At 40.8% G+C, this 57,671-nt stretch carries 58 protein-coding genes (2 of these 58 cut by a window edge); 2 read left to right on the top strand and 56 right to left on the bottom strand.

The window, feature by feature from the left end; all coding sequences use genetic code 11:
* The 35 genes from flgC to NSS70_RS12415 form a co-directional block, all read right to left on the bottom strand.
* On the bottom strand, positions 1 to 197 hold the beginning of the coding sequence (gene flgC / locus NSS70_RS12245; RefSeq protein WP_066246514.1) for a flagellar basal body rod protein FlgC. 247 nt of this gene lie to the left of the window's left edge; 197 of the gene's 444 nt are visible here — the first part of the coding sequence; its start codon is at positions 195 to 197; its stop codon lies off the left edge, out of view.
* Positions 197 to 586, bottom strand: coding sequence for a flagellar basal body rod protein FlgB (gene flgB / locus NSS70_RS12250; protein ID WP_063386658.1), 390 nt, complete (start codon positions 584 to 586; stop codon positions 197 to 199). The genes flgC and flgB overlap by 1 nt, the downstream gene beginning before the upstream one ends.
* Before the next feature lie 348 nt (positions 587 to 934).
* A complete protein-coding gene (codY, locus tag NSS70_RS12255; protein WP_066246516.1) occupies positions 935 to 1,714 on the bottom strand; it encodes a GTP-sensing pleiotropic transcriptional regulator CodY in 780 nt (259 codons plus the stop codon).
* A 32-nt stretch (positions 1,715 to 1,746) separates the two neighbouring features.
* On the bottom strand, positions 1,747 to 3,150 hold the full coding sequence (hslU, locus tag NSS70_RS12260; RefSeq protein ID WP_340881714.1) for an HslU--HslV peptidase ATPase subunit: 1,404 nt from the start codon (positions 3,148 to 3,150) through the stop codon (positions 1,747 to 1,749).
* A gap of 15 nt (positions 3,151 to 3,165) precedes the next feature.
* Entirely contained in the window at positions 3,166 to 3,708 is a 543-nt protein-coding gene (hslV, locus tag NSS70_RS12265) for an ATP-dependent protease subunit HslV (RefSeq protein WP_082829323.1), read from the bottom strand.
* A 14-nt stretch (positions 3,709 to 3,722) separates the two neighbouring features.
* Positions 3,723 to 4,634, bottom strand: a complete 912-nt coding sequence (gene xerC, locus NSS70_RS12270) for a tyrosine recombinase XerC (protein ID WP_340881715.1) — start codon at positions 4,632 to 4,634, stop codon at positions 3,723 to 3,725.
* 63 nt (positions 4,635 to 4,697) lie between these two features.
* On the bottom strand, positions 4,698 to 6,005 hold the full coding sequence (trmFO, locus tag NSS70_RS12275) for an FADH(2)-oxidizing methylenetetrahydrofolate--tRNA-(uracil(54)-C(5))-methyltransferase TrmFO (RefSeq protein ID WP_066246520.1): 1,308 nt from the start codon (positions 6,003 to 6,005) through the stop codon (positions 4,698 to 4,700).
* Positions 6,006 to 6,123: 118 nt separating this feature from the next.
* Positions 6,124 to 8,202 carry a type I DNA topoisomerase gene (topA, locus tag NSS70_RS12280; RefSeq protein WP_063388416.1) on the bottom strand — a complete coding sequence of 693 codons (2,079 nt, stop codon included), beginning with the start codon at positions 8,200 to 8,202 and terminating at the stop codon, positions 6,124 to 6,126.
* Between the two features lie 160 nt (positions 8,203 to 8,362).
* A complete protein-coding gene (gene dprA / locus NSS70_RS12285; protein WP_340787521.1) occupies positions 8,363 to 9,328 on the bottom strand; it encodes a DNA-processing protein DprA in 966 nt (321 codons plus the stop codon).
* Positions 9,306 to 10,208, bottom strand: coding sequence for a succinate--CoA ligase subunit alpha (gene sucD, locus NSS70_RS12290; protein ID WP_066246522.1), 903 nt, complete (start codon positions 10,206 to 10,208; stop codon positions 9,306 to 9,308). The genes dprA and sucD overlap by 23 nt, the downstream gene beginning before the upstream one ends.
* Before the next feature lie 17 nt (positions 10,209 to 10,225).
* Positions 10,226 to 11,386, bottom strand: coding sequence for an ADP-forming succinate--CoA ligase subunit beta (gene sucC, locus NSS70_RS12295; protein ID WP_063388418.1), 1,161 nt, complete (start codon positions 11,384 to 11,386; stop codon positions 10,226 to 10,228).
* A 118-nt stretch (positions 11,387 to 11,504) separates the two neighbouring features.
* On the bottom strand, positions 11,505 to 11,774 hold the full coding sequence (locus NSS70_RS12300; protein WP_063388419.1) for an EscU/YscU/HrcU family type III secretion system export apparatus switch protein: 270 nt from the start codon (positions 11,772 to 11,774) through the stop codon (positions 11,505 to 11,507).
* A complete protein-coding gene (locus NSS70_RS12305) occupies positions 11,771 to 13,258 on the bottom strand; it encodes a hypothetical protein (RefSeq protein ID WP_339192943.1) in 1,488 nt (495 codons plus the stop codon). Before NSS70_RS12305 ends, NSS70_RS12300 begins: the two co-directional genes overlap by 4 nt.
* Positions 13,259 to 13,263: 5 nt before the next feature.
* Entirely contained in the window at positions 13,264 to 14,046 is a 783-nt protein-coding gene (locus tag NSS70_RS12310) for a ribonuclease HII (RefSeq protein WP_094246058.1), read from the bottom strand.
* Positions 14,047 to 14,323: 277 nt separating this feature from the next.
* Positions 14,324 to 15,178, bottom strand: a complete 855-nt coding sequence (gene ylqF / locus NSS70_RS12315) for a ribosome biogenesis GTPase YlqF (RefSeq protein WP_063388422.1) — start codon at positions 15,176 to 15,178, stop codon at positions 14,324 to 14,326.
* A 9-nt stretch (positions 15,179 to 15,187) separates the two neighbouring features.
* On the bottom strand, positions 15,188 to 15,739 hold the full coding sequence (gene lepB, locus NSS70_RS12320; protein ID WP_063388423.1) for a signal peptidase I: 552 nt from the start codon (positions 15,737 to 15,739) through the stop codon (positions 15,188 to 15,190).
* Positions 15,740 to 15,950: 211 nt separating this feature from the next.
* The gene (gene rplS / locus NSS70_RS12325) at positions 15,951 to 16,292 is read right to left on the bottom strand and encodes a 50S ribosomal protein L19 (RefSeq protein ID WP_063388424.1); all 342 of its coding nucleotides are present in this window, start codon (positions 16,290 to 16,292) and stop codon (positions 15,951 to 15,953) included.
* Between the two features lie 129 nt (positions 16,293 to 16,421).
* A complete protein-coding gene (trmD, locus tag NSS70_RS12330) occupies positions 16,422 to 17,156 on the bottom strand; it encodes a tRNA (guanosine(37)-N1)-methyltransferase TrmD (protein ID WP_063388425.1) in 735 nt (244 codons plus the stop codon).
* A complete protein-coding gene (gene rimM / locus NSS70_RS12335) occupies positions 17,153 to 17,674 on the bottom strand; it encodes a ribosome maturation factor RimM (protein ID WP_066246531.1) in 522 nt (173 codons plus the stop codon). The genes trmD and rimM overlap by 4 nt, the downstream gene beginning before the upstream one ends.
* Before the next feature lie 10 nt (positions 17,675 to 17,684).
* On the bottom strand, positions 17,685 to 18,065 hold the full coding sequence (locus NSS70_RS12340) for a YlqD family protein (RefSeq protein WP_063388427.1): 381 nt from the start codon (positions 18,063 to 18,065) through the stop codon (positions 17,685 to 17,687).
* Between the two features lie 184 nt (positions 18,066 to 18,249).
* Positions 18,250 to 18,480, bottom strand: coding sequence for a KH domain-containing protein (locus tag NSS70_RS12345; protein ID WP_063388429.1), 231 nt, complete (start codon positions 18,478 to 18,480; stop codon positions 18,250 to 18,252).
* A gap of 12 nt (positions 18,481 to 18,492) precedes the next feature.
* Positions 18,493 to 18,765 carry a 30S ribosomal protein S16 gene (rpsP, locus tag NSS70_RS12350; RefSeq protein WP_063388430.1) on the bottom strand — a complete coding sequence of 91 codons (273 nt, stop codon included), beginning with the start codon at positions 18,763 to 18,765 and terminating at the stop codon, positions 18,493 to 18,495.
* 96 nt (positions 18,766 to 18,861) lie between these two features.
* Positions 18,862 to 20,202: a signal recognition particle protein gene (gene ffh / locus NSS70_RS12355; protein ID WP_066246533.1), complete on the bottom strand. Its 1,341-nt coding sequence runs from the start codon at positions 20,200 to 20,202 to the stop codon at positions 18,862 to 18,864.
* An 11-nt stretch (positions 20,203 to 20,213) separates the two neighbouring features.
* Entirely contained in the window at positions 20,214 to 20,546 is a 333-nt protein-coding gene (locus NSS70_RS12360) for a putative DNA-binding protein (RefSeq protein WP_063388432.1), read from the bottom strand.
* 94 nt (positions 20,547 to 20,640) lie between these two features.
* On the bottom strand, positions 20,641 to 21,624 hold the full coding sequence (gene ftsY, locus NSS70_RS12365; RefSeq protein ID WP_063388433.1) for a signal recognition particle-docking protein FtsY: 984 nt from the start codon (positions 21,622 to 21,624) through the stop codon (positions 20,641 to 20,643).
* A gap of 15 nt (positions 21,625 to 21,639) precedes the next feature.
* A complete protein-coding gene (gene smc, locus NSS70_RS12370) occupies positions 21,640 to 25,206 on the bottom strand; it encodes a chromosome segregation protein SMC (RefSeq protein WP_339230541.1) in 3,567 nt (1,188 codons plus the stop codon).
* An 86-nt stretch (positions 25,207 to 25,292) separates the two neighbouring features.
* Positions 25,293 to 26,033 carry a ribonuclease III gene (rnc, locus tag NSS70_RS12375; RefSeq protein WP_063388435.1) on the bottom strand — a complete coding sequence of 247 codons (741 nt, stop codon included), beginning with the start codon at positions 26,031 to 26,033 and terminating at the stop codon, positions 25,293 to 25,295.
* A gap of 113 nt (positions 26,034 to 26,146) precedes the next feature.
* Positions 26,147 to 26,380, bottom strand: a complete 234-nt coding sequence (locus NSS70_RS12380) for an acyl carrier protein (protein WP_063388436.1) — start codon at positions 26,378 to 26,380, stop codon at positions 26,147 to 26,149.
* Between the two features lie 63 nt (positions 26,381 to 26,443).
* Entirely contained in the window at positions 26,444 to 27,187 is a 744-nt protein-coding gene (gene fabG / locus NSS70_RS12385) for a 3-oxoacyl-[acyl-carrier-protein] reductase (protein WP_063388437.1), read from the bottom strand.
* A gap of 2 nt (positions 27,188 to 27,189) precedes the next feature.
* Positions 27,190 to 28,131 carry an ACP S-malonyltransferase gene (gene fabD, locus NSS70_RS12390; RefSeq protein WP_063388438.1) on the bottom strand — a complete coding sequence of 314 codons (942 nt, stop codon included), beginning with the start codon at positions 28,129 to 28,131 and terminating at the stop codon, positions 27,190 to 27,192.
* 2 nt (positions 28,132 to 28,133) lie between these two features.
* Positions 28,134 to 29,135, bottom strand: a complete 1,002-nt coding sequence (gene plsX, locus NSS70_RS12395) for a phosphate acyltransferase PlsX (RefSeq protein ID WP_340881717.1) — start codon at positions 29,133 to 29,135, stop codon at positions 28,134 to 28,136.
* The gene (fapR, locus tag NSS70_RS12400; protein WP_063388440.1) at positions 29,119 to 29,721 is read right to left on the bottom strand and encodes a transcription factor FapR; all 603 of its coding nucleotides are present in this window, start codon (positions 29,719 to 29,721) and stop codon (positions 29,119 to 29,121) included. The genes plsX and fapR overlap by 17 nt, the downstream gene beginning before the upstream one ends.
* Positions 29,722 to 29,812: 91 nt before the next feature.
* On the bottom strand, positions 29,813 to 31,858 hold the full coding sequence (gene recG / locus NSS70_RS12405; RefSeq protein ID WP_339230536.1) for an ATP-dependent DNA helicase RecG: 2,046 nt from the start codon (positions 31,856 to 31,858) through the stop codon (positions 29,813 to 29,815).
* A 127-nt stretch (positions 31,859 to 31,985) separates the two neighbouring features.
* Positions 31,986 to 33,653, bottom strand: coding sequence for a DAK2 domain-containing protein (locus NSS70_RS12410; RefSeq protein ID WP_066246543.1), 1,668 nt, complete (start codon positions 33,651 to 33,653; stop codon positions 31,986 to 31,988).
* A 17-nt stretch (positions 33,654 to 33,670) separates the two neighbouring features.
* On the bottom strand, positions 33,671 to 34,033 hold the full coding sequence (locus NSS70_RS12415) for an Asp23/Gls24 family envelope stress response protein (RefSeq protein ID WP_063388443.1): 363 nt from the start codon (positions 34,031 to 34,033) through the stop codon (positions 33,671 to 33,673).
* A gap of 238 nt (positions 34,034 to 34,271) precedes the next feature.
* Between NSS70_RS12415 and rpmB the strand changes: the two genes are divergently transcribed.
* Entirely contained in the window at positions 34,272 to 34,460 is a 189-nt protein-coding gene (gene rpmB / locus NSS70_RS12420; RefSeq protein WP_063388444.1) for a 50S ribosomal protein L28, read from the top strand.
* Positions 34,461 to 35,141: 681 nt separating this feature from the next.
* Here the strand turns inward: rpmB and spoVM are convergent.
* From spoVM to NSS70_RS12495, 15 genes are all read right to left on the bottom strand, one after another.
* A complete protein-coding gene (gene spoVM / locus NSS70_RS12425) occupies positions 35,142 to 35,222 on the bottom strand; it encodes a stage V sporulation protein SpoVM (RefSeq protein WP_063388445.1) in 81 nt (26 codons plus the stop codon).
* A 220-nt stretch (positions 35,223 to 35,442) separates the two neighbouring features.
* Positions 35,443 to 36,090 (bottom strand): ribulose-phosphate 3-epimerase, encoded by a 648-nt coding sequence (gene rpe, locus NSS70_RS12430; protein WP_063388446.1) that lies wholly within the window; start codon positions 36,088 to 36,090, stop codon positions 35,443 to 35,445.
* A gap of 2 nt (positions 36,091 to 36,092) precedes the next feature.
* Positions 36,093 to 36,977 carry a ribosome small subunit-dependent GTPase A gene (gene rsgA / locus NSS70_RS12435; RefSeq protein WP_311066239.1) on the bottom strand — a complete coding sequence of 295 codons (885 nt, stop codon included), beginning with the start codon at positions 36,975 to 36,977 and terminating at the stop codon, positions 36,093 to 36,095.
* A gap of 18 nt (positions 36,978 to 36,995) precedes the next feature.
* Entirely contained in the window at positions 36,996 to 38,963 is a 1,968-nt protein-coding gene (gene pknB / locus NSS70_RS12440; protein ID WP_339230534.1) for a Stk1 family PASTA domain-containing Ser/Thr kinase, read from the bottom strand.
* Positions 38,957 to 39,715, bottom strand: a complete 759-nt coding sequence (locus NSS70_RS12445; protein WP_339196590.1) for a Stp1/IreP family PP2C-type Ser/Thr phosphatase — start codon at positions 39,713 to 39,715, stop codon at positions 38,957 to 38,959. The genes pknB and NSS70_RS12445 overlap by 7 nt, the downstream gene beginning before the upstream one ends.
* 4 nt (positions 39,716 to 39,719) lie before the next feature.
* Positions 39,720 to 40,784, bottom strand: coding sequence for a 23S rRNA (adenine(2503)-C(2))-methyltransferase RlmN (gene rlmN, locus NSS70_RS12450; protein ID WP_339192953.1), 1,065 nt, complete (start codon positions 40,782 to 40,784; stop codon positions 39,720 to 39,722).
* On the bottom strand, positions 40,781 to 42,127 hold the full coding sequence (rsmB, locus tag NSS70_RS12455; RefSeq protein WP_066246553.1) for a 16S rRNA (cytosine(967)-C(5))-methyltransferase RsmB: 1,347 nt from the start codon (positions 42,125 to 42,127) through the stop codon (positions 40,781 to 40,783). Before rsmB ends, rlmN begins: the two co-directional genes overlap by 4 nt.
* Positions 42,124 to 43,059 carry a methionyl-tRNA formyltransferase gene (gene fmt / locus NSS70_RS12460; protein ID WP_063388452.1) on the bottom strand — a complete coding sequence of 312 codons (936 nt, stop codon included), beginning with the start codon at positions 43,057 to 43,059 and terminating at the stop codon, positions 42,124 to 42,126. Before fmt ends, rsmB begins: the two co-directional genes overlap by 4 nt.
* A gap of 77 nt (positions 43,060 to 43,136) precedes the next feature.
* Positions 43,137 to 45,548: a primosomal protein N' gene (gene priA / locus NSS70_RS12465; protein WP_339192955.1), complete on the bottom strand. Its 2,412-nt coding sequence runs from the start codon at positions 45,546 to 45,548 to the stop codon at positions 43,137 to 43,139.
* A 3-nt stretch (positions 45,549 to 45,551) separates the two neighbouring features.
* Positions 45,552 to 46,763 carry a bifunctional phosphopantothenoylcysteine decarboxylase/phosphopantothenate--cysteine ligase CoaBC gene (gene coaBC, locus NSS70_RS12470; RefSeq protein ID WP_066246562.1) on the bottom strand — a complete coding sequence of 404 codons (1,212 nt, stop codon included), beginning with the start codon at positions 46,761 to 46,763 and terminating at the stop codon, positions 45,552 to 45,554.
* A 73-nt stretch (positions 46,764 to 46,836) separates the two neighbouring features.
* Positions 46,837 to 47,037: a DNA-directed RNA polymerase subunit omega gene (gene rpoZ / locus NSS70_RS12475; protein WP_063388646.1), complete on the bottom strand. Its 201-nt coding sequence runs from the start codon at positions 47,035 to 47,037 to the stop codon at positions 46,837 to 46,839.
* Entirely contained in the window at positions 47,037 to 47,660 is a 624-nt protein-coding gene (gene gmk / locus NSS70_RS12480; RefSeq protein WP_063388455.1) for a guanylate kinase, read from the bottom strand. Before gmk ends, rpoZ begins: the two co-directional genes overlap by 1 nt.
* A 12-nt stretch (positions 47,661 to 47,672) precedes the next feature.
* A complete protein-coding gene (gene remA, locus NSS70_RS12485; RefSeq protein WP_063388456.1) occupies positions 47,673 to 47,936 on the bottom strand; it encodes an extracellular matrix/biofilm regulator RemA in 264 nt (87 codons plus the stop codon).
* A gap of 22 nt (positions 47,937 to 47,958) precedes the next feature.
* Positions 47,959 to 48,834 carry a YicC/YloC family endoribonuclease gene (locus NSS70_RS12490; protein WP_063388457.1) on the bottom strand — a complete coding sequence of 292 codons (876 nt, stop codon included), beginning with the start codon at positions 48,832 to 48,834 and terminating at the stop codon, positions 47,959 to 47,961.
* A 94-nt stretch (positions 48,835 to 48,928) separates the two neighbouring features.
* The gene (locus tag NSS70_RS12495; protein ID WP_340734426.1) at positions 48,929 to 51,601 is read right to left on the bottom strand and encodes a calcium-translocating P-type ATPase, SERCA-type; all 2,673 of its coding nucleotides are present in this window, start codon (positions 51,599 to 51,601) and stop codon (positions 48,929 to 48,931) included.
* Between the two features lie 128 nt (positions 51,602 to 51,729).
* Here NSS70_RS12495 and NSS70_RS12500 point away from each other — a divergent pair, with 128 nt between their 5' ends.
* Complete coding sequence (locus NSS70_RS12500; RefSeq protein ID WP_063388458.1) at positions 51,730 to 53,436, top strand: Rqc2 family fibronectin-binding protein; 1,707 nt, start codon at positions 51,730 to 51,732, stop codon at positions 53,434 to 53,436.
* Between the two features lie 154 nt (positions 53,437 to 53,590).
* Here NSS70_RS12500 and NSS70_RS12505 read toward each other — a convergent pair whose 3' ends face one another.
* The 6 genes in view from NSS70_RS12505 to sat are tightly spaced (at most 23 nt apart) and all read right to left on the bottom strand, a layout consistent with a single transcriptional unit that may run on beyond the window.
* On the bottom strand, positions 53,591 to 54,364 hold the full coding sequence (locus NSS70_RS12505; RefSeq protein ID WP_339196605.1) for a sirohydrochlorin chelatase: 774 nt from the start codon (positions 54,362 to 54,364) through the stop codon (positions 53,591 to 53,593).
* Entirely contained in the window at positions 54,361 to 55,140 is a 780-nt protein-coding gene (gene cobA / locus NSS70_RS12510; protein WP_339196608.1) for a uroporphyrinogen-III C-methyltransferase, read from the bottom strand. Before cobA ends, NSS70_RS12505 begins: the two co-directional genes overlap by 4 nt.
* Before the next feature lie 14 nt (positions 55,141 to 55,154).
* On the bottom strand, positions 55,155 to 55,376 hold the full coding sequence (locus tag NSS70_RS12515) for a DUF3906 family protein (RefSeq protein WP_063388461.1): 222 nt from the start codon (positions 55,374 to 55,376) through the stop codon (positions 55,155 to 55,157).
* Between the two features lie 13 nt (positions 55,377 to 55,389).
* The gene (locus NSS70_RS12520) at positions 55,390 to 57,015 is read right to left on the bottom strand and encodes a nitrite/sulfite reductase (RefSeq protein WP_063388462.1); all 1,626 of its coding nucleotides are present in this window, start codon (positions 57,013 to 57,015) and stop codon (positions 55,390 to 55,392) included.
* A gap of 23 nt (positions 57,016 to 57,038) precedes the next feature.
* The gene (cysC, locus tag NSS70_RS12525; RefSeq protein ID WP_339196612.1) at positions 57,039 to 57,635 is read right to left on the bottom strand and encodes an adenylyl-sulfate kinase; all 597 of its coding nucleotides are present in this window, start codon (positions 57,633 to 57,635) and stop codon (positions 57,039 to 57,041) included.
* A gap of 12 nt (positions 57,636 to 57,647) precedes the next feature.
* Positions 57,648 to 57,671 carry the end of a sulfate adenylyltransferase gene (sat, locus tag NSS70_RS12530; RefSeq protein ID WP_339196615.1) on the bottom strand. 1,119 nt of this gene lie beyond the right edge of the window, so the window shows 24 of its 1,143 coding nt (coding positions 1,120–1,143); the start codon falls outside the window, past its right edge; its stop codon occupies positions 57,648 to 57,650.

Consider the following 57,671-nt stretch of genomic DNA (forward strand, 5'->3'; position numbering starts at 1 on the left):
TGATTCAGAAAAGCTGAGAAAGGTTTTGTATCCTCTGCTGTTACAACCATTTTCCGGCGGTAAGGCTGCCATTGCCCGTCCACATATTCAGCTCTAGTCGTCTCCATGTTTGCCATATTCGATGAAATGACATCCATTCTCAGCCGCTGAGCTGTTAAAGCTGATGCGGAAATGTTTAAAGACTGAAAAATCCCCATTATGTACGACCACCTTTTATTACTGTTTTTAATGAATTAAATTTGCCATTCAATCTGTCAATCAATGCATTGTAGAAAATTTGATTTTCCGCAAGCTTTGCCATTTCTTGATCAATGTCGACATTATTCCCATTATGCTGATAAGCACTGTTTGTCCTCGTTTCCACAATCGATGTGCTTTCGCTGCCCACAAATGGAAGATGACGCGGATTGGTCCGATATGCATCCAGTTTTATTTGTTGATCCAAAACGTTTTTAAAATTAACTGTTTTCGCTTTATACCCTGGAGTGTCCACATTTGCAATATTATTGGCTATAACTTTTCCGTTTAAGGAAGAAATTCGAATTGCCTGCTCCAAATTGGCTATTGAATTAGAAAATATTTTCATTGCTCCCTCCAAAAGTATGATGATCTTGTATTGCAAAAGAAATAAGAAGTAAAAATGTCGAATTTTGCTAATTTATAAATATTATTTTAAAAAAGAAACAGCTTAAAGTCTATGTATAATTTGTAAAAAATCGTCGTACATTGCGATTATTTTTTTTCTAGTTCTAAATGACTATCACTTTTTTAACATTGGAATTTGATTCTGCAGCTTTTTCAGAGGGATGAGTAGGAGGTTAGAACTTATTGAAATTAGACAAATCAGCCGATTTTCAATAAGAAATTTGTAGAAAACATTTATAAAAAGCTGCTTCAAAAGGTTTGATAAACAAACCTTTAGAGCAGCTTTCTTTTAATGGTTTTTTAATTTTTCTAGTTCAACTAAAAATTTGTTGTTTAACACTTTAATATATGTGCCTTTCATACCAAGAGAACGAGATTCAATGACTCCAGCGCTTTCTAATTTGCGAAGCGCATTGACGATCACAGATCTGGTAATGCCGACGCGATCAGCAATTTTGCTTGCAACTAGCAATCCCTCTGTGCCGCTTAATTCTTCAAAAATGTGTTCGATCGCTTCGAGTTCGCTGTATGATAAAGAGCTGATTGCCATTTGGACAACCGCTTTGCTTCTCGCTTCCTCTTCAATTTCCTCGGCTTTTTCTCTTAAAATCTCCATTCCAACAACAGTTGCCCCGTATTCAGCCAATATTAGGTCATCATCATTAAATTGAGTTCCCAGTCTAGATAATATAAGGGTTCCTAAGCGGTCTCCTCCTCCGATGATCGGAACAATGGTCGTATATCCGTTTTTAAAGAGCTCGCGGTTCTCAACAGGAAATGCAGTATATTCGCTATATACATCTAAATTTGGTGACGTTTCGGTAATATTAAATAAACTTTTCGTATACTCTTCAGGAAATTTTCTTTCCTCCAGCATTTTTTTCATGCGGTCATTATCTATTTGCTTGTTCAAGCCGAAGCCTAATACTTTTCCTCGGCGGCTGAGCACAAAAATATTTGCCTCAATGACTTCACTTAATGTTTCCGCCATTTCTTTAAAATTAACAGGTTTTCCTGCCGCCTTTTGCAGCATCGCATTAATTTTTCTTGTTTTTTCTAATAACTCCATGATCTCAAATCCTCCTAAAAAATTTCATCTTTTTATAAAATAAATTGACTTAAATCTTTGTTTTGAACAATTTTATTTAATTTTTCTTCCACATAGTTCGGTGTAATCACAACCTTTTCTAAATTTATATCCGGCGCTTCAAACAACAAGTCTTCCAGCAGTTTTTCTAAAATGGTATGAAGCCTTCTTGCCCCAATATTATCTGTATCTTGGTTCACTTGGTAAGCAATTTCAGCAATTTTACGAATAGATTCGTCAGAAAATTCTAATTTTATACCTTCCGTCTCCAATAATGCTTCATATTGTTTTAATAAAGCATTATCCGGTTCAATTAAAATTCGGACAAAATCATCTGCCGTTAGCTTTTTCAATTCCACGCGAATCGGAAAACGTCCTTGCAATTCAGGGATTAAATCCGATGGCTTCGCCATGTGAAAAGCGCCAGCTGCAATAAAGAGTATATGGTCGGTTTTTACGGTGCCATATTTTGTTACAACTGCAGATCCTTCCACGATTGGAAGTATATCTCTTTGCACACCTTCGCGGGAAACATCAGCACCAGAACTGTTGTGGCCGTTTTTGGCAATTTTGTCGATTTCATCGATAAAAATGATGCCTGATTGTTCCGCGCGTTCAATGGCAAGCTGTGTCACTTCGTCCATATCAATCAGTTTTGCTGCTTCTTCATTCGTCAAAACCTTTCGGGCGTTTTTCACAGTAAGCTTTCTTTTTTTCTTCCTTTTTGGAAGAAGACTGTTCAAAGCATCCTGCATATTAAAGCCCATCTGCTCCATCCCTGTCCCTTGCAGGAGATCGAACATAGAGGGCTGCTGTTCCTCAATTTCAACCGTAACAAAATGGTCTTCTAGTTCGCCTGCTGCTAATTTGCGGGCGATTTCTCTCCGCTTCTCCTTTAGATCCTGTTCATTTTCTCCCTGCGTTTCGAACGAATTTGTTTGTTGATTTCCTCCGAAAAGCATTTCTAAAGGATTTTTGTAAGCAGCCTGTTTTTTCTTACTCGGAACGAGGAGCTCGATCAGCCTGCGATTGGCGTTTTCTTCCGCTTGTGCTCTTACTTCCTGCATTTTTTCTTCCTTCACAAGCCGGACGGAAGTTTCCACTAAATCGCGGACCATCGATTCCACATCTCGCCCGACATACCCTACTTCTGTAAATTTTGTTGCCTCCACCTTTACAAAGGGCGCGCCGACGAGCTTTGCAATTCTCCTAGCAATTTCAGTTTTTCCAACCCCAGTCGGACCAATCATTAAAATGTTTTTCGGAACCACTTCATCGCGAATTTTTTCATCCAATAAGCTTCTCCGGTATCGATTTCTTAACGCAACAGCAACCGCTTTTTTCGCTTCTTCCTGACCGACTATGTATTGGTCTAATCGTTCAACAATTTGTTTCGGAGATAATTGCATTTTTTTCATTCGCCTCCCTCCTTTCTAAAGTTCCTCAACGATAATGTTATTGTTCGTAAAAACGCAAATATTTGCTGCTATTTCTAGAGCGGATTTAGCGATTTCTTTGGCAGACATTTGTTCACCGGCATATTGTTTCAATGCACGGCCTGCAGCAAGGGCATAATTTCCCCCTGAGCCGATAGCTAAAATGCCATCATCCGGTTCGATTACTTCACCCGTCCCAGAAAGGAGCAGAAGCTTTTGGGCATCCATCACAATTAACATTGCTTCTAATTGTCTTAATACTTTGTCGCTTCGCCACTCTTTTGCCATTTCCACAGCCGCTCTTGCCAAATTGCCGTTATACTCTTCCAGACTGCCTTCAAACTTTTCAAACAGCGTAAACGCATCAGCAACAGATCCCGCAAATCCAGCAAGCACTTTTCCATTATAAATTTTTCGGACCTTTCGTGCTGTATGCTTCATCACAACTTGATTGCCAAGTGTTACTTGTCCATCACCTGCCATCGCGCATTGTCCTTTATGGCGAATGGCAAAAATCGTTGTCGCATGAAATGTTGACAATTGCAAGCCTCCCTTTAAGAATCTTTTGCCCGTGGATGGTAGGCCATATAAACATTTTTTAAATGGTCTTTTGACACATGGGTATAAATTTGCGTTGATGATAAATGAACATGGCCCAAAAGTTCTTGAACACTTCTTAAGTCAGCTCCAGCATTTAAGAGGTGAGTCGCAAAAGTATGCCTAAACATATGCGGATGAAGATGCAGATTTTTTGCTGAATTATCTATCAGCTGTTTTAAGATATACCGAACTCCCCTTGCTGTTAAAGGCTTTCCCCGATGGTTTACAAACAAAAAGCGATGATCCTGTCCGGACTGATTTTTCATCAGCTTGCTTCTGCCATCATGGATATATCGTTCCGCTGCCTGACGTGCATAGCTTCCGAAAGGCACATAGCGCTGTTTGTTTCCTTTTCCATTTACTAAAATGGTCTCAATGGAAAAATCCAGGTCTTCAAGGCGAATTTGGCATAATTCACTCACACGGATTCCCGTTCCATATAAAAATTCCAAAATCAATTGATTCCGCTGCCCGAGCGGATCATTCAGGTCGGAAATGGAAAACAGCATTTCCAGCTCCTCATCAAATAAAAATCTAGGGATCGCTTTTTTTTGCTTCGGAAGTGACACTAAAGAAAAAGGATTGTCCGTTACATGTTTTTCCCGCAAAAGAAAATAATAAAAAGTTCTAATGCTTGAAATTTTACGGGAAATGGATGTTTTGGAATACTTTTTGCTTAAATCCGTCAAAAAAATACGTATATCTGAATATTGAACGTCATCCAGCCTTTCTAACCCTTCTTTTTCCATAAAAGAAAAAAAATCATTCAAGTCATGCAGATAATTCACAATTGTATATTGTGAATAATTTTTTTCAATTTGTAAATATTCAATGAATAAATTTAAATAATTCTTAACATTTTCCACTCTTAGCACCTCACAAAGGGCTACTAAATCGTATCACATTTGCAGTAGCCCTTTCAATCCATTTTATAATTTTTTCGAAATTTTTTGAATAGTTTGAAGTGCTCTTTTTGCCAATTGTTCATTTCTTTCTTTTTTCACTTTAATGTGGGTGTCAAGCGGTTTAAAAAGACCAAAATTCGCATTCATCGGCTGAAAATTATTCGGATCTGCCGTTGTAATATACTTTGCCATGCTTCCCATTGCTGTTTCATCAGGAAATTCAATCAATTCCTTTCCCAAAACGAGGCATGCCGCATTAATGCCTGCTATTAATCCGGAAGCAGCTGACTCAACATAGCCTTCTACGCCAGTCATTTGTCCGGCGAAAAACAAATCCTCGCGCCCTTTATATTGATAAGTTGGTCTAAGCAGTTTCGGGGAATTGATAAACGTATTTCGATGCATCACTCCATATCTGACAATTTCCGCCTTTTCAAGCCCCGGAATCATCTGAATGATTTCCTTTTGCGGACCCCATTTTAGATGAGTTTGGAAGCCGACGATATTATACAAAGTCCCTGCCGCATTATCCTGCCGCAGCTGGACGACGGCAAAAGGACGCTTTCCTGTTTCGGGATGCTCCAAGCCGACAGGCTTCATCGGTCCGAAAAGAAGCGTTTTCTTTCCTCTCTTTGCCATGACTTCAATCGGCATGCATCCTTCAAAAAAGATTTCTTTCTCAAATTCTTTTAGAGGAACAGTTTCCGCGCTGATTAATGCCTCATAAAAGCGATCGAACTCTTCCTCTGTCATCGGACAGTTTAAATATGCAGCCTCCCCTTTGTCGTATCTTGATTTCAAATATACTTTTTCCATATCAATGCTGTCTTTTTCAATTATCGGTGCGGCTGCGTCGTAAAAATATAAATATTCCTCGCCAGTAAGCTTTTTTAATGCTTCCGATAATGCTTCTGAAGTTAAAGGTCCTGTCGCTATTACCGTCGGCCCTTCTGGAATGTCCGTCACTTCTTCGTGAAAGACGGTAATATTGGGATGTTCTTTCACCCGTTTAGTGACGATATCCGCAAATTCGTGGCGATCAACGGCAAGTGCACCCCCAGCCGGAACGGAACATTGATCAGCAGCCGAAATAATTACGGAGTCACACATTCTCATTTCTTCTTTCAATACTCCGACTGCATTTGTCAAAGAATTGGCTCTCAACGAATTAGAGCAGACCAGTTCAGCAAATTTATCCGTATGATGGGCCGGAGTTTGCTTTTTTGGACGCATTTCGTACAAGCGAACTTGAATTCCTCTTTTGGCAATTTGCCATGCCGCTTCGCTTCCAGCTAGCCCAGCACCGATAACGTTGACAACTTGATTGTTCATTTTAGCACTCCTCCGTCTTTATAAAAGCTCTCTTCTTGTTGTGTTTTCGTAAAAAACTGCCGAAATATCTCCATGAAGAAGGTGAGCTTTACATTGCTCACCAAAGAGAAGATATTTGTTAACGCTGCGGTTCTTCTTTATAGTCGCAAGAAGAACATTGCACTTGAACACCTTTTTTCAAACGTTTTTCTACCAAAATTTCTCCACATTTCGGACATTTTCTTTCAACCGGCTTTTCCCAAGAAATAAAATCGCACTCTGGGTAACGGTCACATCCATAAAATACGCGGCGTCTCTTCGACTTTCTCTCCACAATATTTCCCTCATGGCATTTCGGACACTTCAAACCGATTTCTTTTAAAATCGGTTTTGTATTGCGGCAGTCTGGAAAATTGGAGCAAGCCAAAAATTTTCCGTACCTTCCCATTTTGTAAACCATTTCGCTTCCGCATTTTTCACACTTTACACCGGCATATTCATCTTTTATTTCTACCTTTTCCATTTCATTTTCGGCTTTTTTAACATTCTTTGAAAAATCATGATAAAATTCATCAATAATTTTTACCCAATTTACTTTTCCTTCTTCAATATCATCTAAATCATGCTCCATTTTCGCAGTAAATTCCACATCCAAAATTTCAGGGAAAAATTCCATCATCAGCTCGTGGACAATTTGGCCAAGTTCTGTTGGGACAAATCGTTTGTTTTCAAGCGCAACATACCCTCTTCTTTGAATGGTATCGAGCGTCGGTGCATATGTAGAAGGACGTCCTATGCCTAATTCCTCCAGCGTTTTGACAAGCCTCGCTTCCGTATACCTTGGAGGCGGCTGTGTAAAGTGCTGCTCCGGTTTTAAATCTTTTGAAAAGATTTTATCCCCTTCCTGAAGATCAGGCAAAAGACGATTGCTTTTATCTTCTTCTTGATCGTCCGTCCCTTCTACATATACTTTCATAAAACCATGGAATTTGATTTTTGAACCGTTTGCACGGAACATAACACCATTGTTCTCCAAATCAACGCTCATCGTATCCATGACAGCCGGCGACATTTGGCTCGCGATAAATCGTTCCCAAATCAGTTTGTATAATTTATATTGGTCTTTTGTTAAAAAGTCTTTTATTCCATCCGGATTTCGAAAAGCGCTGGTCGGCCGTATCGCTTCGTGAGCATCCTGAACATTGCCTGATTTCTGACTTCCTCTCGTTTTGGCTTGCGCATATTCACTGCCAAACATCTTTTCAATATAACTGATTGCCTCCGATTTCGCTGTGTCTGAAATTCGCGTGGAATCGGTACGCATATAAGTAATCAATCCGACAGTGCCTTCCTTGCCGAGGTCTATTCCTTCATACAGCTGTTGTGCTACCATCATCGTTTTCTTCGCACGGAAATTGAGTTTCCTTGCAGCTTCCTGCTGTAAAGAGGAAGTAGTAAATGGAGGTGCAGGATTTCTTCTCCGTTCTTTTTTTGTTACTTTCGTTACAGTAAACTCATTTCCAATAACTTTTTGGAGCACCTGTTTTACATCTTCTTCTGTTTTCAAATCCTTTTTTTTGCCTTCAACACCCCAAAAAGCAGCTTCAAACGACTCCGTTCCTTTAAGAAAGTCTCCGTTAATCGTCCAATATTCCTCAGGCTTGAAATGTTTAATTTCATTTTCACGATCGATAATTAGACGGACTGCAACAGATTGAACTCTCCCGGCACTTAAACCCTTCTTTACCTTTTTCCAAAGGATCGGGCTGATATTGTAGCCGACCAGCCTGTCTAATACCCTTCTTGCCTGCTGGGCATCAACTAAATCCATGTTAATAGCTCTTGGCGATTTAAAAGAATCTTTGATCGCATCTTTTGTAATTTCATTAAACACAACGCGGCAATCGGATTGGATATCAATATCTAAGCTTTGCGCTAAATGCCACGCAATCGCCTCTCCCTCTCTGTCCGGGTCGGCTGCAAGAAAAACTTTTTTCGCCTTTTTGGCAGCGTTCTTGAGCTCTTTCAGAACCGGCCCTTTCCCTCTTATCGTGATGTATTTTGGTTGAAAATTGTGCTCTATGTCAACTCCCATTTGACTTTTAGGCAAGTCCCGAACATGGCCCATTGAAGCCTTCACGGTATATTTTTTTCCTAAATACTTTTCAATTGTTTTCGCCTTTGCTGGCGACTCCACAATGACTAAGTAGTCCGACATTCATTTTTCCTCCTTAAGAGGTTTTCTCTCTTTTTATGCATCAGTTTATGAAAATGATTGTTGATCATTCAACTGTTAAAATAATCTTCACTATTATTAAATATTCCAATGCATTTTGTCAAACAGTATTCATCAGCTTCCGCCTTTAGACGCAAAAAAATTATTTTTCTTCATACATCGGCTTTAATTCTTCTATAATCTCATCAGGTGACAGGGCAAGCGCTGCCCCTTCCTTTAACAATTGTATATTCCCTTGAAATAATGGATCAAATAATGGCACCGGGGGTGAAAAAACGATTCTCCCTTGTTCCAAAGCATGCTGGGCAGTGATAAGAGAACCGCTTCGTTTGGAAGCTTGAGCAACAAAGGTTCCTAAGCTTAATCCGCTAATAATTCTATTTCGCATTGGAAACATCCATTTTTCCGGTCTTTTATATGGAGGATGCTCAGAGAGGAGAAGATGCTCCTTTTGGATGATTTTAGCCAGCTCCATGTTTTCCTTCGGATAAATATGATCAAATCCGCCAGCGATTACGGCAATTGTTTTCGAATTCTCCTCAATGGCCGTCCAATGGGCTTTCGCATCAATACCGAGGGCAAGCCCGCTGATTATCGTAAATTTTTGCTTCGCCAAATGCGTAACAAAATATTGAACAAGGTCGCAGCCATATTTCGATGCATGACGGGTTCCGACAACGCTTAAATTTCGGATATTTTTTAATAGACTAATATCCCCTTGGCAAAATAAAACGGGAGGCGGATCAAAAATATGCTTTAAATACGTTGGATAATGGGAATCAATGATTGTAATCAGGTGAATATTCCTGTTTTTATAATAGTTTAGCAGGCTCTCCGTTGAAATGGATTGGTAATCTTCTATAAACGTTGAATAGTTTTTAGGAGGAATAAACAGACGGGTGGCTAATGTTTGAGGCGTTAGATGCAGAGCTTCTTCATACATGCCTTCCTGTTCAAAAAGCTGAACGATTCTTCTCTTTGCCGCACCTTGGCAATGAGCGAGTTTTATTAATAAATTTCTAGGATTAATAGCCCTCACCTCAATTCTATAAAGAAGGAATAGCCTTGTGGCTACTCCTTTTGTTTTAATGAGTTTTGCATTTTTCATATAAACCTTTTTCTTTTAAAACTGAGATTAACGTCTCACCAATAACGGAAGGAGTATCTGCGACTTTAATACCACATTCATTCATTTTCTTAATTTTTTCCGCTGCTGTTCCTTTACCTCCGGAAATAATTGCGCCCGCATGTCCCATGCGTTTTCCTGGAGGTGCTGTTTGTCCGCCGATAAATCCTACGACTGGTTTTGTCATGTTTGCTTTAATCCATTCAGCTGCTTCTTCTTCCGCTGTACCCCCGATTTCACCAATCATAATGACGGCATATGTTTCCGGATCTTCGTTAAATGCTTTTAGCACGTCAATGAAGTTTGTGCCGTTTACAGGGTCCCCGCCAATTCCAACAGCCGTTGACTGACCAATGCCTGCTTGCGAAAGCTGATGAACCGCTTCATATGTCAAAGTACCTGAACGGGAAACGACTCCGACATGTCCCTTAGTGTGAATATATCCAGGCATAATGCCGATTTTACATTCGCCAGGTGTGATGACTCCCGGGCAGTTCGGTCCGATTAATCGAGTTTTCTTTCCTTCCATGTATCTTTTTACTTTGACCATGTCTAAAACCGGGATATGTTCTGTAATACAGATGACTAGGTCAAGCTCCGCATCAACCGCTTCCATAATGGCATCCGCTGCAAAAGGAGCTGGGACATAAATAACGGAAGCATTGGCACCGGTTTGTTTCACCGCTTCTTCAACCGTGTTGAAAACCGGAACTCCTTCGACTTCCTGACCGCCTTTGCCTGGGGATGTCCCGCCGACAATCTTCGTTCCGTATTCAAGCATTTGTTTCGTATGGAATAATGCAGTAGATCCAGTAATCCCCTGAACGATTACTTTTGTATCTTTATTAATAAATACGCTCATTCTTCTCCCTCGCTTTCCTATTTCACTAATGAAACGATTTTTTGCGCCCCGTCTGCCATAGACTCTGCAGATGTAATATTTAGGCCTGACTCTTCTAGTATTTTTTTACCAAGCTCAACATTCGTTCCCTCAAGACGAACGACTAGCGGGATCGTCAAGCCAACTTGTTTTGTCGCCTCAACGACACCTTGTGCGATGACATCGCATTTCATAATGCCTCCAAAGATATTGACGAAAATCCCTTTTACGTTTTCATCCGACAAAATAATTTTAAACGCTTCCGTAACCTTTTCTGCCGTTGCGCCGCCGCCGACATCTAGGAAGTTTGCTGGTTCACCGCCGTAATATTTAATAATATCCATCGTTGCCATGGCAAGACCTGCTCCGTTTACCATGCACCCGATATTGCCATCAAGAGCTATGTAGCTTAAATCATATTTTGAAGCTTCAATTTCTTTCGGATTTTCCTCATCTAAATCACGATATTCCAACACATCTTTTTGACGGTATAATGCATTGGAGTCAAAGTTTAGTTTGGCATCCAAAGCCATAACCTTTCCGTCGCCTGTAACGACAAGCGGGTTAATTTCCGCAATGGAGCAATCCTTTTCGACAAATACTTGATAAAGTCCCAACATAAATTTAACAGCTTGTCCGACTAATTCTTTCGGAATGTTAATGTTAAATGCGATTCGGCGAGCTTGGAAAGGTTGAAGTCCTACTGCCGGATCAATATATTCTTTGAAGATTTTTTCCGGTGTTTTCGCTGCCACTTCTTCAATTTCGGTGCCGCCTTCTTCAGACGCCATCAAAACAACGCGGGAGGTTGCGCGATCAACAACAAAACCAACATAATATTCTTTTTTAATGTCACAGCCTTCTTCAATTAAAAGACGTTTGACTTCTTTTCCTTCTGGTCCTGTTTGATGTGTAACGAGCGTTTTTCCTAACAATTCACTAGCATACTCGCGAACCTCTTCTAAACTTTTCGCTACTTTTACTCCGCCAGCTTTCCCGCGGCCGCCAGCATGAATTTGCGCTTTGACTACCACTACGTCAGTACCCAGCTCTTTTGCAGCTTCAACCGCTTCCTCAACGGAAAACGCAACTTTGCCGTTCGGTACCGTGACGCCGTATTTTCTGAGGATTTCTTTCCCCTGGTACTCATGGATATTCATATCCCATCCTCCTAACTTATGTATCTTAGCCTTTTCGAGGCAATTTTAGACTGCGCTTTCATTGTATAAAAATGTTTCATCATTGTCTACCATTCTTTATAAAAAGACGTCGTTTATTTCATCTTTGCTGGTCTAAGCGGTATATAAAGCTTAAAAGCTCAGCTACCACTTCATAAAGCTCCTCGGGAATTTGCTCATTTATTTCCACTTCTGACAAAAGTTCAATAAGCGAGGGATCTTCTTGAATCGGAACATTGTTTTCTCTAGCTTTTTCAATGATTTTTTCAGCGACATACCCTTTACCTTTTGCCGATACTTTTGGCGCGGCGTCCTTTTCATCGTTATAGCTGAGGGCAACAGCTTTTAAATCTTTTGTTTCTTTTTTCATATTTTAATGTCCACCTTCTGGTAAGGTTGTCCGGAAATGACCTTTTGAGTTTGTTCATCCGTTTTTCCCTTTTGGATAGAGACTCCTGTTAAAACATAATTGATTTGTTTTAAATTTTCCTGAAGGCTTCCCAAATGCTGAACAATATCGCTTTCTTCAAGAATGTCGTTGTAAATCGTAACTTTTACAGCGCGATTTTGAATGAATACGTCCACTACTGTTTCTTTTATTTCTTTTAAATACAATGAAAAAACGATTCGGCAAAAATTAGGATTTATTTTTTCTGTTTCGTCTTTTTTTCCGTTGATTTGGATTGTAATATCCGTCCATTGCTCTCCTAACTGAATGGGGACATGAATAAAAAATTGTTCAACAGGTCCTTTTTGTTCCCGCATAAAATGCTGTCCGTTTATGTAATCTAAAGCGCGCTCCATCGCCCCTCTTAAACTTGAATGTTCCATATTTTGCAAATATTTTATAAGCAGCGTCTTTAATGGCCATTCACTCTGACCGCTACTGCTTTCAGCATGTTCAAATAAGCCGATTTTGGCTATCGCTGTTTTTAACAATTGTTTCACTTCTTGAGCGGAAACGTTGTGGATGCTTTGCTGAAACATTGCTTTCAGCGTATTTTTTTCTTCCGCGTTCAGCATTTGTCCAATTCTACTTCCGTCCGCCTTGTCTTTTGTGAATGGTTGAAGCGATGCTTGCTCACTGTTTTCATTCAGTATAAGCTGCTTAATGGCTAGCGGATTTTCTTTCATCCAAAATTCAAGCTTATTCAACAATTGCTTGGAAAAGGTGTCATTTCTTTCTCGCAATATTTGGTTCACTTCTTCGGCTTTATATAGAAAACGAAGGTTTGTAAGCTGAAACAGGTTTCGGTTTAGATCTTTCATGTCCTCGGCTCTTCCGCTATTGTTTAACATTTCGTCTAATTGAAAAAGGAGCTGAGACAGCTTCTTCTCATCTTGAACAGCCAGCAAAGGACGGATGACATGCTCCGCAATTGGCAGTTTTTTTTCAAAAGCGATGAGAAGCGCCTGAAATAAACTTTCACGAGGAGCTTTTCCCTTAAAGGACTGCAAAATGTTGATGGCAAGAGCCAAGTCTTTTTTGGAAAAAGGAATTTCATTTTCCAGCAGCAAATCAATAAGCTGCGAGGCCATATTGTCAGCAGGCAGGCGGAAATGTTCAAGAATAGCTCGGCCTGTATGACCTTCATCTTTTTCCGGAAACAAAAGCTTCAGTCTGATTCCGCTTTCCGTTACTTCAGTCTGAAACCAATAAGTTTTCATTGCTTGAATATCCGCCTCAACAGCAGCGGTTAATTTCATTTTTCCAATTGCAAGCAATGCATGAGAATTAGGATAAATTTTCAACACTTTTCCTTTCACAATCTCTTGATCTTGAAATGTTTTGGCCGCGGGATCAAAAAGAGATTGAAGACTTATCTTCCTAAGAAGAGCAGATATTTCATTCATTCTTATCACCCGTTAAAAAAGTTTAACGCATCTTGTACCGGAGCAAAGCTTTTCCGATGATGCTCCGTCACACCGTGCTTCTCGATCGCTTCCAAATGCTGCTTTGTACCGTAGCCCACATGACGTTCAAAGCCGTATTCCGGAAATTGCTTTCCCAGCTCTTCCATGTACCTGTCTCTCACAACTTTTGCGACGCAGGAGCTTGCTGCAATCGTAATGCTTTTTTCATCACCCTTAATGATGGAAAGCTGCGGAATATTAATTGGTAATTCAAGAGCATCAATCAATAAATGATCCGGCTTTCCCTGCTTTAATTGATCAATGGCTAAAAGCATTGCTTTTTTTGTCGCATTGTAAATGTTTAGTTCATCAATTTCTTTTGCCGACACAAACCCAATCCCGACATCTACTGCCAGATCCATTATGTATTGAAAAAACTCTTCCCGTTTTTGCTTCGAAATTTTTTTCGAGTCCGTCAGCCCCGGCAAATAAAATTCATCAGGCAAAATCACGCAAGCAGCAACGACCGGACCTGCAAGACACCCTCTTCCCACTTCATCAATGCCTGCCAGCATTCGAAATCCCTTTTCTTTCAATTCTCTTTCGTATTTGCACATGTTTTGAAACTGCTGTCTCAATTGCTGCTCTTTTTCATATTGCTTCAGCCATTTTTTTACTAATTTTTGGACGGTTTTCCGCTCATCTTTTTGGCAGGCAAGAAAAAAAGGGTCGTTTATATCATGGATGGCACTGAGCTTTTCTTCAATTTCCTTCGCCGTTAAATTCAACTTTCTTCAACCTCTCCCTTAATATTTGCATTTGTAAATTTCGTTCGAATAGTTTGTACATGAACGGCTTCCTCGGCTGCAATTTGATTAAGCGTCTATTTTTCACATGCTCAAATGACTTTCAAGACTTTTTTACTATTTCTCGAAAGCTTCTTTGGAAGCTCTTTACCCGTCAAGAAAGGAAAACCGATTAACCGGTTAAGCGCCGATTGCACCGCTTCTCTCAAGTGAACGAGTTTTGTTAAAAATAAAATATAGACACGCGGAATGCGTGCCTTTATTCATTTGGCCGGTCAAAACTTATTTTCCCCAGCTTCAATGTCCGAACATCCCTTATGAACACTTCCGCCGTCTTGTCATAGTCTATCAGGCCGCCAGCTGATAAACAGCCTCTTTTTTTTCCAATATGATCAAATAAGTCGACGATTTCATTTTCATTTGATAGATTGTCGATTTGATAGCGATCCATTAAACGATCTGGATAATGCTTGATCAAGTATCGCATCGCATAAGCTGCTACATCCTGCAAATTTAAAATCTCATCCTTAATGGCGCCTGTCGCAGCCAGCTTCAGCCCGACTTCTTCATCTTCAAATTTCGGCCAAAGAATGCCTGGGGTATCGAGCAGCTCCAATTCTTTTCCTGTCTTGATCCAGCTTTGCTGTTTCGTTATGCCTGGACGATCGCCGGTTTTGGCAATGTTTCTTCCTGCAAGGCGATTGATCAGCGTTGATTTGCCGACATTCGGAATTCCAACAATTAATGCGCGGATCGCCCTTGGTTTTACCCCTTTTGCTTTCATTTTTTCACGTTCTTTTTCGAGCAGTTCTTTTGAAAGCTGCACGATTTGTTTTAGTCCTGATCCTGTTTGCGAGTCGATGGCTATTGATGCAATGCCCTGTTCTTTGTAGTACTGAATCCATTCTTTCGTAATGCTTTCGTCTGCCATATCCTTTTTATTTAAAATTAAAATTCTTTTTTTATTGGCAATAATGTCATCAATCATCGGATTTCTCGATGACTGAGGGATTCGGGCATCGACAAGTTCATAGACAATATCTATCAGTTTCAATTTTTCAACAACTTGCCGTCTCGCTTTTGCCATATGCCCTGGAAACCATTGAATCGTCATCTACTTCACCTACTTTACAACTCCAAATTCAGAAAGCGGCCAATAAACAAAATTAGTTTTCCCCATAACTGATTCAATCGGAATGGTCCCTATATGCCGCGAGTCTTTGCTGTATCTTCTATTATCACCCATAACAAACAATTCGCCTTCAGGCACAGTTGATCTTCCAATAATGTCTTCAAGTTTAAATGGTTCTGTTAAAGGGCCATCCACGCCGTTTTGTTTATATTTTTCCAAGTATGGCTCTTCATACTTCTTGCCGTTAATGTAGAGGGTGTCATCTTTATATTCTATATGATCGCCAGGCAAACCGATGACACGCTTAATGTAGTCTTTCTCTTCCGTTGCATGAAAGACGACAATGTCAAAGCGTTTTATTTCACCAAGCTTCGTTCCGATTTTATTCACGATCATTCGGTCCTGGTCTTGTAATGTCGGCATCATGGAAACTCCATCAACGACAATCGGAGCAAAGAAAAACGTCCGAATGACGACCGCCAACAAGACGGCGACACCTAGAGCTTTCATCCACTCAAAAAATTCATTTTTTTTACGTGACATTTCTTTCACACCTTTATGTTTTTAAAATGGTTTTTTATTTATTTTAATACAATTATTGGCTTAACAAAAGAACATGTCCACCTATTTTTAAACAGATTATGCTTTCGTTAAATAATTTTTTCCAAAAATATTAAATGAATTCATAAGTGAATGACTGCTCACATGACAAAAGGGCCTGTATTGAATACAAGCCCTTTTTATGTTCGAATGTTTATCTTTCTTTAATGCGAGCTGCTTTACCATGTAGATTGCGCAAATAGTAAAGTTTTGCACGACGCACTTTGCCTCGGCGAACAACTTCGATTTTCGCAATTCTTGGAGTGTGCAGCGGGAATGTACGTTCAACACCTACGCCGTAAGAAACTTTACGAACGGTAAATGTTTCGCTAATACCGCCGCCGCGGCGTTTAATCACAACTCCTTCAAAAACCTGAATCCGTTCACGGGAGCCTTCAACAACCTTCACGTGAACACGGACGGTATCCCCAGGTCTAAATTCAGGCAAATCTGTGCGAAGTTGTTCTTTCGTAATTTCTTCAATTAATTTTTGCATCGCAATCATCTCCTTCCAACAGATGCTCATACAAGATGCTTGCAGCGGAACATCGTTTTAAAAAGACAAGACCGGCTGTCTATGTCACAAAACGTATCTTATCATAGGAAACAAACCATTTGCAAGCATTCATTTCGCCTTTTTTATTTCTTCCAGCCATTTTTTTTGCTTTTCCGTTAAAGAATAGCCGTCCAATAAGTCAGGTCTGCGCTCCCATGTTCTTCGGAGCGATTCTTTTTCCCGCCATTCGGCTATTTTTTCGTGATGGCCTGACAATAACACATCAGGCACCTTCATCCCCCTGAATTCAGCAGGGCGGGTGTAATGCGGATGTTCAAGCAGTCCCGTTGAAAAAGAATCATTTTGGTGCGATTCTTCATTTCCGAGAACACCTGGTAGAAGACGCACAACACAGTCAATGATGACCATCGCGGCAAGCTCACCGCCTGTCAGGACAAAGTCTCCAATTGAAATTTCGTCTGTCGCAAGAAAACGGATTCTTTCGTCGTAGCCTTCATAATGGCCGCAAATAAATATTAGATGATCTGCTTGAGCCAGCTGCTCTGCTTTTTTTTGGGTAAAGCGTTCTCCTTGCGGACAAACAAGTATGACTTTCGAATGCTGTGCGTTTCGCTTTTCTTTTACAGCCTCAACAGAATGAAAGATCGGCTCCGGCTTTAATACCATGCCGGCACCGCCACCGTACGGATAATCATCGACCGACTGATGCTTGTCTGTTGAATAGTCTCGAAAATTAATAACGTTAATCGAAACAGCATCCTTCTCCTGAGCTTTTTTTAAAATCGATTGGTTAAAAACTCCAGCGAACATATCAGGAAATAAAGTCAGTACATCAATAATCATTTGTCCAATAACCCTTCCATAGGAAAAATGATGACTCGCTTCTCTTTCACATCAATATGTTTCACAACATCCTCGATATATGGAATCAACAAATCTTTTTTGCCTTTTCGTTTGACAACCCACACATCGTTGGCACCGGGCGTTAAAATTTCATTTATGATCCCCAGCTCATCACCGTCTTCGGTATACACGGAGCATCCGATGATTTCATGAAAATAATATTCTCCTTCATCCAGGCTGCCAAGCTGGCTTTCTGGAACCTTTATGTCTGAGCCTTTAAACGGCTCAACCTCATTGATCGAATCATACCCTTCAAAAGACAATAAATCAAAATTTTTATGAATTCGATGAGATTTGACAATAACTTCAACAGGCTCTTTGTCTTTTTGAAAAATGTATAAACGGTTTCCGCGTTTATATCGCTCATCAGGAAAATCAGTTACGGAAACGACGCGCACTTCGCCGCGAATTCCGTGCGTATTGACAATTTTTCCGACTTGAAACCATTTTTCGGCCATATGATCACCTCTAGCGAATCTCTTTTACTACTCCATCTTCGATCACAATCGTTTTTTCATTCAGCAATTGATCCCAGTTGTCGCCTTCTTTTACTTCGATTACTGCGTTCACTTCCCGTTCTTTTAATTCGCTGCCTAGAGGGAGCATATCGATTTGCTGAAGCTTAAATTCCATCAACTTCATTTTTTCCTTTCTTTTGTTGATTTCCTGATGGTACTGGGAAATGATGGACTGGTTTTTTGTTGTTTTTTCAGCTTTTTTCAGCTGAAAATATAATTGATCGCATTCCCGTTTCATTTCTTCTTTTTTTGCCTGCCATTTATGAATCAGTTTTTCCTTGCTGTTTTCCGTCAATATTTGCTTTACTGTGATCGGATAAATGATTTTCATTCCTCTCTCCTCCAGTCATAAAATTGCTCCGAGGAGTATATTCATGGAAGATCCCTCCCGGCTTTTCCCTTCTGGCCAGAAGAGGGAGGTCTGGAATCGTCGCAATTTCAAATGTGATTTTTTGATCCTGCGAAATCAGCTTTTCTTCTTTTGTAAAAAAGGCGAGGAGCAATCCCCTCACCTTTTAATCATTAATTTTAAGCGTTACTCTCATTGATTTGCCGCTAGCCGCTGCATAAACGACCGTCCTGATCGCTTTTGCAATACGGCCTTGTTTTCCAATCACTTTGCCAATATCGTCTTGGTGAACAGAAAGAGTATATACAATTTCACCTTTTTTCTCCTCTCTGTTCACCTTGACTTCATCCGGATGATCAACAATAGCTTTGGCAATTGTTGTTATTAACTGTTCCATAATAATCACACATTATTTACTATATTTCGCATTGTGGAATTTTTCCATAATCCCTTGTTTCGAAAACAGGTTACGAACAGTGTCAGACGGTTTTGCACCGTTTTGAAGCCACTTAAGAGCCAATTCTTCGTCAATTTTCACTTCAGCAGGATCCTTTACTGGATTGTACGTACCGATCGTTTCAATGAAACGTCCATCTCGAGGAGAACGGGAATCAGCTACAACAATGCGATAAAATGGAGATTTTTTTGCACCCATGCGTTTTAAACGAATTTTAACTGCCATATTTTTTTACACCTCCGAAATATTTTCAACAAAATAGAATATTATCAATGATCAAAAAGTTTGTAAAGTGTTTTTTCTTAACAGAATAAATTTTTATTACATAAAAGGAAATTTAAATCCTTTTCGCTTGCCTTTTGTCATTGAAGTCATTTGCTTCATCATTTTTTTCATTTCTTCAAACTGCTTTAAAAGCCTGTTTACTTCCTGGACAGAAGTACCGCTCCCTTTAGCAATCCGTTTTCTTCTGCTTGCATTAATAATTTCCGGCTTCTCTTTTTCTTCTTTTGTCATGGAGCGGATGATCGCTTCAACGTGGCTTAGCTGCTTTTCATCAACTTGAATGTTTTTCAAGCCTTTCATTTTTCCTGCACCAGGCAGCATGGAAATCAACTCATCAAGAGGACCCATGTTTCTTACTTGTTCAAGCTGCTCTAAAAAATCATCAAAGGTAAAAGACATCGTCCTCATTTTTTCTTCCAGCTGCTTCGCTTTCTCCTGATCGACGTTCTCTTGAGCCTTTTCAATCAGGGTTAAGACATCTCCCATTCCTAATATACGCGATGCCATTCGTTCGGGATGAAACGGTTCGAGCGCATCCAGCTTTTCGCCCATCCCGGCAAATTTAATCGGAGCACCTGTTGCCGCACGAATGGAAAGCGCAGCACCGCCACGTGTATCCCCATCAAGCTTTGTCAAAATAACACCGGTAATGCCAAGCTCATCATGAAAGCTTTTTGCCACATTGACGGCATCTTGTCCAGTCATGGCATCGACAACGAGAAAAATCTCATCAGGATTTGCAGCTTCCTTCACCTGCTTTAATTCATCCATCAGATTTTCATCGATATGCAAGCGTCCGGCTGTATCAATGAGAACATAATCATGATGCTCATTTTTGGCGTATTCCAGCGCCTGTTTGGCTATTTCAACAGGGCTTACCTTGTCGCCGAGTGAAAATACAGGCATGCCGAGCTGCTTTCCTAATGTTTCTAATTGTTTAATGGCTGCAGGACGATAAATATCAGCTGCAACAAGAAGCGGGTTTCGGTTATGTTTTTTTCGCAAGTAGTTGGCAAGCTTTCCAGTCGTAGTCGTTTTCCCCGCACCTTGAAGGCCCGCCATCAAAATCACCGTCGGCGGCCGTTTGCTTACGGCAATTTTGCTCTGCTCGCCGCCCATCAGCTCGGTCAGCTCTTCTTTCACTACTTTGATAACTTGCTGGCCTGGTGTCAAGCTTTTCATGACTTCCTGGCCAACAGCCCTTTCGCTGACTTTCTTAATAAAGTCTTTGACGACTTTATAGTTGACGTCCGCTTCCAAAAGAGCAAGACGAACTTCCCTCATCATTTCTTTGACATCCGCTTCAGAAACCTTTCCTTTGCCGCGGATTTTAGCCATCGTGTTTTGCAGTCGGTTGGCTAATCCCTCAAAAGCCATGGCGGCTCCTCCTAATCCAGTTTTTCCAAAAGATGAAGTAGTCGGTCAAATTCTTCCTTCATTTCTGATTGGAAAGGCAGACCTTTCAGCTTTTCAATTATTTTTTTACGCTCTTGAAATTTCTTGAACAGCTGAAGCTTCTGCTCGTATTCCTCCAGCATCATTTCCGTCCGTTTTATGTTGTCGTACACTGCCTGGCGGCTGACGTTGTATTCTTCAGCAATTTCACCTAGGGAGTAATCATCCAAGTAGTACAGAGACATGTAGCTTTTTTGCTTTGGCGTCAACAACGACTGATAAAAATCAAATAAATAATTCATCCTCGTTGTTTTTTCAAGCAACATCAACACCCCCTGTTGTTAAGTGAATTGCCTTTACATGTTTTTAGTGTATCGATTCTAACTGTAGATGTCAAGTTTTTTTCTTAACACAATTACATTACGCTTCATCTACTAAATCGGCAAACAGCCCATAAACATATTTCTCTGCATCAAATTTCTCAAGATCGTCCATTTTTTCGCCAAGCCCCACCAGTTTTACAGGAATGTTCAGCTCATTTCGAATGGCTAGAACAATTCCTCCCTTCGCAGTGCCATCCAATTTTGTCAAGGCAATTCCAGTGACATTTGTCGCCTCCGAAAACTGTCTTGCCTGGCTCATTGCATTTTGTCCGGTTGTCGCATCAAGGACAAGCAGCACTTCATGCGGAGCACCTGGAATTTCCCGTTCGATAACCCGCTTTACTTTCTCAAGCTCTTTCATTAAATTCATCTTATTTTGAAGCCGTCCAGCAGTATCACATAATAAGACGTCTACTTTTCGAGAGCGAGCGGCCTGAATGGCGTCATACACGACGGCAGCAGGATCAGAGCCTGCCGATTGTTTAATCACATCTACGCCAACCCGATCCCCCCAAACTTCCAGCTGTTCGATGGCGCCTGCTCGGAACGTGTCGCCGGCAGCAAGAAGGACAGATTTTCCTTCTTCTTTTAATCGATGTGCAAGCTTTCCGATCGTCGTCGTTTTTCCAACACCATTGACGCCAACAAACAATACGATGTTTAACCGGCCGTCTTCAATGTTTAAATCGGTAGGAGCGCCGTCTTCTCCTTGGTAAATTTCAACAAGCTTTTCGGAAATGGCAGCGCGCACTTCCTTCGGTTCTTGAATGTTTCGCCTTTTCACTTCCATTTTCAATTCATCGATCAAGTCCATGACCGTTTGAACGCCGACATCGGCAGTAATCAAAATTTCCTCTAATTCCTCGAAAAATTCTTCATCAACCTTTCGATAGCGCGAAACAAGTTCATTTAAGCTTTCTGTAAAAGAGCTTCTCGTTTTTTCAAGCCCTTCTTTAAATTTTGCCGTTACTGAATCCTTCTGCTTTGAAATTTTTTCTTTTAATTTCTTAAAAAAACTCATTTATTTTTCTTCCTTTCACGACGATTTCACATATCTAACTGTATCTTCCAAGCGGACGGATACAACTTTTGACACTCCCGATTCTTGCATTGTCACACCATATAAAGCATCCGCTTCTTCCATCGTCCCTTTCCGGTGGGTGATGACAATAAATTGAGTATTCTCACTGAAACGCTTCAAAAATTTAGAAAATCTTTGAACGTTTGCTTCATCCAATGCCGCCTCTACTTCATCGAGAACACAAAACGGAACAGGACGTACCTTTAATATGGAAAATAGAAGGGCAATTGCAGTCAAAGCGCGTTCGCCTCCGGACAGCAGGCTTAAATATTGCAGTTTTTTCCCTGGAGGCTGAGCAATAATGTCCACTCCGGTGTTTAACAGATCGTCGGGATTTGTCAAAATTAAATCCGCTTTTCCGCCTCCGAACAGTTCTTTAAAAACGATATCGAATTGAGAACGTATTTTGGCAAACATTTGGGAAAACTGCTTTTTCATTTCTTCATCCATTTCGGCGATGACTTTAAAAAGAGTTTCTTTTGCATTCAATAAATCGTCCCTCTGTTCTGTTAAAAACTCATGCCGTTCACGCACCCGCTCGTACTCATCAATTGCCCCTAAGTTTACGGTTCCAAGCTCTTCTAATGCCAGTTTAATCAGCTTTACTTTTTTCTTCGCCTCTTCTTTCTCCATCTGTAAAGGAAAGCGGGCCTTTGCTGCTTCAAAAGTTAGCTTATACTCATTTTGCAAATAATTCAAGAGCTGATCAAGCTCCACATCCAGCCTGTTTAATTTCACTTCTTCATCTTTTAGAACGTCCGTCAGTTGTTTATGAGCGCGCTTCAGCTCTTTCCATTCTTTTTCTTCTCGTTCCAGCTCTTCTTGCATGCTCATTCGCTGGCGTCTGCGGGATGCGATCAATTCAATTGTTTTATTTTTGTCCTCAAGCTTCTCCTTTTTTATTTCTTCCAATTGGATTTCACCGGAGTGATCGCGGTCGATTTCATCCAATAATAGTTGTAAATCTTTTTCCGCCTCTTTCTTTTTTTGATTCGCCAGATGATATTCTTTTTCAAGGCGTGCTAATTGTTCCTTACTATTTTTAAAGGATTCCTCTTTTCCTGCAAGAATAATTTTGAGCTCTGTTATTTCCTGCATCCATTCTTCCTTTGATTTTTGCTGTTTCTCCTTCTTCTCGGCCAGCTGACGAATCTCTGAATCTAGCTGTTGTATTTGTCCTTCCATTTGTTCGATGGAGGACAGCAATTTTGTTTTTCTTTCATCTAACTTCTCCTGTTCTTCTACATAGGCGATTTTTTCAGCATCGTAAAGCTTCAAATGATCATTAATATTTCGCTCTTTTAATTCAATTTCCCTCAAGCTGCCCTTCAAAGCTTGCTCTTCCATTCGCAAAGAAGATCCTTCTTCCCGCAGATCATCAAGCTCTTTCTCTTTTTTGGCAATCGATTGCTTCAGATTTTTTACTTCTTTTTCGAGCAAAGCTGTCTTTTCTTCCATTTCCGCAATTTTGTCGCGAATCGACTCAAGCTCTCGGTTTTTGGTAAGGAAAGAAGGTGATTTCTGCTTCACCGCTCCTCCTGTCATCGATCCGCCTGGATTGACTACATCGCCTTCAAGCGTAACAATTCGGTGCGAGTACTGAATTTGTTTGGCAATCGCATTTGCCCCTTCCAACGTTTTTGCAATAATAACGTTTCCTAACAGATTTTCTATGATCGGCTTATATGCTGATTCATATTCCACGAGTTGAGACGCTATCCCGATAAAATCAGGATGGCTTTCTGCAATCGAAAGCTGATATTTCGGGATTGAGCGGCCTTTGATGACAGATAAAGGAAGGAACGTCGCTCTGCCGAATGCATTTTTCTTCAAAAACGCAATCGCCTGTCTTGCCGATTCTTCATCGTCAACGACTATATGCTGGCTTGCCGCGCCAAGAGCAATTTCAATGGCTGTTTCATATTCATGTTTCGTTGTCAACAGCTCGATAGCAGCACCATGTATGCCTTTTAGCTTGTGTTTTGCTTTTAAAACTTCGCGGACACCCTGGAAGAAACCGGTATAATCCTCCTGCATCGCCTCTAGCATTTCTTTTTTTGATTTTGCTTTTTGTAAATATTGATATGCTTGATAAAGCAGCGATTCCTTCTTTTCATATTGTTGTTTTAGGCTTTCCAACGTTTTTAAGCCTGTATGATAAGAGGAAAGCTGATTTTGCAATGTTTTTCCGATTTTAGAAAGCTGTGCTTCTATTTTCCCTTTCTCTTTTTTCAGCTCTTTTCTTTCGGAAATATATTTTTCGTTTGCCTCGTCTAAGCGGTCTGCTTTGACTTTTCGCAAGCTTAGCTGCTCCTCAATATAATTGATTTCATTTCGAGCGCTTGCCAGTTCATTTAATTTTTCAAAATAGTCACTTTTTAGCTGCTCAAGCTTTTCCTCGATGTTTCCATCCAGGCTTAGCAGCTCGTTTTCTTTTTTTTGCAGGAAGGATTTTAGTTCTTTTACTTCTTTTTCGCATGTTTCATAGACGCTTTTTTGCTCTTCTTTTTCTTTTAATAATTGATTTATTTGTTCAGTCAGCTCAGCGATTTGCTCTTTCAACTGCTGTTCGTTTTGCGCCGCATGTTTTTTTCTTTCTTTTAAAACTTCTTTTTTCCCTTCAAGCTTCTCCAGTTCTTCGCTTGCCAAAAGAAGAACTTGCTGCAAATCATTGATTGATTCATCCAATGCACTGATTTGATCCCGCATTTCTTCCAGATTCGCTTCTTTTTTTTGTATTTGCGATGTCAGCTCTAGTTCGCGATCGCGATTTTCTTCGACCGAACGCTTCAATGCTTCCCATCTATCATGAAGCTCTTCAATTTCATGCGCGAGAAGAGCGACCTCATGCTGCTTCAGTTCTTCCTTTTTATCCAAATAATCCTTTGCAATAGATGCCTGCATTTTAAGGGGCTCAATTTGCGCATTCAGTTCATATAAAATGTCTTGAACTCTATTTAAATTTTCTTCAGTTTCAGCAAGTTTTATTTCAGCTTTCTTTTTTCGGGTTTTATATTTTAGCACACCAGCCGCTTCTTCAAAAATTGTCCGCCGATCTTCCGGTTTCGCGCTTAAAATTTCTTCAACCTTTCCTTGGCTGATAATTGAAAACGCTTCTTTTCCGAGACCGGAATCCATGAACAGGTCGATAATATCTTTTAAGCGGCAAGATTGCTTGTTTATAAAAAATTCACTTTCTCCAGAGCGGTAAACTCTTCTTGTCACACTTACCTCATGATAATCGATCGGCAAAAACTGATCGCCGTTATCAAGAGTTAAAGTGACTTCCGCCATATTTAAACGTTTGCGAGTATCGCTTCCAGCAAAAATAATATCCTCCATTTTGGATCCTCTTAATGATTTTGCTGATTGCTCCCCAAGAACCCATCGAATAGCTTCTGTTATATTCGATTTTCCGCTCCCATTTGGGCCGACAACAGCGGTAACACCGCCAGCAAAATCAACGCTGATCCGATCTGCAAAAGATTTAAATCCTACGATATCTAAACGTTTGAGGAACATGGTGATCCCCTTTCATTCCAAATAAGTCTTTCCTATTTTACCATAACAAAAAATGATCGGAGCAATATCAATAAAAAATCCCCCGTTTATTTTTGGGGGAATTCGCCTAATTTTTGCAATCCTTGTTCAGCTGCATGCTGTTCTGCTTCTTTTTTGGAACGGCCCACTCCTGAACCGATCACCTCTCCGTTTAAAGATACGGTTGCAACAAATTCTTTATTATGAGCGGGGCCTTTTTCTTCCAAAATTTTATAATCCAAAACACCTTTTCCGTCACGCTGAATAAGCTCTTGCAATCTGCTTTTAAAATCCATCACATGAGAAAAAGCACCTTCGTCGATTTTCGGGAAAACGACCTTATTTAAAAAAGAAGTGACTGACTCAAGACCTTGATCCAAATACAAAGCGCCGATAAATGCCTCAAAGACATCAGCTAAAAGAGCTGGACGACCGCGCCCCCCAGTCATTTCCTCTCCTTTTCCGAGCAAAACGAGTTCGCCAAAAGAAAGCTCGTTGGCAAAAGTAACAAGCGATGGCTCGCAAACAATGGCAGCTCTCAGCTTTGTTAAATTGCCTTCAGACATTGTCGGATATTTTTTATACAAGTACTCCGAAACCGTCAGCTCCAATACTGCATCACCTAAATATTCCAGCCGTTCATTGTCTTCATACGGTTTTTTGCGATGCTCATTCACATAGGATGAATGTGTAAAAGCCTGAAATAAGAGCTTTTCATTCGTGAACGTAATGCCGATTTTTGCTTGGAAATCACGAAACTTTTCTATTTTTTTAAAAAAATTTTTTTTTAAATTTGTTTTGTTAGGCATACGTTACCTCCATTTTCTAAACAAATGAAACAACCTCTACTTTATGTTAACAAAAAAAGGGATGAAAAGGGAGAAAGCCCCGCAAAGATACGGGACTTTTTAAAAACATGCAATTATAGTTTACTCTGTATGTAATTAACTGCATCCCCTACAGTCACAATTTGTTCCGCTTCTTCGTCGGAAATTTCCATGCCGAACTCATCTTCTAATTCCATAACAAGTTCAACAACGTCTAGGGAATCAGCGCCGAGATCGTCTTTAAAAGAGGATTCAAGCTTTACTTCAGATTCATCAACTCCGAGACGGTCGACGATGATCTTCGTAACACGCTCCAATACATCTGCCATAACTTTCACCTCCCTCCAGTATTATAGAAGATTTGTCTTCATATTACTACAACGAATTCAAAATTAATACATGACCATTCCGCCGTCGAGACAAAGTGTTTGCCCTGTCATATAGGAGCTTTTATCAGAAGCTATGAATGTTACCATATTGGCAATATCATTCGGCTCGCCGAAACGTCCGAGCGGAATTTGTTTGAGCATTTCATTTCTTATTTGTTCAGGGAGCTGATCCGTCATATCGGTTGAAATAAAACCTGGCGCTACAGCATTTACTGTAATATTTCGGCCCGCCAGCTCCTTCGCAGTCGTCTTCGTCAGTCCGATAATCCCGGCTTTAGCCGCTACATAGTTTGCCTGTCCAGCATTACCAGCTATACCGACGATCGATGCGATGTTGATGATCCTGCCGGAACGCTGCTTCATCATTTGTCTTGTGACCGCTTTTGTACAATTGAAAACACCTTTTAAATTTATGTTGATCACGTCGTCCCATTCTGATTCTTTCATTCGCATAAGCAAATTATCTTTCGTGATTCCGGCATTATTTACAAGAATGTCGAGACGGCCGAATCGTTCGATTACTTCATTGACCATGCTGTTTACTTCATCAGCATTTGCAACATTAGCGCGAATGGCAAAAGCTTTCCGTCCTAAGGATTCAATTTCTTTTACCACTTCATTGGCTTTTTCCTCATTACCAGAGTAATTTACAGCAACATCCGCGCCATTTTTGGCAAGATCAATAGCAATCGCTCGGCCGATTCCGCGGCTTCCTCCCGTTACAAGGGCCGTTTTCCCTGAAAGCATAATCATACCTCCTTTATGTCATGAACAACTGCTTCTAATGATGACAAATCAAAAATATTGTATGTTTTAACGCTGCGATCCACCTTTTTGACAAGACCTGTCAGAACTTTTCCAGCACCGATTTCAATAAACGTTGTCACCCCTGCTTGAATCATCGACCGTACACTTTCTTCCCATCGAACAGGAGAATAAAGCTGCTCAATCAAAAGGCTCTTGATTTCATCTTTATTTTGAACAGGAGCAGCAGTCACGTTTGCGATGACAGGAACGGATGCATCTTGAATGGTCACTTCATCAAGCACTTTTGACAGCTCGCTGGCAGCCGGCTTCATCAATTCAGAATGAAATGGACCGCTTACTTCCAGCGGGATTACCCGCTTGGCGCCCTTTTCTTTAGCAAGCTCCCCAGCTCTTTGTACTCCTTCTTTTGTTCCAGAAATAACGATTTGCCCGGGACAATTTAAATTTGCCAGTTGTACTAGTGTGCCTTCATTCGAGATTTGTTTTGTTATGTTTTCAAGTTCTTCCTGCACCATACCTAAAACGGCAGCCATGGATCCTTCTCCTGCAGGAACCGCTTTTTCCATCAGTTCACCGCGCTTTCTTACAACATAGACTGCATCTTCAACTGTCATGACGTTTGCCGCCACTAATGCTGTATATTCACCCAGGCTGTGTCCGGCAACATAATCAAAAACGACTTCATACTGTTTCAATGCTTCAAAAATCGCAGCGCTTGTCGTCAGCAGTGCAGGCTGTGCATTGTATGTTAACGTCAATTCTTCTTGCGGACCGTTGAAAATAATAGAAGTTAAATCAAAGTCTAAACGTTCATTTGCTTTTTGAAAAATTTCCTTGGAAATGGGAACTTGATCAAAAAAATCTTTTCCCATACCGACTTGCTGAGAGCCTTGTCCCGGAAACAGAAGAGCAGTTTTCCCCATTGTCAATCCCCTTTCAATTGCATGTTCTGAATCGTTTCTTCTATCGTTGAAGATACGGAGTTCGCCACTATTTCCCGAGCCTGGCGAATAGCATGAAAAATAGCCAGCTCATCGGATGAACCGTGGGCTTTGATCACCGGTGCTTTCAGCCCGAATAAGCAAGCCCCGCCATGCTCTGAATAATCCATTTTTTTCTTTAGTCCTTTTAATTTCGGCTTCAAAACAGCTGCAGCAATTTTCGCTGTAAAAGAGCTTGTCAACGCCTCTTTCATCATGGCAAATACCGAAAGTGCTGTGCCTTCAATGGCTTTCAAAGCAATGTTTCCTGAAAAACCGTCCGTTACTACAACATCAGCCGCTCCTGACAGCAGGTCGCGCGCTTCTACATTGCCGACAAAGTTGATCGGCGATTGAGATAGAAGTAGAAAAGCCTGTTTAGCTAATTCGTTCCCCTTTTTCTCCTCCGTTCCAATGTTGAGCAAGCCAACTCTCGGAGATTTGATCCCTCTCACCTTTTCTGCATAAACGGAGCCCATGATTGCATACTGCTGCAGATGTTCCATTTTCGCATCTGCATTAGCGCCGACATCGAGCATCACAAAGCCTTTTCCATCAAGGGTCGGCAGCGTTGGTGCCAGCGCCGGCCGGTCGATGCCGTTTATACGGCCGATAATAAACAGACCGGCAGTCATAAGCGCGCCTGTATTCCCAGCTGAAATGCAGGCATCCGCCTTTTTGTCGCGAACTCTTTCAGCCATAATGACCATCGACGCATTTTTTTTTCTGCGCACAGCCCGAACAGGTTCGTCGTCATTTTCAATTTTTTCTTCTGTATGAAAAATAGAAACGTTTGTATGTCTACCTTCTAACAATGGAGTGATCAGCGACTCATTTCCGATTAATTCAATTTCCAAATCAGAAAATTCATCAAGCGCTCTTAATGCTCCTTTTACAACCGCTTGAGGCGCGTTGTCTCCCCCCATTGCATCAATGGCTATCTTCATGTTTTGCCCCTTCCTTTTTAGATTGATTCGCAGATCTGAACATTTCAAATTCACCTGAAAAAACGAGTTCGTTGCCGACATAGCTGTTTACTTCAACAAACGTGCGGCCTTTATCTCGGTCAATGCGAGTGACTTTTGCTTTTGCGACAACGCGCTCATTTTCTTTTACTTGCCGTGTGAAACGGATTGTCGCTTTAGCCGTTAATGCCAATTCATCATCAATGCAAGCAACGGCAAGAGAGTTCGCTTGTGCAAATAGATGATGGCCGCGTGCAATTTGATTTCGGCTAAAAACATGCTCTTTTTTAACATCAAAAATCGAAATAGCCGATTTATCGAGCTCAAGATCAATAATTTCACCGATCACTTCATCAATCGGAAGGGATTTGACTTCATCTTCAAGTTTTCGTTCAGCGACATGCTTGATTCGTTCTCTTAATTCCGGGATCGACAGTTCTAGTCTGTCCAAACGGATGGTTTGGACGCTGACGCCAAATTTTTCAGCTAATTCTTCATCTGTAATAAAAGGCGTTTCTTGAATTGTTTCCAACAATAAACGCTGTCTTTCCTTTTTACTGCGTCTCATTTTTTACACCGTCCGACTAGTATTAAGACTAGGTACTAATAACAAGTATATAATCAAAGAAATAAGTTTGCAACCATGAATTCTTTTTTGGCTAATCCAGCTTCTCTCCGCTCAACACTCCGGAAGCCTCTAAATCATCGCGGAGCGGCGCAAATTGTTCATCTTTCCAAAAAGCATCAGACTGAATCAGTTTGGCAGCGTCAGATCTCGCAGTTTCAAGCGCTCTGTAATCATGGACCATGTCGGCGATTTTAAACTCTGGTATGCCGCTTTGTTTTTTGCCGAAAAAATCTCCTGGACCTCTAAGCTCCAAATCTTTTTCAGCTAAACGGAAGCCGTCATCTGTTTCCGTCATAATTCTCATTCTTTCTTTTCCTATTTCTGATTTCGGATCTGAAAGCAGTATGCAATAGGATTGCAAATTTCCCCGGCCAACTCTTCCTCTCAGCTGATGGAGCTGGGCAAGACCAAACCGCTCCGCATCGTAAACTAACATGACCGTGGCATTCGGTACGTTTACGCCCACTTCCACTACTGTCGTGGAGACAAGAACTTGCACTTTATTTTCGCTAAAATCCATCATCACCTGATTTTTCTCTTCTTGTGACATGCGTCCATGCAAAAGGCCGATTTGAATTCTGCCCTGATAAAATTGAGTTAATTGACTGTGCACTGTCACAGCATTTTCAACATCCAAATTTTCCGATTCTTCAATTAACGGACAAATCACATACGCTTGATGGCCCTTTTTCACTTCTTTTTCAATAAATATTAGAATTCGGGTTAACATTTCCGGCCGAACCCAATATGTTTTTACCTTCTTTCTTCCGGAAGGCATTTCATCAATGATGGAAACATCCATTTCGCCAAATGCAGTTATAGCAAGAGTTCTTGGAATAGGAGTTGCCGTCATAAATAACACATCTGGGAATTCTCCTTTTTCCCGCAATATTCTTCGCTGATTGACGCCGAACCGATGCTGTTCATCCGTAATCACAAGCCCTAAACGGCAAAAATTCACTTCCTCCTGAATAAGGGAATGCGTCCCTATGATCATGTTAATGTCCCCGGATTTCAACTGAAGAAGCAGTTCTTTTCGTTTTTTCCCTTTGATTGAGCTTGTTAATAAAGCGATGCGGACAGACGTATGCGAAAAAAGATTTGACAATGATTTCGCATGCTGCTCAGCTAAAATTTCCGTCGGAACCATCAATGCCGCTTGATAGCCGCTTAACACAGCGGCATACATCACAATGGCAGCAACTGCGGTTTTCCCTGATCCAACATCTCCTTGAAGAAGGCGGTTCATCCTGTAGGGTGAAGACATATCGGATAAAATTTCCGAAACGACACGCTTTTGTGCGTTTGTTAATGAAAAAGGAAGCGTGTCGATAAAGGATTGCAATTCTTTTCGATCAAAATGATGAGAAATTCCTCTTGAGGAAGACCTGCGAAAATGTTTAATCGCCTGCATTTTCAATTGAAATAATAAAAATTCTTCATAAACAAATCTTCTTCTTGCTTGTTTCAGTTCATCGGCATTTTTGGGAAGGTGCATGGCTCTTACCGCTTCTTCTTTCATCGGCAATTTATATCGCTTCCTGAGCATTTCCGGCAAATTTTCTGGAATAAAACTGGAATACGACTGGATGGCGGTCCTGATAATCCGTTTTAGCTCTGAAACAGTCAGCTTTCCGCGGACTGAATAAACGGGTTCTACTTCTTGATTTTGCTTATGAGGCCCAAAATGAATCTGTTGAACATTGACAGTTTGCCGATTGCGGTCCCAAATGCCAGAGACGGTAACAACCTGATTGATGGCAAGCTTCTGTTTGTAATATGGTCTATTAAAACAAACTGCAGTGACAACATAACGGCCGACAAGCAGGCGAAAGGAAAGACGCGACCGCTTCTTTCCGTAATAGGTCAGCAATGGCTCGCTGTAAACCTTTCCTTCGACTGTCACTCTTTCTTTATGCTTCACTTCAGCAAGATCCTTTAAACGGTTGTCTTCATAGCGATTAGGAAAATAATAAAGCAAATCAGAAACAGTATGTATTCCCATATCATGCAGCAAACGTTCTGTTTGTTCTCCTACCCCTTTAACCGCTGTGACCGGTTGTAGCAATTGGTTCATGTTCTGTTTGCAGCTTTGAACTTAGCCGCGGGAAACCTCCTTTAAAACCGTTTGAAATATCGATATTTAGTTTACCAAAAATACTTAAACCGTGAAATAAAAAGAGGAAGGCCGAAGCCCTCCTGCTCTACTCAACTGAAAAAATATAAGAATATAATGGCTGATTTCCATTATGAACCTCAATTTCGATATGTTCATAATGATTTTCAACATGTTGGACTAATTGGTCTACTTCGTTTTCGGATGCATCTTCTCCTTGGAGAATCGTCAATATTTCATCCTCTTCATCGATCATTTGATCCAACAATTTTTTGGCAGCTTCAAGCTTGCTTTTATCTTTTGCGACGATGGTTTTCTCGTAAATCCCCATGAAGTCTCCTTTTTCTATCGCAAGTCCGTCAATACTTGTATCCCTTACAGCATATGTGACTTGTCCTGTTTTCACATTCCTGCTTGCTTCCTCCATCGCCTTTACGTTTTCCTCTAAACCGAGTTCAGGATTGAAAGCCAGCAGGGCGGATAATCCTTGAGGAACGCTTTTCGTTTCAATGACTCTTATATTTTTATCAGTTATTTGTGCTGCTTGATTGGCTGCCATAATGATATTGGAATTGTTCGGCAAAATAATAATATTCTCTGCGTTCAACTGTTCGACAGCCTTTACAAAATCTTCAGTACTTGGATTCATCGTCTGGCCGCCTTCAATAATTTTTGTTGCACCAATTGATGTAAAAAGGTCGGAAATTCCCGAGCCCATGGCAACCGCGATAATTCCGTACTTTTCATTTTTGGGTGCCGCCGGTTCAGTAGATAATACATTTTCCGTTTGATTATTGACAATTGTACTATGCTGCTCGCGCATGTTTTCAATTTTCATATTCAATAAGCTGCCGTAGCGCTGCCCGTATGTCAATACCTCGCCAGGCTGTTCAGAATGGATATGTACTTTGACAAGTTCATCATCGGCAATTACTAAAAGCGAATCTCCGAACCGGGATAAATCTTCGCGAAATTTCTTTTCAGAAAACGGCTCTTTTTCTTTTTCAAACCGAACCATAAATTCTGTACAATATCCATATTTAATATCTTCTGTATTAATATGACTTTGTGCATTTTTATGATGCTCTGCACTTACCAGTTTGTCCATCGAAGGAAGCTTAGGGGATTCGGAAATTTTCTCTCCCTTTAATTCTGCCAAAAATCCCTCGTAAATAAATACAAGTCCTTGTCCACCGCTATCCACAACGCCCACTTCTTTTAGGACAGGCAGAAGCTCAGGCGTTCTCTTTAATGACTCCTTTGCTTCTTTTACCACTTCTTCCATAACAATTGTCAGATCATCGGTTGATTTAGCTGTTTTAACAGCTTTTTTCGCAGCATCTTTTGCAACCGTTAAAATGGTCCCTTCAACAGGCTTCATAACAGCTTTATAGGCAGTATCAACACCTGCTTGAAAAGCTTTAGCAAATTCATCCGCATTGATCGATTCTTTTCCTTCAACCGCTTTTGCAAACCCACGAAAAAGCTGGGATAAAATAACCCCAGAATTCCCACGCGCGCCCATTAACAGACCTTTTGCAAATGCTCCAGCTACAGAACCGATATTTGATGAAACATGTTTTTGTACTTCTTTTGCTCCAGCTGTGATGGATAAATTCATGTTTGTTCCCGTATCCCCATCCGGAACAGGAAAAACGTTTAACGCATCCACCACTTTCGCATTATTAGATAGATGATTCGCTCCTTGAATCACCATTTCCGCAAAGCGCTTCCCATCAAGCAAAGTATTGGCCACAAATGTTTCCTCCTTCTCTACGGATTCGTTACACGAACCCCTTGCACATATATGTTAATGGAATCGACAGATAATCCAAGAATTTGATTTAATGTATATTTCACTTTTGTTTGAACATTATGAGCAACTTCTGATATTTTTGTTCCATAGCTGACAATAATATACATATCAATATGAACGCTCTCTTGTTCTTGGCGGACGATCACTCCACGGCTGAAATTTTCTCGCCGTAAAATTTCTGAGAGTCCGTCTTTAATTTGATTTTTGGAAGCCATTCCGACAATTCCGTAACAATCAACAGCTGCACCGCCGGCAACTTGTGCGACTACATCATTCGAAATTTCGATCTGGCCATATTTCGTTTTTAATTCGATGGACATTCGAGTTCCTCCTTTAGCATACGTTCATTACAAACATTTTACTATATGATGATTTGGATTTAAAGAAATGTCATGGCTCCCTACATAATAAGAGCATTAATACATGATGATGTCAAGCGTAAATTCTTGAAAGTGAGGTGAATTTATATTGCAATGATCAAGGGTGTATGTTACATTATTATAGTATCTTGAAACATTGTCAAAATAGCAATTTCCTTGCAAGTTAGGAGGTATAGAAATGGCTCGTAAATGCGTGATTACTGGCAAAAAAACAAGCTTTGGCAATACACGCTCTCACGCTATGAACGCTTCAAGACGCAAATGGGGAGCGAACCTTCAAAAAGTGCGAATTCTTGTGAATGGAAAGCCAAAACGTGTATACGTTTCTGCACGTGCTCTTAAATCTGGAAAAGTTGAGCGTGTATAAAACAAAAGTTAGACGACAAGAGGTTGGATTATGATCAGAAGAAATCGGCGAATCCCGATATCTTCTGATCAAAAGTATTTCGAAAATAAGCGTTTAAAAAATCGGCGCTTTAACAAACTTCTGACCGTTTTGTTTCAATACTCTTTATTCACCTTTTGAAGCACTCCCAATGTCACATTTCTTCAAGCACATTCTTCTTTTTAGGCGAATTCTGCAACTTTAAAATCCACGTTAATATGAAATTTTTTCAAACTGCTAAAAAAACTACATAGGTTATTTACTACATATTAACGATCGGAATACATTCCACTTTCTCAAACAGTTTGCCTTGCCTTTCTTCAGCCCGATCCGTGTTCCTTTTGGCATACACAAAATCAACCGCATAAAGTCTACTTTAAATTAAAAAAATTCTTTTTTACACAAAAAAAAATGGAAGAAAAATGAGGCAGCTTTTTAGTATTGAAGACAAAAACCCCTGCCATTTACTGTATTTGTTGACAGTTTGCTAAAAACGAAGGCAACATGCACTTAATCGGTGTCCTCTATTATTTTTTCCAGTTGAAGCCGAACATTCTAACAGAATGGTAAATCCCCACAATATAATTTGGTATAAAAAAAGCTTGTAGAGTTCACACCATTTGGCTTTGTCTACAAGCAGAAAGCACCTTGATAGGTGCTTCTTTAATCTTTCTTAAATGAACCGAGCATTGCCCGTATAATTCCTCCTAAAAACCTCGGAAGCTTAATTGTATAAAATCTCATTTATATTTACCCTCCCCATGAGAAATCTAAAAAACGTCTATAAGTAGCATATTCATCATCCGTATTTTAGATACTAATTAGAACGTCTTCATCAACTTTTCTTACAATATCTTTATGCATGAAAAAAATAAAAAAGTACTTGACATCTATTGAAGAATCGACGTAAAAATGAAAAATTTTTTCCTTTAAATGTGAAAAGAACCGCATATAAACGGTTCTTTCACATTCCTCTTATAGATTTGATCGCTTGCTTGCGATCTTTTTCATTATAAATGGCTGATCCTGCCACAAGCACATTTGCTCCAGCTTCCACACACAATTTGGCTGTTTCAGCGTTGATGCCGCCGTCCACTTCGATCTCAACTTGCAAATTTCTTTCTTTCAAGATGCTGGAAACTTGCTGAATTTTTTTGATGACTGATGGAATAAACGCTTGTCCGCCAAATCCAGGGTTAACCGTCATCAAAAGCACGAGATCAACATCTTCTATTACATGCTCGATCATCGATACAGGAGTATGTGGATTTAAAACAACACCTGCTTTCACTCCATTCGATTTGATTAAATGGATCGTTCGATGAAGATGCGGGCAGGCTTCCGCATGAACGGACAACAAGTCGGCTCCTGCTTCAACAAAAGCAGGAATATAACGATCAGGCTGTTCAATCATTAAATGAACATCAAGCGGCAGCTTGGTCACTGGGCGGATCGCTTGCACAATGAGCGGACCGATCGTAATATTCGGCACAAAGTGGCCGTCCATCACGTCAACATGAATGTAATCCGCTCCTCCTTTTTCCACATCAATAATTTCTTCTGCCAACCTAGAAAAATCTGCGGATAAAATCGAAGGTGCAATTTTAACCATGTTCAATACCTCGGCTTTCTTTCTTTTATCTCTTCTAAAAACTGAAGATAATGTTCGTACCTGTAGGAGGAAATATCGCCATTTTCAACCGCTTCTTTAACGGCGCATTTTGGCTCCTTCTGATGAAGACAGCCTCGAAATTTACATTGAATGCTAAATTCTTTTATCTCTGGAAAGCAATTCGGCAAGTCATCAGCTTCTATACCCGTAAACTCCAGCGAACTAAATCCGGGCGTATCGGCGACTAGTCCCCCTCCCAATGAAATGAGCTCTACATGTCTCGTTGTATGCTTTCCTCTCCCCAAATGATCGGAAATTTCTCCTGTCTTCAATTGCAAACGGTGATCCAGGCAGTTCAACATGGAGGATTTGCCAACTCCAGATTGCCCGGCAATCACTGAAATGCTGTCTTTTAAATAAGGAATGACCTGTTTAACTGTTTCAGGCTCTTTTGTAGTCATCAAAAAGACAGGATAGCCAATTTTTTCATAATCTTTGGCAAACTGACGAATCTTTTCATCTATTACATGATCTGCAATTAAGTCCATTTTTGTAATACAAATGATCGGGCGAATGTTTTTGGCTTCCATTAACACCAAAAAGCGATCCAGCAGCTTGGCACTAAAATCTGGACTTACAGCGGAAAAAACTAAGATCCCTTGATCAATGTTTGAAATGGGCGGACGGATCAATTCATTCTTTCTATGCAAAATTTCTAGAATGTAGCCTTCTTTTTCATTTTCCGCCTGAAAAATAACTTCATCTCCTACTAGAGGGGAAATTTTATTTTTTCGAAACACCCCTCTTCCCCTGCATTGATAAAGCTTATTTTCAGCCAATACGTAATAAAATCCGCTTAACGCTTTAACAATTTTGCCTTTTGGCATACATGACCTCCTTTTTCATTAATTTTCAGGATAAGGAACTGTTTCAGTTTTCACCACTTCATTATTCAGCAAAACTTGATAATAAGCGGATTGACCAGGTTGAATCGTCAGCTCAATTTTCTTTTTGGTAGGCTTTGATATTTTAAATGTTTCATAAGGTTCACCGATAGAATGCTCAGCATCATTGATATAAATACCCACTTCCGCTTCTTCGCCGTGAATTTCGGGATCAAACGGGATCTCTACTTCACGGACGACTTTTTTGTCCGGCTTTTCTTCCGGACCTAAGGAAATAACCACTTCTATTTTTTCACCCGGAAGCACTTTTTTTCCTGCGCTCGGTGATTGGGAAATCACTTGACCGGCAGGAACTTCATCGGAATGTTCTTCTTTCTTTGAAAAAGATAAACCTTCTTTTTCCACATAGTCCTTAACAGCTTCTTCTGTGTATCCCGTTAAATCTGCAAGCGTGATTTTTCTCGGTCCTTTGCTCACGGTTAATGTAATTTCATCTTCATCAGGAATGAGCTCTGCTCCCTCACTCGGAGATTGGTCAATGACAGTTCCTTCCTCTTCACCGCTATATTCTTCCAATACTGTAATGTTGGAAAATCCTTTTACTTCAAGGAGCTGCCTTACTCTCTCGATATCCTTCCCGATATAATTATCAAGCGTTACCTTTTTCTTGCCTGCACTTTCATAAATGATAATAGAAGAACCTTCTTCTACCATTTCTCCTGCTTCTGGTTCTGTCCTTATGACATATCCTTCTTCAATTTCATCGTTTTCCAACAAAATCGTGTCTTTGACATCAAATCCTTCCTTCAGCAATTGGTTGACAGCTTCCTCATATGTTTTCCCTCTCACATCAGGCACTTCTACATCTTTTGGAAGGATTAGTTTAGGAAGAACGAGAAGTGCTAAAATGATGGCTATGATGACTACAGCTGTCGCCATCCATAACATTTTCAGCCATTTTCTTTTTTTCTTAGGGCTTACAATATTTTCATGCTTTTGTTCCTTTTCTGCTCCCGACGGCTGCCGATCCTTTGCATGATGAATGATTGTTTGTTCCCCAGTTTCAGGTATATCATGTAAAACAATCGGATGGGTGATCGTTTTTTCGTCGTTATCAGGTATTTCAAATTTCTTTTCATCTAATCTGTCTGTATTAAAGGCAGTGCGAATATCTTCTCCCATTTCTTCCGCAGAGGAATAACGGTGAAGAGGGTCTTTCGCCATCGCCTTTAAAATAATATTTTCGACGCTTTGGGGGATCTCAGGGTTCCATCTCTTTGGAGACGGAGCTTCTGATTGCAAATGCTTTAAAGCGATTGATACGGCCGATTCCCCGTCAAAAGGGAGCCTGCCTGTCAGCATTTCATACAGGACGATGCCGAGCGAATAAATGTCAGATTTTTTTGTTGCAATCTGACCTCTCGCTTGTTCAGGCGACAAATAATGTACAGAGCCCAGCACGGAATTAGTGTGGGTAATGGTTGTTGATGTCAGAGCCATAGCAATCCCAAAATCGGTCACTTTAATGTTCCCGAGGTTGTCAATAAGTATATTGTGCGGCTTTATATCTCTATGGACAATTTGATTTTCGTGTGCGTGAGCAATGGCTGATACGATTTGCTCCATTAAATTTAATGCTTCTCTAGGATGCAAAGGTGCATTTTGCTGGATGTACTGCTTTAACGTCTTGCCTTCCACATACTCCATCACGATGTAGTAAATGTTATCTTCTTCGCCGACATCGTAAATGCTGACGATATTCGGATGGGCAAGGCTTGTTGCCGATTGTGCCTCTCTCCTAAATCTTCGTATAAACTCATCATCATCTGAAAAATCTAGTCGTAAAATTTTAATGGCAACGTCGCGTTCTAAAATAATGTCTCTTGCTAAATAAACGTTTGCCATTCCTCCTCCGCCAATCACTTTCAAAATTTTGTAACGGCCGCTAATCCGCTTGCCGATCAGCATGTTCCATCACTCTCGCGGCTGATGACATGTTTATAAATAATGACAGAAATATTGTCATCGCCGCCGTTTTCATTTGCTAGCCGTATTAATTCCTTCGCTTTTTCTTCCAGTGATTGGTCGGATGATAAAATTGATTCCATTTCATGTTCCTGCACTTTATTCGATAAACCGTCAGAACAAAGAAGCAAATAATCGTTTACTTCTAGGACGACTGTTTTAATATCTGCATCGACAGATTGTTCTGTGCCGAGAGCTTTCAATAAAATGTTTTTTCGCGGATGCTCTTTCGCATCCTCTTTTGAAATTTGTCCCGATTTCACAAGCTCGTTCACTAATGAATGATCATCGGTAATTTGAGCAAAACCGGCTTTATTTAACAAATAGCATCGGCTGTCACCAATGTGGGCGATTGTAGCAAAGCTTTCAGTACAGATGGCACCGACAAACGTCGTGCCCATTCCTTTACATTCCTTATGTTCATTCGCATATGTCAAAAGTTCTTCGTTGACTTCGGCAATATGATCGTTTATCCAGCTCTCCGCCTGCTCGGGATGTTCCATTTTTTCCGCTTCGTTCCAGCTTTTTTCAAAATGCTCGATCGTCATTCTGCTTGCGACATCGCCTGCGAGGTGGCCACCCATTCCGTCAGCCACGACAGCTAAAATTTGCCCGTGTCGGTTAAGAATGGCACTTGCGGCGTCTTCATTATGGGTTCTGACCTTTCCTTTGTCAGTAAAAACAGCGGTTTTCATTTATTCACCTCGTCTCTATTTTTCGCTCTTTTGCCCTTAACTGTCCGCAAGCTGCATCAATATCGTGTCCATGTTCTCTTCGGATCGTGACATTAATCCCTTGTTCCTTTAATGTCCGTTCAAATCGAAAAATTTGATTTTTGCTCGTGCGAACATAATTCCGCTCCGGAACATAGTTGACTGGAATTAAATTCACGTGGCATTTTAAATCTTTTATTAGCTCAGCAAGCTCGAGTGCGTGCTCCACTTGATCATTTACGCCTCCAAACAGTCCGTATTCAAATGAAATTCGCCGCCCTGTTTTGTCAATATAATATTTGACTGCCTTCATTAAATCAGGAAGCTTAAAAGCTTTATTGATCGGCATTAGCTTTGTGCGCAGTTCTGTATTCGGTGCATGGAGGGAAATAGCTAAATTGATTTGTAAATTTTCATCAGCAAATTGATAAATTTTAGGGGTAATTCCGCTAGTTGAAACAGTAATGTGGCGGGCGCCAATGTTCAATCCTTTTTCGTCGTTGATGATTTTTAAAAATGACATCATTTCTTCATAGTTGTCAAAAGGCTCTCCAATCCCCATTATGACGACATGGCTGACTCGTTCGCCGATTTCATCTAAAATTTGCTGCACTTTTATGACTTGAGCTACAATTTCCCCCGCAGATAAATTTCGTTTTAATCCACCTAATGTGGAAGCGCAAAAGGTGCACCCGATTCGGCAGCCAACTTGTGTTGTCACACATACTGAGTTTCCGTAATTATGCCTCATTAACACCGTTTCAATGGAATAGCCGTCATGGAGCTCAAACAAAAATTTCATCGTGCCGTCTTTTGACGTTTGCTTAACAATTGTTTTCAATGTTGTCAAATCGAAATGCTCCGCCAATGCTTCCTTCAATGACTTTGGCAAATTGGTCATTTTATCGAAAGAGGCAGCGCGTTTTTTATACAGCCAATCAAAAATTTGTGCTGCTCGAAAGCCTTTTTCTCCTTGTTGTTCAAGCCATTCTTTTAAATCGGAATATTTTAACGAATAAATAGATGGTTTTACTTGCATCTTGTCCATCATTGTACCTTCCTTCTCAAAGCCGCGATAAAAAATCCGTCGGTATTGAAATATTGCGGCAAAATTTGCACAAAGCCGTTTTCGACGTATTGTCGAACTTTTTCCGGCATTCGATCTTTTAACGTCTCATCCAATTGAAAGTCATCATGCTCCTTTAAAAAATATTTTATCATCTCCTCATTTTCTTGTTTATCTATTGTGCAAGTGCTATAAACAAGCAAACCTCCAGGCTTCACCAAATCAGCTACGGAAGCTAATATCTTTTTTTGCACTGATGTTAAAGAAAGAATATCTTCTTCTGTTTTCGTATATTTTATTTCCGGTTTTTTTCTTATGACACCGAATCCGCTGCACGGTGCATCCACTAAAATTTTGTCGAAGCTGTTTGGCGGAAAATGCTCCGAGGCGTTGCGGCTGTCCAGCACTTTTGCGTTTACATTCAAGAGCCCAAGCCTTGATGCTTGTTTTTCGATGAGCTGGATTTTATGCTCGTGCAAATCTAGGGAGACGACTTTACCCGTATTATTCAAAAGCTCTGCAATATGAGTTGACTTCCCTCCCGGAGCTGCACATGCATCCAAAATTTGCTCTCCTTCTTTTACATGTAAAGCTAGCGAGACGAGCATCGAGCTTTCATCTTGAATGGTGAACCAACCTTTTTGATAGAGGCTCGTATTCGCTAAATTTCCTTTTACAGCTTCGATGGCCTCATCAACCAGCTTTCCCTTCACCGCCTTTATTCCTTCTTTTTCCAAAGCAGCGATCGCCTGAGGAACTGTCGTTTTCAGCTTGTTCACTCTAGCTGTCTGTTTAGCATGCAAAAGCTGCGATGATAATATATTTTCCGCAGTCTCAAACCCGTATTGACTCGCAAGCCGTTCGACAAGCCATTTCGGAGCGCTTGTCTTTACCGCTGTACGCTCAATCGGATCTTGTATGTCTTTAATGGTAGGGAGGCCTTTTCGTTGTATATTTCGCAAAACACCGTTTACTAGAGCCGCAATCCCTTTATGTCCTCTCTTTTTGGCGATTTCCACTGCCTCATAAAGAACCGCGCGGTCAGGAATCCGATCTAAATACACCATTTGATAAAGCGATATTCTTAAAAGCTGGATCACCCAATTGCTAATTTTTTTCTTTTTCTCTAGAAAATGCGATAAATAGTAATCAAGAGTCAGCTTCCGCTGGATGGTTCCGTAGACAAGCTCTGTCAATAAAGCAGCATCTTTTTGCTCCAATTTATATTTATCAATCCATGTATTTAGCAGCAGGTTGCTGTATGCTTGTTTTTCTTCGATGGCCACTAGTAAATCCATTGCTAGTTCTCTTGCATTTCGTTTTTTCATTCGAATGTCATCCCTATTTCAATTTGCGTTCCTCTTAAAAATTGCTCGCAGCTCATTTTTTTCTTTCCGGACGGCTGAAGCTCAATAATTTTAATGGAAACGTCATTTCCTGTTGCAACAACGAAACCGTCCTTGTCGACGGAAACAATTGTTCCAGGCTCTGCTTGGTGTTCTTTCTTCACTTTTTCTCCCCACCAAATTTTAATCGTCTTTCCGTTCAAAACCGTGTAGGCAACTGGCCAAGGATTTAACCCGCGAATGTGGTTGTACACCTCTTCACCGCTTTTCGTCCAATCGATTTTTTCCTGTTCCCTTTGAATATTCCAGGCAAATGTGGCTTTCGTTTCATCTTGCGGAATTGGAGTTATACTGTTTTCTAAAATTTTCGGTATCGTTTGTGACAAAAGATTGGCGCCTGCTTCGCTCAATTTGTCGTGCAATGTAGCAACCGTATCCCTTTCATCAATTGGAACTTCGACTTGTGTTAAAATATCTCCGGCATCCAGTTTTTCCACCATATACATGATCGTAACTCCCGTCTTCTTTTTGCCTTGCATGATGGCATAATGAATGGGTGCTCCGCCTCGCAGCTCAGGCAAAAGAGAAGCATGTACATTTATACAGCCATATTTCGGTGCGTCCAAAATCTCTTTTGGCAAAATTTGACCAAAAGCAGCCGTTACAATTAAGTCGGGTTTTAACGCCAAAATTTTTTCTATTTCTTCTTTGTGACGGATTTTTTCAGGTTGAAACACTGGAATGTTATGTTGTTCTGCAGCCACTTTTACAGGCGGAGGCGTCAATTGTTTTTTTCTTCCTTTCGGGCGGTCTGGCTGTGTGACAACTGCACAAACGTCATGACCGTCTTTTACGATTCGATTTAGCACTGGTACAGCAAAGTCAGGCGTGCCCATAAATATAATTTTCGCCATACATATCTCCCTTCTATTGTTTCCAACTCATCGACATCTAAAAACTAGATATGATGCTAACAATTTACATAACCAATTTATAGAATGGTATACGGATTTAGATCAATCATCAATTTTAAATCCGTTTGCGACATGTCCTCTTCATAATGCTCGAACAATAATTTCAGTGTTTTATACAAGTTTTTTTCCCGTTTGTATTTTATCATGCATTGAAATCGATATCTATCTTTCATCTTCGGTATTGGCGAACTGACAGGACCGAGGATCTGCGCCTCATTTGATAAATGAAGCTTTAAATATTGTCCAATTTTCTCCGTTACTTCAGCTGCTTTTATCGCATTTGGATGGGAAACGGTAATGAGAATGAGAAAATAATAGGGCGGATAGGCAAAAGATTTTCTCATTTTCATTTCCTGTCGATAAAATGTTTCAAAATCATGCAAGCTTGCCAATTGAATGGAGTAATGCTCAGGCGTATAAGTTTGAATCACCACTTCCCCCGGAAGCTCATGCCGGCCTGCTCTTCCGCTTACTTGCGTTAATAATTGAAACGTTTTTTCTCCAGACCGGAAATCAGGAAGATGGAGCATCGTGTCAGCCGAAAGCACTCCGACCAATGTGACATCAGGGAAGTCCAATCCTTTTGCAATCATTTGTGTTCCAAGCAGGATGTCTGCTTTTTTTTCGCCGAATGCGTTTAAAAGCTTTTCATGCATTCCTTTACGGCTGGTCGTGTCGACATCCATCCGTATGACACGCGCTTCCGGGATAAGCCTGTTGAGCTCTTCCTCGATACGCTGAGTTCCTGTTCCGAAAAAGCGAATATGCTCGCTTCCACATTCTGGGCATCGAGACGGCATGGCTGTTTCGAATTGGCAATAGTGGCATTTTAGCTTTTCCCCATGCCGATGATAAGTAAGGGAAATATCGCAATGAGGACATCCTATGACATGTCCGCAATTTCTGCACATGACGAAGGAAGAATAGCCGCGCTTGTTTAATAAAAGTACAGATTGCTCTCCTTTCTTCAAGCGATCTGTCAGCTTTTCAAACAACGTTCTTGAAAACATCGATCGGTTGCCGTTTCTCAGCTCCTCCCGCATGTCGACAATATGGACTTCCGGCAGAGGACGGCGGTTGACGCGTTCTTTTAAAGTTAACAACGTATAAACGCCTTTTTGTGCTCTCGCAAATGATTCAAGCGTCGGAGTGGCGCTTCCTAAAATGACTGGACATTGATGATATTTCCCTCTGTAAATGGCAACGTCCCTTGCATGATACCGAGGACTTTCCTCCTGTTTATAGCTAGTTTCATGCTCTTCATCAATAATAATGATGCCGATATTTTGAAACGGGGCAAAAATTGCTGATCTCGCCCCGACGACAAGCTTCGCTTCTTTCCGGTAAATTTTCCGCCATTCATCGAACTTTTCCCCGCTGGACAACCCGCTATGAAGAACAGCAACCTGGCTGCCAAATCTGCTTTTAAACCGCTGAACCATTTGAGGAGTCAACGATATTTCAGGTACTAGCACGATCGCTTCTTTTCCTTCATTCAATACCTTCTCGATCGCTTGCAAATAAATTTCCGTTTTGCCGCTTCCCGTGACCCCATACATTAAAAATACTTCGTGCTCGTGTCGATTCAGCTTGTCTAAAATCGGCTCCATTGCACGTTTTTGTTCGTCAGTTAACGGTAAAGGCTTCGTTCTCGGAAACTGTTTATGCTCATAAGGATCTCTGTAAATTTCTACTTGCTCCTCTGTCAAAATACCTTTTTTAATTAACGCTTTGACGGCAATTGAAGCTCCTTGTATGCTGTTCGTCAACTCCGTTAATAAAATCGGATTAGGATGATCAATAAAAAATTGAATAACCTCTTTCTGTTTATGGGCGCGAGCTGGCAAATGCTGAAGCTGTTCTTCAAGCTCACGAACCGGCAAAAGAGGCTTTACATATTTCACAAGCCGTTTTTTTTGCTTTTGTTCGACACGATAATCGATTTGCAAATTCCCATTACGAATTTCCTTTTGAACGACGGCGACAAGCGATGAAGGTAAATCCTCCCATGAAAGCGGCCCTCCTTTTTCGAAAGCAGTCCTGATCTCTTCAGGCAAATCCTCCAATTGAGCGGAGCTCGATGGCTTGATTTCTTTTATGTACCTCGTTTTCATCGCAGCCGGAAGCATTGCCTGAAAAGCGGTGATTTTATAGCAAAGAGTCGTTTCACTAAGCCATGCGCCAAGCTCTAACAGTTCATGATTTAATACCGGTTCCGGATCAAAAAGCGAATGGATCAGTTTCACACTGTCAATATCTGTTTCATTTTTTAACTGAACGACAAATCCAGTAAGCTTGCGGGAGCCGAAAGGAACGATGACCCTCATGCCAGGCTGGATTACGCCAGCGAATTTATTTGGAATTTCGTAGTCAAATAGCTTGTCCGTGCCTTTTGCCGGGACATCCACAACAACGCTTGCATACCGCATTATCTATTCACCTTTCAAAAGCTTTTCAATTTCTCTTAAAATTGCATTTGCCACTTCTTTTTTAGACATAAGCGGATACGCCTTCTTTTCTCCGTTTCTATGAAAAATCGTCACTATATTTGTATCCTTTTGAAATCCTGCTCCTGGTTCATTTACATTGTTGGCGACAATTAAATCCAAGTTCTTTTCATTCAGCTTATGCAGCGCATATTGTTCAACATTTTCCGTTTCCGCCGCAAATCCTACCAGCAATTTTGTTCCTTTCTTCTCGCCGAGTCTTTTTAAAATGTCTTCCGTACGTTCCAATTCAATGACTAATGAGCCGTCCTTTTTTTTCATTTTTTGATCAAATGTTTGTTTCGGCCGATAATCAGAAACTGCGGCAGATTTAATCACAATGTCGGCTTTGTCAAAATGGTTCATCACTTCATGATACATCTCTTCAGCACTTTCAACTGGCACAAATGTCACCCCGGCCGGCGGCGCAAGAGAAGTCGGACCGGAAATTAAAATTACGCTCGCTCCAAGCTCCTTCGCCTGCTCGGCGATCGCATAGCCCATTTTTCCGCTTGAATGGTTGGAGAAAAACCGGACAGGATCTATTTTTTCCCTTGTCGGCCCCGCAGTAATGATAATTGTTTTCTGATTCAAGACGGAAGGTACCTTCGTTTGATCGGAAAAATGATTTTGAATGAGTTCAACGATTTTGTCCGGCTCTTCCAGGCGGCCTTTGCCAACGTAACCGCATGCAAGATGTCCTTCTTGCGGTTCAATAAACTGATAGCCGTCCCGATAAAGCGTTTCAATGTTGCGTTTTACAGCCGGATGGTCATACATATGTACATTCATTGCAGGAGCAATCCAAACCGGTGCAGTTGTCGCCAGCAGTGTCGTTGTCACCATATCATCGGCAATCCCTGAGGCAAGTTTCCCAATGATATTGGCAGTTGCTGGAGCTACGAGCACTAAATCAGCCCAGTCGGCTAAATCGATATGTGCAATCACTTTCGCATCTTTTTCATCAAAAGTATCTAAAAACACTTCATTTCTTGATAGTACTTGAAACGTCAAAGGGGTGACGAATTTCGTAGCAGATTCTGTCATGATCACTTTCACATCAAAACCCGCCTGTGTCAGCTTGCTCGTCAAAGCTGCAGCCTTGAAAACCGCTATTCCTCCCGTTACACACAATAAAATACGTCTCGGACGTGCCACTTTGTTCTCCTCCTATTTCTCAGCTTTTTAAAAAAATAACAACCTATCAAGTAGGTTGTTATGACAGCAGCTATTATTTCTCAATCTTTTCATAATTAAGCAGCCCTGCATCAATTTCTTCCAGCGCTTTTCCGACATATTTTACAGATACCGTGTTTTCCAATTGCTGGTCATTGTTTTGCTGCATTTGCCGCGCTCTTTTTGCTGCTACAGTTACTAGTGTATATTTTGAATTGATACGGTTTAATAGGGAATCAATTGATGGATAAAGCATCAAGACTCAACCTCCAAAAATTTTTTGTACATTTGTGCAACTCTTTCCCTTCTGCAATGTTCAGCAGTCACAATCGCTTTAATTTTTTCACAGGCAAGATTCACTTCATCATTTACAACAACATAGTCATAATAATCCATCATGTCAATTTCTTCTTTTGCTTTTTTCATCCGATTATTGATCAAGTCAGCTGACTCTGTTCCTCTCGTGACAATTCGATTTTTCAGTTCTTCCAGGCTAGGCGGGAGCAAAAATATAAACAACCCGTCAGGAAATGCCTTTTTAACTTGAAGAGCCCCTTGAACTTCAATTTCTAGAAAAACATCTTTTCCTTCTGCAAGTGTTTTCTCTACATATTCAACGGGTGTACCGTAATAATTCCCAACATATTCTGCCCATTCAAGCAGTTTGTTTTCCTTAATCATCTGTTCAAATTGTTCGCGTGTTTTAAAAAAATAATCTACACCGTCCTTCTCACCCTCCCGTGGGGTTCTCGTCGTCACTGAGATCGAATATTGAAAATTGACGTCTTTTTGTGCAAACAACGCTTTGCGAACAGTGCCTTTTCCCACTCCGGACGGTCCAGACAAAACAATTAACAAACCTTTTTTCTTTAATTGCATTTCAAATTTACCCTACCCTTCATCAGACAGCTCATCTTTATTGGAAAGCCTTTGAGCAACTGTTTCCGGTTGGACGGCAGACAATATAATATGGTCAGAATCCATTATAACAACTGCTCTCGTCCTTCTTCCATATGTCGCATCAATAAGCATTCCTCGTTCTCTTGCATCTTGAATCATCCGCTTTATCGGAGCCGATTCGGGGCTTACAATGGAAATGATGCGGCTTGCTGAAACGATGTTGCCAAAGCCAATATTAATTAATTTAATTCCCATGATTTTTCCCCCTAAAAAGCCTTTATTCAATATTTTGAACTTGCTCTTTTAATTTTTCAATAACAGTTTTCAATTCCACAACGAAAGCAGAAATGGCCGAATCATTCCCTTTAGCTCCGATCGTATTGGCTTCCCGGCTCATCTCTTGTACGATAAAATCAAGCTTCCGCCCTATCGGTTCATCTTTTTCGATCGTTTTTCGAAACTGGCTCAAATGGCTTTCTAATCTTGTCAATTCTTCCGTAATATCCGATTTGTCAGCGAAAATTGCCACTTCCAACAATATTCTATTCTCATCAATATTCCCTGTTATAAACTCGGATAAACGCTTTTGCAATTTATCTCTGTAGTTGCTTGCGACAATACTGGCTCTTGATTGAATATGCTCTATGATTTGCTCTAACGCTTCCAAATGCTTCAGCAAGTCTTCTTTTAGCTTGCTTCCTTCTGCAGCCCGCATTTCCAGAAGTTGATTGGCCGCTTCATGAACAGCTTCTAACATCATACATTCAAGCTCTTCATTTTCATTCGCAACCTCTTGAATTTCAAAAATATGTTCATCATGCAAAAGGTGCATGAAACGAATGGAATCATCTATATGAAAACGGCGTTTCATTTCGTTCAAAGCGTCTATGTATTGAGCGGCAAGGGACCAGTCAACGTTTAGGGTTCTGGAAAAAAGACCCTCTCCGCTGACCGTGATGTACAATTCCACACGTCCTCGATTTATATAAGATTGTACGGCTTTCTTTATTTTTTCTTCAAGCGAAAAAAAATTTTTAGGCATCCGCACGCTGATTTCACAAAACCGGTGATTGACCGATCTCATCTCAACTGTTATTTGCATCTGCTGCACCGTTTTTACCGAGCGGCCAAATCCCGTCATGCTTAATACCATTGTACCACATCCGTTCTTTCGTCGCCTTCAAAACAAAAGAAAAAAAGAAAGGTCATAGAATAGCATCTATCACCTGAAAAAATTATAACATAACTTATCGTTTTTTTCTTGTTAAAATTGATCCTGCCAGCAAAAATGTCGGCAGAGCGGACATGACGAAAATAAACAGCCAATCTCGAGCCATGATAGGCGTTGTATGGAAAATCGGTTGAAGCGGCTCATAATAAATGACAACAAGCATTAAGATTATGGATGAAAAGACTGCCAGCAGCAAATAAATGTTGCTAAAAGGATTCCGGTCAAAAATCGTTTTTTCCGTTCTTGAATCAAACACTAAAATCAATTGGGACAAAACAAGTGTTGCAAAAGCAGCTGTTTGCGCGTAGGCAAGCTGTTCTGTATTCCGTTCATAAATGAAGTAAAAGACAAGTAGTGTGGACAGCCCGATTAAAAACCCGCGAGATAAAATTTTCCAGCCAAGCCCTCTCGAAAAAATCCCTTCTTTCGGATCGCGAGGCTTTCTTTTTAACACATCTTCTTCTGCAGGATCAAGGCCAAGCGCCATAGCCGGCAGGCCATCTGTTACAAGATTCACCCACAAAATTTGAATCGGAACAAGCGGCAGTGGCAATGCTAAAATCATGGCAAATAACATAACTAGTATCTCTCCTACATTTGATGCTAATAAATAGCGAATAAATTTCCTGATATTGTCATAAATATTGCGCCCTTCTTGAATCGCTGCTTTAATGGTGGCAAAGTTATCATCAACGAGAATAAGAGAGGAAGCTTCTTTTGCCACATCGGTGCCGCTCATTCCCATCGAAATGCCTATGTCTGCCGCTTTGATTGCCGGGGCATCATTTACGCCGTCTCCAGTCATTGCAACGATATGTCCTTTGTTTTGCAATGCTTTCACAATTTTCAATTTATGCTCCGGAGAAACTCTGGCAAATACGTAAATATCATCAACTACTTCTTCCAATTCTTCAATCGTGAGCTTGGACAAAGATGATCCGTCCATTACTTTACCGTTGGGCGGCAATATTTCTAGTTCTTTTGCGATAGCTTGTGCGGTAATAACATGATCGCCTGTTATCATGACAGTTTTAATGCCTGCTTCACCGCATTCCTTCACCGCTTGTTTCACTTCTGGTCTTGGCGGGTCAATCATTCCTTGTATGCCAATGAAAATAAGAGAAGATTCCGCTTCAGCTTGGGGTAGAGATCCTGTATGAAGCGGTTTGTATGCAACTGCTATCGTTCTTAATGCTTCGTTTGCCTGATGAAAAATTGCCTTTTGAATGTCATTTTTTCGCTGTTCCGTTAAACGTTCTTTTCTATCGTGCCAAAGAACATGTGTCGAACGTTCTAATATAACATCTGGAGCTCCTTTTGCAACTGCAAAGCATTTTCCGTCTTTATCTTGAACAATGACGGACATCATTTTTCGGTCGGAGTCAAAAGGAAATTCTCGCATAATATGAAATTGCTTCAATAATTTTGATTTTGCCAGCCCCGCTTTCATGCCAGCCACGATCAACGCGCCTTCCGTCGGGTCGCCATCAAGGGAATATTCTCCATTTGTTTCAATAATATCAGATGTTGAAGCAAGCATTCCAAACATTAACATTTGCTTCAACGGTTTATGAGCAGCCGGATCAATTTTTTTTCCGTTTTCAAAAAACTCCCCAGCAGGCTGATAGCCCGCACCTGTTACCTTCCATGATTTATTGCTTATCCAAATGTCTGTCACAGTCATTTGGTTTTGAGTCATTGTTCCTGTTTTATCTGAACAAATGACGGTTGCACATCCGAGCGTTTCAACAGCTGGAAGCTTTCGGACAATTGAATTTTTCTTGATCATCCGCTGGACGCCCAATGCCAATGCAACCGTAACAATCGCCGGCAAGCCTTCAGGAATCGCCGCCACTGCCAGCGAGACCCCCGCCAAAAACATTTCATAAACAGCATGTCCTTGCATGACTCCGATTCCTGCTACTAATACCGTCAAGAGAAGAGCTACAACAATTAAAACTTTGCCCAGCTCTTCTAATTTTCTCTGCATCGGTGTCAATTGCTGCTCCTGGGTTTGCAGCAAATCTGCAATTTGCCCCATTGCCGTTTTCATGCCTGTAGCCACGACAACGCCGACTCCGCTTCCTCTTGTTACAAGCGTGCCCATAAAGGCCATATTTTGCATATCGCCAACGGATCCTTGATTCCCTTTTAATGGGCGTGTATGTTTTCCAACAGGGACGGATTCGCCAGTTAGTGCCGACTCCTCGACTTCAAGGCTTGATACCTGAATGAGACGCACATCAGCTCCGATTCGATCGCCGCTTTTAAATTTAATGCAGTCCCCTACGACAATTTCTCTCGAAGGGATCTTCACCCACTTCCCGCTGCGCAATACAGTAGTCTGCGGGCTTGACAGTTCTTTTAATGCAGCAAGAGACTTCTCTGCCTTTTTCTCTTGAATAAATCCAAGAACTCCGTTCAAAATCACAATCGCAATAATGGCAACTGCATCAATATACTCTCCTAAAAGGCCGGAAATGACGGTTGCCGCAATTAAAACAAGAACCATGAAATCTTTAAACTGGCCGAAAAATAACAAAAGATTTGATTGCCGTTTTCCTTCTGCAAGCTCATTGTATCCTAATTTTTTTCTGCGGTTTTCTGCTTCTTTTTCTGATAATCCTTTTTTTATATCGACATTCAATGATTGAATTGCTTCTTGTTCTGTCAATTCATGCCATTTCATGAATTTCTGTTTCACCCCTTTTCACCTTTTGATACACGCTCTAAGAACAACATATTCAGCCTTGTCCTAAAACATGTTATAATTTAGTAAGTTTTTTCTTGGACTTCATGGAAAAAGGGTGAGCAAATATGTCTTTTGACGGCATTTTTACATATTGTGTTCAAAGAGAATTGAAACAAGAGCTTGAAGGCGGAAAAATCACAAAAATTCATCAGCCTTCTAAGCACGATCTTATCTTGCAAATTCGTCAGAAAGGTAAAAATTATCGTCTGCTTATATCCAATCATCCCAATTTTGCGCGCATTCATCTTACAGCCTCCAACTATGATAATCCGCAAGAACCGCCGATGTTCTGTATGGTTTTAAGAAAGCATTTGGAAGGAAGCATCATTGAGGAAATCAGCCAGGTCGGACTTGATCGAATCGTCATGCTGCAAATGAGATCCCGCAATGAATTAGGGGATATCACCAGGAAACAATTATTTGTCGAGATCATGGGAAAACATAGCAACATCATCTTAGTCGATCAAGAAAAGAAGATGATCATTGACAGCATCAAACATGTATCAGCTGCAGTCAATCGCCATCGCTCTGTTTTGCCCGGACACGCATATGTTTTTCCTCCAGACCAAGGCAAATTGAATCCTTTTCATGCTTCAGAAGAAACGGTTTTGAAAAAAATTGATCTGTTTTCAGGAAAATTTGAAAAACAAATTGTCGACCAATTTGCTGGCATCTCGCCTCTGTTGGCAAAAGAAATCGTCTACCGCTCTGGAATCGCCAATAAGGAATCGGTTGCCAGAACGCTTATGTCCGTTTTAAATCAAATAAAAAGCGGAAGCATTGTTCCGCAAATGACAAAAACTTTAAATAAAGAATATTTTTATATTTTGCCTTTAGAGCACGTAAAAGGAGAAAGGAAAACATTTTCTACCATAAGCGAATTGCTAGACCGATATTTTTACTCAAAAGCGGAACGCGATCGAGTGAAGCAGCAAGGGCAGGATTTAGAACGCTTCATCATCAACGAACGAAAAAAGAATGAAACGAAAATCCAAAAGCTAAAACACACGCTCAAAGAGGCTGAAAAAGCAAATACGCTACAGCTTTACGGCGAACTATTGACAGCGAACATGCATGCAGTGAAAAAAGGGGATAAAGAAGTCGAAGTTATCAACTATTATGACGAGGATGGACAAAAGATCAAAATTCCGCTTGATCCTTTGAAAACTCCTTCTGAAAACGCCCAAAGTTATTTCCAAAAATATCAAAAAGCCAAAAATTCCGTTTTAGTTGTCAAATCGCAAATCGAAAAAGCAGAACAAGAAATCGAATATTTTGACCGGCTTCTCCAGCAGCTTGAAACAGCTTCTCCTAAAGACTTAGAGGAAATTCGAGAAGAATTGATTGAAGGGGGATATTTGAAAAAAAGAGCGAACATCCAGAAGAAAAAAAATGCTAAACCTGTTTTAGAAGCTTATCTGTCCAGCGACGGAGCTGAAATATTAGTCGGCAAAAACAACAAGCAAAACGAATACTTGACGAACCGGGTTGCTGCTAGAGACGATATTTGGCTTCATACAAAGGACATACCGGGCTCCCATGTTGTCATCCGGAAAAAAGATCCGTCTGAACAGACCATTTTAGAGGCAGCGAATCTGGCAGCTTATTTCAGCAAAGCGCGCCAATCAAGCTCCGTACCTGTCGATTATACAAAAGTGCGCTATGTAAAAAAACCGAATGGCGCCAAGCCTGGGTTTGTCATATATGAAAATCAGCAAACGGTCTATGTGACGCCTGATGAAGAGCTCGTGCTGAAGTTGAAAAAACAATAGACGTTTTTTCTTCTTCTCCTTCTGCTTTTATAAGCTTCTTTTATGAAACTCTTACTCCATTAACAACGTTGATCATCTGGAATATCGCCTTCACTAGCTCTAATCATGAAAAATTATGTACGCCTCATTTCAGTACAGAGAAAAAGGAAACCATTCATAACACGGTTTCCTTTTTCAAATATTTATTCTCTTCTCTTGTTGCAAACGCTTCTTCAACTCTGAAGCGAAGCAGTTCTTTTACAGCCGAATGGTTTCCGATATGATCAGTTAACATAATATTTTTATTCGTTACCTTTTTCAATTGCTCGATTTCCTTTTGAACTCCTTTTAACAATAGACCTGTAAACAATAAATAAGGCACAAAAATTATTTCTTCTTCCGTCATTTTTGGAACGGATTGAACAACATCTTGAAAAAGAGGAGAAGCTGCGGTTAAAAAGCAGCACGTCACCGGTACTTCCAATCGCTCTTCAAGCATGCGGCCAATCCTTAAAAAATCTTGCTGCATTTCCACATCGCGGCTTCCTCGACCGATCAAAATCATTCTAGACTTTTTCGGTCTATTCAAAACGCGTTTAATTCGGTCTTCCACCGCCTGTAGCATCAATTCATCAACGCCAAAAGGCATGCCATAGGAGATCATTGCTTCCGGATACTTTGTCTGCAATGTCGAAAGAATAGCTGGTATATCTTGTTTGGCATGGCCGGCAGCTAATAACAGCACTGGGATTACCGCAATATGAGCAGCTCCTTTTGCGAAACAGGATGCAAATCCTTCCTCAATGGTAGGCTTTGCAAGCTCAAGGAAAGAGATTTCTTGAATCTCGTATGGCAGGCTCGCCTTCACGTCATTGAAAAAATGAATCGCCTCTTCTCTAGAATCTCGCAACCGACTGCCGTGAAAGATATACAGAACCCCTTTTTTCATAACGAAACACCTGTTGTAAAATCGATGTTGCTCATCTGCTTCTCAAACCAGTTCAACTGGTCATGAAAACGAACGACTTCGCCGATAATGATCATGCATGGATTAGAAATACAATTTTCTTTTGCCGATTTCGCCATTTCCTTCACGTTTGTCGTTACTGTGCGCTGTTCTTCCGTAGTTGCCCATTCAATAAAGGCAACAGGTGTATTGGGATCCTTCCCGCTTCGGACCATCATGTCTTGGATTTCCGGAATATTTTTCACACCCATATAGACGGCAACGGTGTCCGCCGCCTTCATCAAATGAATCGTTTCCTCTTTTGTTTTCCGGTCCCCTGCTCTATGCCCGGTAATAAATGCACACGAAGCGCTGATGTTGCGATGCGTTAGCGGGATGCCAGCATAGGCGGAAGCGGCGGAAGCAGCCGTAACCCCGGGGATTACTTCAAAAGGAATTCGTTTTTGCACCAATACTTCCGCTTCCTCCCCCCCTCTGCCAAACAGATAGGGATCGCCTCCTTTTAACCGCGTTACGATTTTGCCTGCCTGGGCATGCTTCACTAAAAACTTATTGATCGTCTCTTGGCGCATCGTATGGTAATTTGGCAATTTGCCGCAATAAATGAGATCCGCTTCTTTTTTTGCATAAGCAAGGAGCTCTTTGTTGACAAGCCTGTCATATAAAATCACATCCGCCTTCTGAATCGCCTTCATCGCTTTTATTGTGATTAATTCTGGATCTCCTGGGCCTGCTCCGACAATATACACTTTTCCCACGCTGATCTCCCCCACTACGTACAGAGCGTCACGTCGCTTTCATCTATCACAAACCCTGCACTTTTTCGTATTTTTTTCTTTTCGTACAACGTAACATCTTCAATGTCAAGAACCTTTAAATAAAATTTTTCAAGCTCAACATCTACTTGCTCGAATGCTTTCAAATCATTTTCGGCCGCGATGATTACTGGAATTTCCTTCTCCTTCGTTTTTACAAGAAAGCGATACAAATACATGCTGACACCCCATTTAAGCTCCGAGAGGTTCCAAAATCTCATCGAGCTTCGCCTGCAAAGGTTCAATGCCGACGCGATCATAATATTCTAAAAAGGTTTCGCCGGCCAGCTTCGTTTCTTTGAAATATTGCAGAAAATCTTTCAACACTAAATGAAGCTTCTCTGCCTCAATTTTTCCTTTCAATTTTTCATTAAATCGGCCGCCGTCAAGAAGCGTTCCGCCAACATGAATTTCGTAGGCATCGACCATTTTTTTATCTTTTGTTCTCATCAAAACGCCTTGCAGACCGATGTCCGCGATTTGCCGCTGACCGCATGAATTCGGGCAGCCTGTGATGTGCATTCGAACAGGTACATCCAATTCTAATTCTTGATCCAAATATTCGACAATTGTTTTCATCCGCTGTTTCGTTTCAACAAGCGCAAGGTTGCAAAATTCCGTTCCAGTGCAGGAAACGGCATAACCAATGAATGATTTCGGCTTGATGGTAATTCTGCCCTTTTGAAAAATTTCTTCTGCCAGCAAAGCTTCAACTTGATCATCCGGAACGTTCGGAATCACAATATTTTGTGTATTGCAAGTTCGGATTTGTCCATTACCGTATTTTTTGGAAATTCTGGCGATCTCCAGCACTTCCTCGGAATAAAGTCTTCCGAGCGGAACATTAAAGCCGATGTAATTCAAGCCTTTTTGCTTTTGCGGATGAACGCCGTAAAAATATCCTGCATTCCAGCCTTTTGTTTCATCGTTTCCTCTCTCCGGAAGCGGACCTGTCAGTTCAAGCAGTTTTTCTTGGAATTTTTCTACACCCCAATCGGCAACTAAAAATTTTAGACGGGCGCGGTGTCTTTTCTCACGATAGCCGTAATCACGGAAGATGGTTGTGACCGCAATGGCAACATCCTTCACTTTATCCGGGGTTACGAAAATGTTCAATGGTTGGGCCAAATGCGGTTTTGATGATAGTCCGCCACCGACCTTTACATGAAAGCCTTTCACAAGCTTTCCGTCAATCTCTTTTGTAGCTGGTATGAAAGCTAAATCATTGATTTCGGCATGTCCGGAATTGTAGTAGCTTGCACTAATCGAAATTTTATATTTTCTTGGCAAATTGGAAAAATCTCTATTTTTATGGAAAAATTGATGAATTTCTCGCACAATCGGCTCTGTGTCCAAAAGCTCCTCCGGGTCAATGCCCGCAAGAGGATTTCCAATCACGTTGCGGGCGATGTCGCCACAGGCGCCTACCGTTGTTAGACCGACTTCATCCAAGCGTCTAAATATTTCCGGAATGTTCTCGATTTCCAGCCAATGGAATTGGATGGCTTGACGAGTTGTAATATCAAATAGATCCCGGCCAAAATCTCTGCAGATCCCTGCGAGTGCAACGACTTGTTCATAGTTTAATATTCCCGTCGGTACTTTGATCCGCATCATAAAATAACCGTCTTTTTTAGGCCGTTGAAGATACAGCCCCGCCCATTTGAGCAAATCCCAATCTTCTTCCGGAATGGAAGCAAAGCCGTTTTTCGCAAAGGTGTCGATTTCTTCCAAAATATCCAATCCGTCTTTTTCAAGCTTTTTTAATTCAAACTTATTTAAATTTTCATTGTTTGCCCATACTTTTTCATGTGCCATTGCAACTCCCCCAATGTTTAAAATTATAGGAACTTTCGATTTTTTAAATATTGAAAAATATGTTCAACACTTTCTTCTACTGACCATTCCTCAGAATGAACAATGATTTCAGGATTTTCAGGCTCTTCATATGGATCGTCGATACCTGTAAAATGTTTTATTTCACCGTTTCTCGCTTTTTTGTACAGCCCTTTCGGATCTCGTTTTTCACATTCTGATAATGAGCATTTAACATATATTTCAATGAACTCATCATGCTCGAGCAAATTTCTTACTAACTCCCGATCTTCTTTATATGGAGAAATAAAGGCTGTCAAAACAACTTGACCGCTGTCTACAAATAATTTTGCAACTTCTCCAATGCGCCGAATGTTTTCTTTTCGGTCCAATTCCGAAAATCCTAAATCTTTGTTCAACCCATGGCGAACGTTGTCTCCATCTAGTACGTAAGACGAAATATTTTCATTGAACAGTTTTTGGTTTAATGCATTGGCTAACGTTGATTTGCCGGAACCAGACAATCCGGTAAACCATAGAACAAAGCTGTGATGCCCCAACTTTTTCCTCCGCTCTTCTTTTGTGACGGAATGGTGATGCCAAACAATATTTTTACTTGTCACGTTTATTCCACCTCATTTTTGCAATTCTTCTTGGCG

The sequence above is a fragment of the Aeribacillus sp. FSL K6-2848 genome (assembly GCF_038004325.1).
In the GTDB taxonomy this organism is placed as follows: domain Bacteria; phylum Bacillota; class Bacilli; order Bacillales; family Aeribacillaceae; genus Aeribacillus; species Aeribacillus composti.

Excerpts from the sequence above, each read along its gene's own strand:
- flgB (WP_063386658.1), bottom strand. The coding sequence starts at position 586 with ATGAAAATATTTTCTAATTCAATAGCCAATTTGGAGCAGGCAATTCGA.
- codY (WP_066246516.1), bottom strand. The coding sequence starts at position 1,714 with ATGGAGTTATTAGAAAAAACAAGAAAAATTAATGCGATGCTGCAAAAG.
- hslU (WP_340881714.1), bottom strand. The coding sequence starts at position 3,150 with ATGAAAAAAATGCAATTATCTCCGAAACAAATTGTTGAACGATTAGAC.
- trmFO (WP_066246520.1), bottom strand. The coding sequence starts at position 6,005 with ATGAACAATCAAGTTGTCAACGTTATCGGTGCTGGGCTAGCTGGAAGC.
- topA (WP_063388416.1), bottom strand. The coding sequence starts at position 8,202 with ATGTCGGACTACTTAGTCATTGTGGAGTCGCCAGCAAAGGCGAAAACA.
- dprA (WP_340787521.1), bottom strand. The coding sequence starts at position 9,328 with ATGAAAAATGCAAAACTCATTAAAACAAAAGGAGTAGCCACAAGGCTA.
- sucD (WP_066246522.1), bottom strand. The coding sequence starts at position 10,208 with ATGAGCGTATTTATTAATAAAGATACAAAAGTAATCGTTCAGGGGATT.
- sucC (WP_063388418.1), bottom strand. The coding sequence starts at position 11,386 with ATGAATATCCATGAGTACCAGGGGAAAGAAATCCTCAGAAAATACGGC.
- NSS70_RS12300 (WP_063388419.1), bottom strand. The coding sequence starts at position 11,774 with ATGAAAAAAGAAACAAAAGATTTAAAAGCTGTTGCCCTCAGCTATAAC.
- NSS70_RS12305 (WP_339192943.1), bottom strand. The coding sequence starts at position 13,258 with ATGAATGAAATATCTGCTCTTCTTAGGAAGATAAGTCTTCAATCTCTT.
- ylqF (WP_063388422.1), bottom strand. The coding sequence starts at position 15,178 with ATGACGATTCAATGGTTTCCAGGGCATATGGCAAAAGCGAGACGGCAA.
- lepB (WP_063388423.1), bottom strand. The coding sequence starts at position 15,739 with ATGTCACGTAAAAAAAATGAATTTTTTGAGTGGATGAAAGCTCTAGGT.
- rplS (WP_063388424.1), bottom strand. The coding sequence starts at position 16,292 with ATGCAAAAATTAATTGAAGAAATTACGAAAGAACAACTTCGCACAGAT.
- trmD (WP_063388425.1), bottom strand. The coding sequence starts at position 17,156 with ATGATTATTGATGTACTGACTTTATTTCCTGATATGTTCGCTGGAGTT.
- rimM (WP_066246531.1), bottom strand. The coding sequence starts at position 17,674 with ATGGCCGAAAAATGGTTTCAAGTCGGAAAAATTGTCAATACGCACGGA.
- NSS70_RS12340 (WP_063388427.1), bottom strand. The coding sequence starts at position 18,065 with ATGAAAATCATTTATCCGATCACAGTAAAGCAAATATTGACGGAAAAC.
- NSS70_RS12345 (WP_063388429.1), bottom strand. The coding sequence starts at position 18,480 with ATGGAACAGTTAATAACAACAATTGCCAAAGCTATTGTTGATCATCCG.
- rpsP (WP_063388430.1), bottom strand. The coding sequence starts at position 18,765 with ATGGCAGTTAAAATTCGTTTAAAACGCATGGGTGCAAAAAAATCTCCA.
- ffh (WP_066246533.1), bottom strand. The coding sequence starts at position 20,202 with ATGGCTTTTGAGGGATTAGCCAACCGACTGCAAAACACGATGGCTAAA.
- NSS70_RS12360 (WP_063388432.1), bottom strand. The coding sequence starts at position 20,546 with ATGTTGCTTGAAAAAACAACGAGGATGAATTATTTATTTGATTTTTAT.
- ftsY (WP_063388433.1), bottom strand. The coding sequence starts at position 21,624 with ATGAGTTTTTTTAAGAAATTAAAAGAAAAAATTTCAAAGCAGAAGGAT.
- smc (WP_339230541.1), bottom strand. The coding sequence starts at position 25,206 with ATGTTCCTCAAACGTTTAGATATCGTAGGATTTAAATCTTTTGCAGAT.
- rnc (WP_063388435.1), bottom strand. The coding sequence starts at position 26,033 with ATGCCTAACAAAACAAATTTAAAAAAAAATTTTTTTAAAAAAATAGAA.
- NSS70_RS12380 (WP_063388436.1), bottom strand. The coding sequence starts at position 26,380 with ATGGCAGATGTATTGGAGCGTGTTACGAAGATCATCGTCGACCGTCTC.
- fabG (WP_063388437.1), bottom strand. The coding sequence starts at position 27,187 with ATGCTTTCAGGGAAAACGGCCCTTGTAACGGGAGGAAGCCGCGGAATC.
- fabD (WP_063388438.1), bottom strand. The coding sequence starts at position 28,131 with ATGGGGAAAACTGCTCTTCTGTTTCCGGGACAAGGCTCTCAGCAAGTC.
- plsX (WP_340881717.1), bottom strand. The coding sequence starts at position 29,135 with ATGAAGATAGCCATTGATGCAATGGGGGGAGACAACGCGCCTCAAGCG.
- fapR (WP_063388440.1), bottom strand. The coding sequence starts at position 29,721 with ATGAGACGCAGTAAAAAGGAAAGACAGCGTTTATTGTTGGAAACAATT.
- recG (WP_339230536.1), bottom strand. The coding sequence starts at position 31,858 with ATGAACCAATTGCTACAACCGGTCACAGCGGTTAAAGGGGTAGGAGAA.
- NSS70_RS12415 (WP_063388443.1), bottom strand. The coding sequence starts at position 34,033 with ATGTCCATCGAATTAAAAACGAAATATGGCCAGATCGAAATTTCGAAT.
- rpmB (WP_063388444.1), top strand. The coding sequence starts at position 34,272 with ATGGCTCGTAAATGCGTGATTACTGGCAAAAAAACAAGCTTTGGCAAT.
- spoVM (WP_063388445.1), bottom strand. The coding sequence starts at position 35,222 with ATGAGATTTTATACAATTAAGCTTCCGAGGTTTTTAGGAGGAATTATA.
- rpe (WP_063388446.1), bottom strand. The coding sequence starts at position 36,090 with ATGGTTAAAATTGCACCTTCGATTTTATCCGCAGATTTTTCTAGGTTG.
- rsgA (WP_311066239.1), bottom strand. The coding sequence starts at position 36,977 with ATGCCAAAAGGCAAAATTGTTAAAGCGTTAAGCGGATTTTATTACGTA.
- pknB (WP_339230534.1), bottom strand. The coding sequence starts at position 38,963 with ATGCTGATCGGCAAGCGGATTAGCGGCCGTTACAAAATTTTGAAAGTG.
- NSS70_RS12445 (WP_339196590.1), bottom strand. The coding sequence starts at position 39,715 with ATGAAAACCGCTGTTTTTACTGACAAAGGAAAGGTCAGAACCCATAAT.
- rlmN (WP_339192953.1), bottom strand. The coding sequence starts at position 40,784 with ATGATGGACAAGATGCAAGTAAAACCATCTATTTATTCGTTAAAATAT.
- rsmB (WP_066246553.1), bottom strand. The coding sequence starts at position 42,127 with ATGAAAAAACGAAATGCAAGAGAACTAGCAATGGATTTACTAGTGGCC.
- fmt (WP_063388452.1), bottom strand. The coding sequence starts at position 43,059 with ATGGCGAAAATTATATTTATGGGCACGCCTGACTTTGCTGTACCAGTG.
- priA (WP_339192955.1), bottom strand. The coding sequence starts at position 45,548 with ATGCGGTATGCAAGCGTTGTTGTGGATGTCCCGGCAAAAGGCACGGAC.
- rpoZ (WP_063388646.1), bottom strand. The coding sequence starts at position 47,037 with ATGCTTTATCCATCAATTGATTCCCTATTAAACCGTATCAATTCAAAA.
- gmk (WP_063388455.1), bottom strand. The coding sequence starts at position 47,660 with ATGCAATTAAAGAAAAAAGGTTTGTTAATTGTTTTGTCTGGACCGTCC.
- remA (WP_063388456.1), bottom strand. The coding sequence starts at position 47,936 with ATGGGAATTAAATTAATTAATATTGGCTTTGGCAACATCGTTTCAGCA.
- NSS70_RS12490 (WP_063388457.1), bottom strand. The coding sequence starts at position 48,834 with ATGGTATTAAGCATGACGGGATTTGGCCGCTCGGTAAAAACGGTGCAG.
- NSS70_RS12495 (WP_340734426.1), bottom strand. The coding sequence starts at position 51,601 with ATGAAATGGCATGAATTGACAGAACAAGAAGCAATTCAATCATTGAAT.
- NSS70_RS12500 (WP_063388458.1), top strand. The coding sequence starts at position 51,730 with ATGTCTTTTGACGGCATTTTTACATATTGTGTTCAAAGAGAATTGAAA.
- NSS70_RS12505 (WP_339196605.1), bottom strand. The coding sequence starts at position 54,364 with ATGAAAAAAGGGGTTCTGTATATCTTTCACGGCAGTCGGTTGCGAGAT.
- NSS70_RS12515 (WP_063388461.1), bottom strand. The coding sequence starts at position 55,376 with ATGTATTTGTATCGCTTTCTTGTAAAAACGAAGGAGAAGGAAATTCCA.
- NSS70_RS12520 (WP_063388462.1), bottom strand. The coding sequence starts at position 57,015 with ATGGCACATGAAAAAGTATGGGCAAACAATGAAAATTTAAATAAGTTT.